We start from the raw sequence: 57,671 nt of genomic DNA, 5'->3' as shown, positions 1-57,671 counted from the left end.
CGGCAAACAACAATTCCCCGGCTACAGGATCAACGCCGTAATCAGTCGCTGAAATGGTCACCTGTTGCCCCGCCAAAAAACCATTCGGGTCATTGAACAGTTCATCCGGGAGCACTGCCGGTGTGGCGCTCCGAGCCACTTCAAGGGCCTCTTCGGAACTCATCGCACTCGACGCACCATGGCCGAAAGCCAACACCTGCGCCAGCCAGGCCGAGACGGCCGGATACGCATCCACCAATGGCGAAGTCACCGGCGTGCCTTTGAGGAACCACAGCGGATGAGCCATGGCGAAGTCGGCAATCGACGGATCGCCCAGCAGGAAATCGCCCTCTTCGCGCTGCAACTGCTGCTCGAGCCGCGCCATGATCGCCGGCCACTGATGCTTGGCCTGCTCGGCAGACAGGCGCGAGGCCGAGCCACCGCTGAATAGTCCAGCGCGGTCAGCGATGAACGCCTTGATCGCCTCAGGCGACAACTTGGCGAAACGCACGGCCATGGACTCAGGCTGGAACACCAGGCTTACCGCATGCTGGAACACCACCGAATCCGCCCAGGCCGCAAAAGATACCGCGATCATTTCCCGACCTTCGGGAAACAGCGACGGCGTGGCCTTTTCCTGCTCCAGTCGTCGAGCGATCAGGGCCGTGTCGCAATAAATATCCGCGCCGATCTGCAAAACCGGCGTCTTGCGGTAGCCGCCGGTCAACGCCGTCAGATCGGGTTTTGGCATCATTGGCGGGATATTGACCGAACGCCAGGACAGGCCTTTGAAACCCAGCAACAAGCGGGCTTTTTCGGCGAAAGGGGACGTCGGGTAATGGTGGAGAATCAGTTCTGACATGGGATTGGCCGCTGCAAGAATGAGGTCCTGCAGCTTAGCGCGCCCCCCATGGATAAGCCTACCCGCCTGATGAAGATGTATCAGCGCGGCTGATGAAGCAACGGCGCACTCGCCACCAGACATTCCTTGGCGCTTTTCTTGAGCTTCTTGATCAAGCGCTCCTGACGCAACGCTTCGCCCTTGTCGCGACAGGCTTCGGTGTACACCAGCGCCACCGCCGGGCTGGAAAGAAAGAAACGTGCGCCTTTGCCACTCTGATGTTTGGCGAAACGCCGCACAGGATCATCGCTGATACCGCAATACAGCGAGCCATTGGCGGCCCGTACCAGATAGACGAACCAGGGCTTGCCCGGCTCGGCCATGGCTTGCACAGGCTGCGCGGAGGATGAGTCGTCAGTCGTCACGAATACATCTACAGGCACGAAGGAAACAAGCCGCGATCTTATCAGCGACTGGCCTGGAACGCCCGTAGCCCCTTGAGTGCCTGTGCCCGGACGGCTTTGCGCACCAGCGGCGTCCAGCCCAGCAACAGGCCTTTGGTGCCCAATGCCTGGCGGGACCAGCGCCACAAATCAAAGCTGTCGTGGTGCTCGCAGATCTTGCCGTCGCGAAAAACGAAGCGAGCCTGGATATCATTGATCACGATGTTACCGGTCTGGCTGAAGAGATAGGTCGCCACCCAATGAGCGCCACCGGAACGCTCGTCGCTGCGCACGTTATCGAAGGTCAGCGAGAAGTCCTTGGCGCGGGTGGTGAGCATGCGCCACATATCGCCCGCATCGCGCCCGCGCAGTTCGCCGAACGCCGGATCGCTGAATACCACGTCGTCGGTATAGCAGGCACTCATGGCTTCGGCGTCCAGGCGCTGGAAGGCCTGGTAGAACCGGGTGATCAAGGCGTTATGGGCGTCACTCATGGACAGACTCCGAAAATGTTCCTGTAGACCCGGCACAATAATCTGCCGCCACGAGGAACACTACTGTCATTAGCCATGAAAATAACATCAGCGAAGGTCGGTGACTTTCTCACTGCTGACCCCGACATACAACGCCCGGCCCGCACCGATGCCAGCGATGATTGCGCCCAGGCCGATGAGACCGAAAATCCAGCCCAGGGCTTGCCATCCACCGGTCCAGTCGTGCACCACGCCGACGGCGAACGGTCCCAGGGACGCCAACGTATAACCAAAGCCCTGGGCCATGCTGGAGAGGTTCGCAGCCACATGGGCGTCCCGTGAGCGCAGCACGATCAGCGTTAGCGCCAGGCTGAACGTCGCGCCCTGTCCCAGGCCAAGCAGGACCGCCCAGCCCCACAAACCTTCGAGGGGCGCGTAGAGGCAGCCAAACAGTCCACCCAGCACCATGACCATGACCGTGACAATGGCCAGCCGCTGGTCCTGGCCACGGGTCGCCAGCCAGGGTGCGGCCAGTGAACTTACCAACTGAACGATGACCGAGCCCGACAGCACCAGTCCGGCCTGGGTCGGGGTCAGGCCACGGCCGATGAGAATCGACGGCAGCCAGCCGAACACGATATAGGCCAGGGACGATTGCAGCCCCATGTACAACGTCACCTGCCAAGCCAGCGGATCACGCAACAGGCCGCGTACCCGATAGGCCGCCTGATGGGCGCCCTGCTTCTGGCCCACCTGGGGCAACCAGCACACTACCGCCAACAACGCCGGCACCATCCAGAAACCCAGGCCCAGGTTCCAACTATGGTTCAACTGCTCGCTCAACGGCACCGTCGCCCCGGCAGCCATCGCGGCGCCCAGGCACAACGCCATGGTGTAGACGCCGGTCATGGTGCCAGCCTGCCGGGCGAAGTCGCGCTTGACGATGCCTGGCAACAGTACGCCGATCACGCCAATACTGGCGCCGGCCAGGATGCTGCCGGCGAACAGTCCCACCTGGCCGAACGAACTGCGCAGGACGATCCCGCCAGCAAGCGTCAATAAAATCCCCAGCACCACACGTTCGGCACCGAAGCGCCGCGCCAGCACTAGGGCCAGCGGCGCGAACAGGCCGAGGCAAAGCACCGGCAGCGTCGTCAGCAAACCGGCCTGGGCGGCCGACAGGCCAAGGCTTTTCGAGACCTCGCTGAGCAACGGCGCCATGCTCGATAGCGCTGGACGCAGGTTCAGCGCCACCAGAATCAACCCGAGCAGCAGCAACCAGGGCCGCTGCACCTGCGGATGCGCCTGGACCTGCTCGTCATCGGCTTCGGCATCGATCAACAGTTCTTCGAGTTCGGCAGCGCGCTTGGGCGCCGTCGAGGCAGTGTGGTCAAGCAAATCGCGGGACATGGAAAACTCTGGGGCTTGAAGGCAACCGCATGGCGAAAACCAGCGGTGATGCACCGTTGCAGGCGTTGAACCGCTCCAGCGGCTGGCCGGCCAGCGCTGAGGAAGCGGAGAAATATCAGACATGAGGCTCGTTCTTTCACCCGTTTAAGGGATGAAATTTCTGACATGTTAGTCAGGTTCTTCTGAGCGAACAAGGGCCTAGGTTTGGAAGGCAGTAAAAGGAGCGTCATTTTTAGATTGGCAAAACTACCCCATATGGGTAATTTATAAAACAAGGCATCGATTTCTTATGGAAAAGAACACACCCCATTACGACCTGGCGGTGGTCAAGGCAGAAGTCAGCAGGCTGGGATACAAGGCCTTCACGATGAGCGCATGGGAAGGCGCTCGGAGAATGGGTTTGAACCTGACTCGGATGCTACGAATCATCGAAGGGCTGGCCCCTCGAATGCTTCAAAAATCGATGACGACCTATGCCGATCACCGAATCTGGCAGGACGTTTACCACACGACATTTCAGGACCTGGAGATTTACATCAAGGTGACGTACCGCCCCGGCGGTGGACACCCTGTAGTCTCCTTCAAGGAGAGAAACCCATGAAAAAACAACAATGCGTCAGCTGCGGCGCCCATGATGCGATGCACCATTTCGAAGGCCGTAGCTTTACCGTCGACTACAAGCAGGTGGCGCGGCAGGTGCACGACATCTCCGGGTGGGAATGCCAGGCCTGCGGCGAGATCGAATTCGATCATGACACTGACAGCGCACAACGCTACGCCAAGGCCAGCGATCAATTGCTCGAAGACTGTGTCCAAGCAGTGGCCGCCGAGATCAAGCGTATCCGCCGCAAACTGCACCTCACGCAGAAAGAGGCCGTCAAACTGCTGTCCGGCGCTGGACACAATGCCTTTTCCCGCTACGAGCGAGGGGAAGTGTCCCCACCCCAGCCGTTGCTCACGCTGATGCGCCTGCTGGATCGTCACCCCCATCTGCTGGCCGATATCCAGGTGTTGAACGAAGGGGCCGACTTGCGGCAATTGTTGCTTGAACGTTACCCGGAACGGGAAACCGTGTTGGCGCCTTGAAGCGAAACGTACAAAAAATAAACCCGGACAAGTCCGGGTTTATTTTTCATGACCTGCCGATCAATGCAGGATCTGGCTCAGGAACAGCTTGGTCCGATCACTCTGCGGGTTGTCGAAAAAGTCGTTCGGCGCGGCCTGCTCGACGATTTCGCCCTTGTCCATAAAGATCACGCGGTTGGCCACGGTGCGGGCGAAGCCCATTTCGTGGGTCACGCACAGCATGGTCATGCCGTCTTCGGCCAGGCCGATCATGGTGTCGAGTACTTCTTTCACCATCTCCGGGTCAAGCGCCGAGGTCGGCTCATCGAACAGCATGATTTTCGGCTTCATGCACAGGGCACGAGCGATCGCCACGCGCTGCTGCTGACCACCGGAAAGCTGCCCTGGGTACTTGTGTGCCTGCTCTGGAATGCGCACGCGTTCCAGGTAATGCATGGCGATTTCCTCGGCCTTGCGCTTGGGCATCTTGCGTACCCACATCGGCGCCAGGGTGCAGTTCTGCAGAATGGTCAGATGCGGGAACAGGTTGAAGTGCTGGAACACCATGCCGACTTCGCGGCGGATCGCTTCGATCTGCTTGAGGTCGTTGGTCAGTTCCACACCATCGACCACGATGCGGCCCTGCTGGTGCTCTTCCAGACGGTTGAGGCAGCGGATGGTGGTGGACTTGCCCGAACCCGACGGACCGCACAGCACGATACGCTCGCCCTGGGTGACGTTCAGGTTGATGTCTTTCAACACGTGGAACTGGCCGTACCACTTGTTTACGCCCTGCATCTGAATAATGCCTTCAGGGCCCACAGGCTTTTTGATTGCTTCACTCATGAGTCAACTCCTAACGCTTGTGGCCTGTGTCGAGCTTGCGTTCCAGATGCATGGAATAGCGCGACATACCAAAACAGAAAATCCAGAACACCAGGGCGGCGAATACATAGCCTTCAGTGGCCATGCCCAGCCATTTGGGGTCGGCGGCAGCTTGTTTCACGCTGTTGAGCAGGTCGAACAGGCCGATGATGATCACCAGACTCGTGTCCTTGAACAACGCAATGAAGGTGTTGACGATCCCCGGGATCACCAGCTTCAGGGCTTGCGGCAGAATCACCAGGCCCATACTGCGCCAGTAACCCAGGCCCATCGCCGCGGCCGCTTCGTACTGCCCTTTGGGAATGGCTTGCAGACCACCACGCACCACTTCGGCGATGTAGGCGGACTGGAACAGGATCACCCCGATCAGCGCCCGCAGCAGCTTGTCAAAGTTCATGCCCTCGGGCAGGAACAACGGCAGCATCACCGACGACATGAACAGCACCGTGATCAACGGCACGCCACGCCAGAACTCGATGAACGTCACGCAGACCACGCGGATAGCCGGCAGATTCGAGCGACGGCCCAAGGCCAGGACGATACCCAGCGGCAGGGCGCCGACGATACCGACCGTGGCAATTACCAGGGTCAGCATCAGGCCGCCCCATTGGCTGGTCGCCACGGTGTCCAGGCCAAACACGCCGCCGTGCAGCAGGCACCAGGCAGTGATCGGGTACAACACCAGGAAGCTCAGGCCGTAGATCGCCTTGCGCGGGAAGCGCGAGATGAACAGCGGGGCCACGCCGATCACGGCCAGCCATACGGTGAGGTCCACGCGCCAGCGCAGGTCCGCCGGGTAGTAGCCGTACATGAACTGGCCGAAACGTTGCTGGATGAACACCCAGCAGGCGCCTTCCTTGGTGCAATCGGCCCGGGTGGTGCCCACCCAGTTGGCATCCAGGATCGCCCATTGCACCAACGGCGGAACGATCAAGTAGATCAGGTAGAACGCGAACAGCGTCAACAGCGTGTTGATCCAGCTGGAGAACATGTTCGCGCGCATCCACGCCACCACACCGATGCTACTGCTCGGTGGAGGCATGTCAGGTTTGAAAGTATGGGATGTCATGCGCGTTTCCTCACCGCTCGATCAGCGCAATGCGCTTGTTGTACCAGTTCATCAGCAAGGAAATGCTGATACTGATCGCCAGGTACACGCTCATGGTGATCGCGATCACCTCGATGGCCTGGCCGGTCTGGTTCAACACCGTGCCGGCGAACAACGACACCATTTCCGGGTAACCGATACCGGCTGCCAGGGAAGAGTTTTTCGCCAGGTTCAGGTATTGGCTGGTCAGCGGCGGGATGATCACCCTCAGGGCCTGCGGAATGATCACCTTGCGCAGCGTCGGACCATTGCGCAGCCCCAGGGAGCGCGCCGCTTCGGTCTGGCCATGGCTGACCGACTTGATGCCCGACCGCACGATCTCGGCGATGAACGCCGCGGTGTACACCGTCAGTGCCAGGGTCAAGGCCAGCAGTTCGGGAATCAACACCCAGCCGCCGACAAAGTTGAAGCCCTTGAGCTGCGGAACTTCCCAGTGCACCGGGGCACCGAACATCAGCGCGCACAGCGCCGGGATGACCAGGAACAAGGCCAGGCCGACCCAGAATTTGTGAAACGGTTCGCCGGTTTCCTCGAAGCGCTTGGTGGCCCAGCGGCTCATCAGCACGATGGCGACAATCGCCAGCACGATGCTGATCACGAACGGCCAGAACCCGTCGGTCACCATCGCCGCCGGCATGTTCAGGCCCCGGCTGCTGACAAAGAAGGTGTCGCCGATATTGTGAGCGGCACGCGGTCCCGGCATGCTCAGGAAGACTGCGAAATACCAGAACAGGATTTGCAGCAGCGGCGGAATGTTACGGAAAACCTCTACATAAACGGTTGCCAGCTTGGAGATGATCCAGTTCTGCGACAAGCGGGCAACGCCGATGATGAACCCCAGGATGGTTGCCAGTATTACGCCGATGAACGTCACCAGCAGTGTATTGAGCAACCCGATGACAAAGACGCGGGCATAACTGTCCGCCTCGGTGTAATCGATCAGGTGTTGAGCGATGCCGAACCCGGCACTGCGCTCCAGGAAGCCGAAACCGGAGGTAATGCCCCGGTGCTGAAGGTTGGTCTGTGTGTTATCGAACAGATACCAGCCCAGCGAAATAACCGCCACGACCGTGACGATCTGAAATACCCACGCACGCACTCGTGGATCGCTGAGGCTGAGCCTCTGCTTAGGTGCGCCGACTGAATTTTGCATGAAGTGCCCCGCAAGAAATGGAACAGAACATCACCCGGTGGTTGGCCCACCGGGTGATAGAACCATCAGCGCACTGGTGGTGCGTATTGGATGCCGCCAGCGTTCCACAGCGCGTTCAGGCCGCGATCGATTTCCAGCGGAGTGCTCTTGCCGAGGTTGCGCTCGAACATTTCACCGTAGTTGCCGACTTGCTTGACGATCTGAACGACCCAGTCTTTCGGCAGTTTCAGGTCCTTGCCGTATTCACCGTCGGCGCCCAGCATACGAGCGACGTCAGGGTTCTTGGTGGACTTGGCTTCAGCTTCGACGTTCTTCGAAGTCACGCCAGCTTCTTCAGCGTTGAGCAGGGCGTAGCCGGTCCAGCGCACGATGGCCAGCCACTCGTCGTCGCCATTACGCACGACCGGGCCCAGAGGCTCCTTGGAAATGGTTTCCGGCAGCACCACGTAGTCCTTCGGCGAGGCCAGCTTGCTGCGCTGGGCGAACAGTTGGGACTTGTCGGAGGTCAGCACGTCGCAACGACCGGATTCCAGCGACTTGGCGCTTTCATCGGAAGTGTCGAAGGTGATCGGGGTGTACTTCAGGCCATTGGCGCGGAAGTAGTCGGAAACGTTCAGCTCGGTGGTGGTACCGGCCTGGATGCAGATGGTCGCACCGTCCAGTTCCTTGGCGCTTTTGACGCCCAGCTTGCTGTTGGCCAGGAAACCGATGCCATCGTAATAAGTAATGAAGCCCGGGAATTTCAGGCCCATGCCCGCGTCACGGGAGCTGGTCATGGTGGAGTTGCGCGAAAGCACGTCGATTTCGCCGGACTGCAGCGCGGTGAAGCGCTCCTTGGCGTTCAACTGGCTGAACTTGACCTTGGTCGCATCGCCGAATACCGCGGCGGCCACGGCACGGCAGAAGTCAGCATCGATACCGACAATCTTGCCGTTGGAATCAGGCACCGAGAAACCCGGCAGGCCATCACTCACGCCGCAGCGCACTTCGCCTCTTTTCTTCACGGCGTCCAGGGTCGCACCCGCCTGTGCGAACCCGCTGACACCGAGCACTGCTGCTGCGGTCACGACAGCCAGGGTGGATTTCAGTAACTTCATTCAAACCTCCAGTTTTGCTCTTGTTGTGTCGGAGCTCGAGTCCTGTCGCACCCTTTTGGGGCATTGCCGACCCTTGTTGGCTTTTTCTAGGGTCAACCGACGTCTGGACCTTCGCTATGAGTCTATTGATGAGATGCCCGCAATCAAACGGCCATGCTCATTTCTCACCAATCGGCCGAACGGGCTGTAGCCCTTCACGTTCGCGAAGCCCGTAGCGGCTATTGGCGAACATCCATCACCGGATTTCTGATATCCCATGCGTCGCGTCGAACTGATAGTGTTACCGCGTAGCCTAAGAATCATCACTCAGCTACCCCATAGCAAAGCCCGTACCAGAGCGCTGCGCTTGGCCCTTGTAAAAGTCGTCAAGACAAAAACTTTCAACTTTGCGACATCTAATTAACTGAGGCACCGGACTTGCACCGCAATCACGCACTGATTGGGCGCACCCGCACAGATTTGGAGCACAACCATGACCGACCCCTTGATTCTCGAGCCCAGCGGCACTGCCGATGCGTGTGTTATCTGGCTCCACGGCCTGGGTGCCGATCGTTTTGACTTTCTGCCGGTAGCCGAAATGCTGCAGCAAAGTCTGCTCACCACACGTTTCGTTCTACCTCAGGCACCGACCCAGCCGGTAACGATCAATGGCGGTTATGCCATGCCCAGCTGGTACGACATCCGGGCGCTGAGCCCGGCGCGCGCTATTGACGAACAACAGTTGGAAGTGTCGGCCCAGCGGGTCATCGACCTGGTCGAAACCCAGCGAGCCAGCGGAATAGACGCCTCGCGGATTTTCCTGGCGGGCTTCTCCCAAGGCGGCGCAGTGGTCTATCACACGGCATTCCTGAAATGGGAGGGACCATTGGGAGGTGTGATCGCCCTGTCTACTTATGCACCGACGTTCAGTGAGCAGTTACAGTTGTCAGCCAGCCAGCAGCGCATTCCGGTGCTGGCACTGCATGGACAATACGACGAAGTGGTGCTCAACCCCATGGGACGGACCGCGAAGGAGTATCTGAAGCAGCATGGTGTCACCGTGACATGGCAGGAATACCCAATGGGGCACGAAGTGTTACCCGAAGAGATTCGCGACATCGGCACCTGGCTGACCGAGCGGTTGCGCTGAGGGGCAGTTCACTATGTCCAGCTGTTGATGAACACACTACGCCGCGCCCGTTTCTTGCATTACACTGGCCGGCGTACATTCCTTAACCAATCGATGAGATGACCGTGCTCAAAGCACTCAAGAAGATGTTCGGTAAAAGCGAGGCCGAGCAGCTCGCACCCAGCGCTCCCGTCCCCGGCCCGAGCCGCACCGAAGCGCCACAGCAATCGCGTCGGCCCGCACCTGTTGCAGAGACGAAAGAGCCCGCAGCCCAGCCTGTCACCGCCAAGGCGTCGCAAAAGCCACGCAGTGAACCCTCCAAGCCACGCCGCGAACGCGCGCCCAAGCCGCCGGCCGTCGCGTGGAAGCTCGAGGACTTCGTCGTAGAACCTCAGGAAGGCAAGACGCGCTTCCATGATTTCAAGCTCGCCCCGGAACTGATGCACGCCATCCAGGACCTCGGCTTCCCCTACTGCACGCCGATCCAGGCGCAGGTGCTGGGTTACACCCTGGCGGGCAAGGACGCGATCGGCCGTGCCCAGACCGGGACCGGCAAGACCGCCGCGTTCCTGATTTCCACCATCACCCAATTGCTGCAGACGCCTCCGCCCAAGGAGCGCTACATGGGCGAGCCGAGAGCCTTGATCATCGCCCCGACCCGCGAGCTGGTGGTGCAGATCGCCAAGGACGCCGTCGACCTGACCAAGTACACCGGCCTCAATGTCATGACCTTCGTCGGCGGCATGGACTTCGACAAACAGCTCAAGCAGCTTGAAGCCCGTCACTGCGACATCCTGGTCGCGACGCCGGGCCGCCTGCTGGATTTCAATCAGCGCGGCGATGTGCACCTGGACATGGTCGAAGTGATGGTGCTGGACGAAGCCGACCGCATGCTCGACATGGGCTTCATCCCGCAGGTTCGCCAGATCATTCGCCAGACGCCACCCAAAAGCGAACGCCAGACGTTGCTGTTCTCCGCCACCTTCACCGACGACGTGATGAACCTCGCCAAGCAATGGACCACCGACCCGGCCATCGTCGAAATCGAAGCCGAGAACGTCGCCAGTGAAAACGTCGAGCAACACATCTATGCAGTGGCCGGTGCCGACAAATACAAGCTGCTCTACAACCTGATCAACGACAACGGTTGGGAGCGGGTAATGGTGTTTGCCAACCGCAAGGACGAGGTGCGACGCATCGAGGAGCGCCTGGTACGCGATGGCGTCAACGCGGCGCAACTGTCGGGCGACGTGCCACAGCACAAGCGCATCAAGACGCTGGAAGGCTTTCGTGAAGGCAAGATCCGCGTGCTGGTGGCTACCGATGTCGCCGGTCGCGGCATTCACATCGATGGTATCAGCCATGTGATCAACTTCACCCTGCCGGAAGTCCCCGACGACTACGTGCACCGCATCGGTCGAACCGGTCGCGCAGGCGCCGAGGGCGTGTCCATCAGCTTCGCCGGTGAGGACGACTCCTATCAGCTCCCGTCCATCGAGGCGTTGCTGGGTCGCAAAATCAGCTGCGAAATGCCGCCTACCCACCTTTTGCGGCCGGTCGAACGCAAGCGTTCCTGACGCTCGCCGCACGTCTCAAAAGCGCAGCCACTCTGGCTGCGTTTTTTTTGCCCGGGATATTGCCCGATTAAACAAAAAGTCCATAATGGACAAATAAGTTTAAAATGCATCCCGGAGTCCACGATGCCCAGCACACCCGTTGTGATGATCCACGCCCAAGCCCGAGAACTGCTCGTACACGTCGATGTACCGCAGATCCTGCGCAAGCTGTTCCGTGACCTCGCCGCCGGGCTGGCGGTTCAACCGCCCCAACAGCTGGTTGTGTTTCCCAAGGGCGCCGGGGATTTCATCAATTATCTGGGCGTGTTGTCAGAAGATCAGGTGTACGGGGTCAAGACCTCGCCCTATATCGTCGGCGAACAAGGTCCGCTGGTCACTGCGTGGACCTTGCTGATGTCAATGCAGACCGGGCAGCCGCTGCTGCTGTGCGATGCCGCCGAGCTGACAACTGCCCGCACCGCCGCCACCACGGCCGTCGCGGTCGATGCCCTCGCCCCGAGGCAGGCCCGGCGCCTGGCTGTTATCGGCAGCGGCGCGGTGGCGCGGGCTCATGTGCGTTACGTCCAGGGACTGCGGGACTGGGAAGGCATACGCCTCTACTCGCCGGGCCTGAAGACGAAAACAGCGCAGGAGATGAGTTTGATCACTGATTTGGACCCACGCCTGGAAATTGCCGACTCTCTCGAAGCGGCGGTGCGTGACGCCGATGTAGTGATGCTCTGCACCTCCTCGGCCAATGCAGTGCTTGATCCGAGGACACTGGGCAAACCGGCACTGATCACGTCCATCAGCACCAACGCCCCGCGGGCCCATGAGGTGCCGCCACAAAGCCTCAATGACATGGATGTGTTCTGCGACTATCGTCAGACCACGCCGGCTTCGGCCGGAGAAATGCTGATCGCCGGCGAGCAGCATGGCTGGGATGCATCGCACATCGTCGGCGACTTGCCGGAGCTGCTCAGCGAACGGGTTGCGCATCCGGACTATGAACGCCATGTGTTCTTCCGCTCCATCGGCCTGGGACTGGAGGATGTTGCGCTGGCGAATGCGCTTTACCGGTTACGCGTCCAAGACTGACACCACTCGATCCCTGTGGGAGCGGGCTTGCCCGCGAAGCGGTGTGTCAGCCACATCCATGTTGAATGCGTTGACGCCTTCGCGAGCAAGCCCGCTCCCACAGGTCCTCCGAACGCCCTGTACCGTCTCCACAGGAGAACTTCATGACCCCAGCAGATTTCATCATCATCGGTGGCGGTATCGCCGGTGCCTCCACCGGCTACTGGCTCGCGCCCCACGGCCGGGTCATCGTGCTCGAACGCGAATCCCACCCGGCCTATCACTCCACCGGACGCTCGGCGGCTCTGTATACCGCGGCCTACGGCACCCCTCAGGTACGGGCACTGACCCAGGCCAGCCGCGACTTCTTCGATGCGCCGCCGCCCGGGTTCTGCGAACACCCCCTGCTCACTCCGCGGGGCGAAATGACCGTGGACTTCACCGGCGATCCGGCCGAACTGAACAATCAGTACCTCAGCGCCAAGGCCACGGTGCCGCAGATGCAGCTGCTCAGCGCCCAAGAAGCCTGCGTGCGATTGCCGATCCTACGGCGGGAAAAAGTCTATGGCGCCATTTACGACCCGACTGCCGCCGACATCGACACCGATGCACTGCACCAAGGCTATCTGCGCGGTATACGCCGCAGCGGTGGTGAAGTGCACACCGACAGCGAGGTGCTGGACCTGTGTCGCGACGCCCAGGGGATGTGGCAGGTTCGAACCGCGAACCGGACCTTTACAACGCCCGTGCTGATCAACGCGGCCGGGGCCTGGGCCGACGAGATCGGGCAGATGGCCGGCGCCCCAAAACTGGGCCTGCAACCCAAGCGCCGCGCGGCGTTCATCTTCGCCGGCCCCGAAGGCATGGACATCCATGATTGGCCGATGCTGGTGAGCCTGGACGAATCTTTCTATATGAAGCCCGATGCCGGCATGTTCCTCGGCTCGCCGGCGAACGCCGACCCGGTGGAGCCCCACGACGTACAGCCCGAAGAGCTGGACATCGCCATGGGTATCTACCAGATCGAAGAAGCCACCACATTGACCATTCGCCGTCCGACTCGCACCTGGGCCGGGTTGCGCAGTTTTGTGCACGATGGAGACCTGATCAGTGGTTTCGACCCGAAGGTCCCTGGCCTGTTCTGGGTCGCGGCCCAGGGCGGCTACGGCATCCAGACCTCCCCCGCCATGGGCCAGGCCAGCGCGGCCCTGGTGCGCGGCGAACCGCTGCCGGAGGCCCTGGCCCGCTTCGGCCTCGACAGCGCGATGCTGTCACCCTCGCGCCTGGGTTGATCCTCCTTGAGGTGACGCATCGCCACGATTGCGGCAAACTCCCAGCGCCCCTGTCTCACGGGGCGCTGACGCTGCCTGGAGCCCTGTCATGAACGCCCCGCAAACCGATCCGGCGCTGGATAACTTCCGCGTCATCGCCGATGCCATCGCCACGCTGTTCTACCCCCATGCCGAAGTAGTGCTGCATGACCTGCGCACGCAGAAGGTCGATTACATCGCCAATAACCTGTCCAAACGCGAGATTGGCGATGAGTCGGCCCTGGAGGACATGCTCAGCGAAGACATCAGCGAACGTAACATCGGGCCGTACGAGAAGCTCAATTGGGACGGACAGAAGATCCGCAGCCTCAGCAGCGTCCTGCGCGACGCCGACGGGCAGCCGCTGGCGGTGCTATGCATCAACCTGAATATTTCGCTGTTCGAGAATGCCAAGGCCGCGTTGGACCTGTTTCTGTCGCCGGGCAAATTGATTCCCCAGCCGGACTCACTGTTTCGCGACGACTGGCAGGAACGGATCAACACCTTCCTGCACGCCTGGATGCGCGAGCGTCAATTGAGCCTGAACCTGCTGACCCGCGACCATAAGCGCGAGCTGGTCCTGGCGCTTCACGCCGAGGGAGCCTTCAAGGGCAAAAGCGCTTCCAACTATGTGGCCAATGTGCTGAACATGGGGCGGGCGACGGTTTACAAGCATTTGAAGGACTTGAGGGGCTAGGTTTTGTGTTGCCTGGCTTGACGCCATCGCGAGCAGGCTCGCTCCCACAAGGGATCTGCGTTGTACACAGGACTTGTTCGACGCGTTTCCCTGTGGGAGCGAGCCTGCTCGCGATAGCGGTTAGTCAATCGCCATAAATATCCGACTTGAAGTACCTGGCCTGAATCTTCTGATACTCCCCACTGGCCCGAATCCCATCGATGGCCTTGTTCAAATCCGCCACCAGTTGGCTGTTACCCTTGCGCACTGCAATGCCGGCGCCTTCACCGACGTATTTCGGGTCCTTGAGTTCCGGGCCGACAAACCCATAGCCCTTGCCGCGGGGCATCGACAGGAAGTCCTCCAGCGGGATGGTGTCGGCGAATATCGCATCCAGGCGGCCGGACGCCAGGTCCATGTAGATTTCCTCGTTGTTGCTGTAGCGCTTGATGATCACGCCCTTGGGTTCAAGAACCTCAGTGGCATAGCGATCCGTAGTGGTGGCCCGCTGTACACCTACGGTCTTGCCCTTGAGGCTGACGTACTGGTCATCCACCACCGCGCCCTCCTTCATGACCAGCCGCGACGAGGTGAAATAGTACTTGTGGGTGAAATCCACCGACTTCTTGCGCTCTTGCGTGATGGTCATGGAGGACAGCGCCATGTCGATCTTTTTCACCTTCAGCGACGGGATCAGACCGTCGAATTCTCCCTCGATCCATTCGCATTCAACCTTCATCTGCGCGCACAGTGCGTTGCCGATGTCATAGTCGAAACCCACGATTTTCCCTTCCGAGTTCTTCGAAGCAAACGGTGGATAAGCCGCTTCGATGCCGATGCGCAAGGTTTTCTCGGCGGCAAACAGGCTACTGGAGGCCAGCAGGCTCAGGGCTACGCCGGTGATGAGGGGGAGCTTCTTCATGATCGTTCTCTCGCGGATTGTTGTTGGTTTGGCAGAGAAAAATGAGCGCGACAGCTTTATGTACTTATAAATCCATACTGGACTTAAATGTACATATCGTCAATGAGTCAGTCAGGGGAATCGGATGTGAGGCTGAGGGCTCCTTCGCGAGCAAGCCCGCTCCCACAGGAACCCGTGTCGATCACAAGTCCTGTGTCAACACAGACCGCGTGTGGGAGCGAGCCTGCTCGCGATAGCGGCGGAGGAACAACAGGCGGGTTACTGCTTCCAGCGATCCGCCGCCGCATGATCGCTGTCCCGTCCTTCGACCCAACGCGGGCCATTGACGGTGTTTTCTTTCTTCCAGAAAGGAGCACGGGTCTTGAGGTAGTCCATGACGAAGGCGCAGGCGTCGAACGCCGCCTGACGATGGGCACTGGCAGCTCCTACGAAGACAATCGGCTCGCCCGGCTCCAGGGCGCCGATGCGGTGCAACACTTCCAGCTTCAACAACGGCCAGCGCTGCTCGGCCTCGGTCGCAATCTTGCCCAAGGCCTTTTCAGTCATGCCCGGATAATGCTCGAGGAACATCCCGGACACATCCAGGCCGTCGTTGAAGTCACGTACGTAGCCGACAAAACTCACCACCGCCCCCACGCCGACATTGGCCGCGTGCATTGCGTTGACTTCGGCGCCCGGGTCGAATGGATCGGCCTGCACACGAATCGCCATGGCTCAGCCTCCGGTCACGGTGGGAAAGAACGCGACCTCGTCACCGTCGGCCAGCGGTTCGTCGAGCTGGCATAACTCTTCATTGCGAGCACACATCAGGTTCTGCTCGCTCAATACGTCGAACCCTTCGCGAGCAGCCAGAAACGCACGAACGTCTTCCACGGTGTGAAAGTTGCCGTCGATCCTCTCGGAGTCCAGACCCAGTGCCTCGCGATAACGCGCAAAAAACTTCACGGTAATGCTCATGTTGCATCCGCCTGAAAATGGCCACTCTTGCCGCCGAGCTTTTCCAGCACCCGCACGCCTTCAATCGTCATGCCGCGGTCCACGGCCTTGCACATGTCATAGAGGGTCAGTGCGGCAACACTGGCGGCGGTCAGGGCTTCCATCTCCACACCGGTCTGCCCCGACAGTTTGCAGCGAGCAACGATGCGCACCAGATCGTCCCCGGCCGCATCGAGCTCGACCTTGACACTGGTGAGCATCAGCGGATGGCAGAGCGGAATCAGATCGCTGGTCTTTTTGGCCGCCTGGATGCCGGCAATGCGCGCCACGGCGAACACATCCCCTTTGGGGTGGCCCCCGCTGACGATCATTTGCAATGTATCGGGCAGCATGCGCACAAAGGCTTCGGCCGTGGCCTCACGGAACGTCACAGCCTTGTCGGTCACGTCGACCATATTGGCGCGACCTTGGGAATCGAGATGGGTCAGCACAGGGATACTCCTGATCAGGAGCGTCGATTGTAAACCCGTGGGTCAGATTCCGGCAGGCCTGATTGTCGCACCTGGATAGAACAACAATTTCCCATGCACCCCACATCCCCTTGTGAGTTATTTGCGAGGCAAAAAGACCGGGCGGCCTTAAGGCCGCCCGGTTTGGTGGGGTTACAGGTGCGATTCGGCGTATTCGGCCAGGATCGAGCGCGGTACGCCTTGCAGGGTAATGTGGACTCCGTTGGGGAAGTCCTTGAAGCGTTCGGTCAGGTAGGTCAGTCCGGAGCTGGTCGCGGACAGGTAAGGCGTGTCGATCTGTGCCAGGTTACCCAGGCACACCACTTTCGAACCGGCGCCGGCACGGGTGATGATGGTCTTCATCTGGTGCGGGGTGAGGTTCTGGCATTCGTCGATCAGGATCAAGCTCTGCTGGAAGCTGCGGCCTCGAATGTAGTTGAGGGATTTGAACTGCAACGGCACTTTGCTGAGGATGTAGTCGACGCTGCCATGGGTGCTTTCGTCATCCATGTGCAAGGCCTCGAGGTTGTCGGTGATCGCTCCCAGCCAGGGCTCCATTTTTTCCGCTTCGGTACCGGGCAGGAAACCGATCTCCTGGTCCAGGCCCTGCACGCTGCGGGTGGCGATGATGCGCCGGTAGCGTTTACTGACCATGGTCTGCTCGATGGCCGCAGCCAGGGCCAGGATGGTCTTGCCGGAACCGGCGGCGCCGGACAGGTTGACCAGATGGATATCCGGGTCGAGCAAGGCGAACAGGGCCAGGCTCTGGTAGATATCGCGCGGTTTGAGCCCCCAGGCCTCCTGATGCAGCAAGGGCTCCTGGTGCAAGTCGAGAATCAGCAGCTTGTCGTCTTCGATCTCCTTGATCCAGCCAACGAACCCCTGCTCGTCGATGATGAACTCGTTGATGTGCACCGCCGGCAGGTTGTCGATCAGTTGCACCTGGTGCCAGGTGCGCCCATGGTCCTGACGGGTATCGACCTTGCTCACACGGTCCCAGAAGGAACCGGTCATGGTGTGGTAGCCGTTGGGCAGCAGCGAAACGTCGTCCACCAGTTGGTCGGTGCTGTAGTCCTCCGCCGCAATCCCGCAGGCGCGGGCCTTGAGGCGCATATTGATGTCTTTGGTCACCAGCACCACGGCCTGATCCTTGTTGCGCGCGTGCAGGTCGATCAATTGGTTGATGATGATGTTGTCGTTCAAGTGTTCGGGCAGCACCAGATTGGGTTCGGTGCGCTTGCTCATCAGGATCGAGAGCAGCCCCTTGGGACCGCTTTTGCCGCGCTGGATCGGTACACCCAGTTCGACATCCTCGGGAGAAGCATCCCCCAGGGTCTTGTCGATCAGGCGAATCGCCTGCCGACACTCGGCCGCCACGCTGTGATGCCCGCTCTTGAGCTTGTCCAGCTCTTCGAGCACGGTCATGGGGATAGCAACGTGGTGTTCTTCGAAGTTCAGAAGTGCGTTTGGATCGTGGATCAATACGTTGGTATCGAGTACATAGAGGATTGGCTGGTTGGAGGAAGGGCTACGTCCGTGGTCATCCATACTCGGTCACCTTTGTGGGGGCCATTCGACGCAATACCATGACAGTGCTGCGCCTCGAGGTAGCCACCGAATTCACCCGCGGGGATTGAGGTGAACTGCACACAAACTGGGTCTTGGAAGACGCCACCTGTGTTGCAGGTTTCGGCGGTCTGACTTCTTGATACTCCAAAAACCATGACAGGAAAAAGCACTTTGACGCTTTTTTGAAGTTTATTTTTCAGAGTGACGAAAAGCCCTTGGCGTACCACCGCCGCCCCGTTAAAGTCGGAAGTCCGGTCGCCATGAATGCACACCGGAATTTGCCTCTTCCCCAATGTTTCCGGGCCCTTGCGGTTTTCAGTGAAACGCGTCCTGACAATCTTCCCAGCCGATCCCGCTTTGCGCCGTTTGCGCGATGAGCCAGGGCATTGCCGTTTTCACTGCATCCTGCTTGGCGTTGAAGTTGATCACCCCGTGGCGCCAGAGCAGCATCAGGGTCAACGCCCGATGGGCGCTTTGCTCGGGCTTGAGTCGGTTGCTGCCGTCCTGGGGATCGATGTCCCACAGCGCCACCTGCAGGCCCTGTTTGCGGAAAAAGGCTTCGGCATCGCCACGGCGCTGCCCCTGGGGCGGGCGGAACAACGGAACGTAGTTTTCCGGCAGCTTGCTCTTGACCAGTTCGACGCTGCGTCGCACTGAATCCTGCCAGTCCTGCCAATAGCTGTGGGAGCGGAACTCCCACCCCTGCACGCCCACGCATTGGCCGGAATACAATGCCTGGAGACCGTTGACCGAGCGATCCGCCAGCCGCGCCTGGATATCCTTGCCGAGGACGAAAAAAGTACCGCTCATGTTCGACTTGCGCAGGTACTCGGTCAGCCAGGGCGTGTTATCCGGCGCAACGTTGGCACCGCTGTCGAAGGTCAGCAGAAACAGCCGGTCATGCATGTCTTCGCCGTTGCGCTCGTAATCGCCGAAACGCTCGATCTCGCTACTGGTCTGCGGAAACAGCGCAGCCTTGCGCAACAGCTCGTCCCGGTATTGGGTATGGAAGATCCGGCTCGGTCCGGCCCACTTGATGTAGAAGGAATTGTCATCGAGATGGAAGCGGCCCGCCTCCTGGCGCAGCGAAGCCATGTCCTCCACCAGATAACAGAAGGAAGCATCCTGGTCACAGCTGCGCTGGGCGAAGTTGTAGCTGCTCAACAAGCGCTGCCACAGCCGTGCCCGGAGGTTATCGATCGCCACCATGTTGATCGAGCGCAGGCCCAGGTACTGCTTGAGGGCGATTTCGTCCATGGCATCGGTGTCGAGCAGGACCCGGGAGAACATCAGGATCTCGGCCCGGGACGCCACATCGAACAACGTCGCACTGGTGAGTTGCTCCGGCCAGGTGCTGCGATCCAGGGTGGCGATGTCGTTGGGCGCGGCCCAGGCACCGAGGCTCAACAGCCAGGCCGACAAAAGAAGAGCAATGCGCAAAAGGGATGTCTCCATAACGAAACCCGCGCCGCATCATAGCCGATCCTGGGACTCCGCCCCCTGGATCTCATGCTGGTATTAATTCCTGTGGCGAGGGCAGCCCGGATGCCATCCATCTCCTATCACCCCAATAGCTGGAGTCAACCCGGACAACCTCCTAGAATCGCCGCACTTTTAAAGGAGACGATTGCATGCTGATGGTGATTTCCCCCGCCAAGACCCTTGATTATGAAACACCGCCGGCCACCTCGCGCTTCACCCAGCCGCAATACCTGGACCACTCGCAGGAACTGATCGAACAATTGCGCGGACTCTCGCCGGCACAGATCAGTGAACTGATGCACGTCTCCGACAAGATCGGCGGCCTCAATGCCGCGCGGTTCGGCAGCTGGACCCCGGCCTTCACAATCGCCAACGCCAAGCAAGCGCTGCTGGCCTTCAAAGGCGACGTGTATACCGGCCTTGATGCGCAAAGTTTCAGCGACGCCGATTTCGATCATGCCCAGCAACATCTGCGCATGCTCTCCGGATTGTATGGCCTGTTGCGACCGTTGGACCTGATGCAACCCTATCGCCTGGAGATGGGTACGAAGCTGGCCAATGCCCGAGGCAAGGATCTGTACGCCTTCTGGGGCACCCTCATCAGCGAGTGGTTGAACGAAGCCTTGGCCGACCAGGGCGATGACGTGCTGTTGAACCTGGCCTCCAACGAATATTTTTCGGCGGTCAAGCGCAACGCCTTGAAAGCGCGCGTCATCGACACCGAATTCAAGGACCTGAAGAACGGCCAGTACAAAATCATCAGTTTCTACGCCAAAAAGGCCCGCGGCCTGATGAGCCGGTTTGTCATTCAGGAGCGCATCAACGATCCGGAAATGCTCAAGCAGTTCGATGTGCAGGGCTATCGCTTCAGCACTGAACAGTCGTCCCCGCAAAAGCTGGTTTTCCTGCGCGATCACGCACCGCAATAACGCAACGACTTTCCGGGCCCCTGATCAGGGGCCTCGATCAACTTCGGATATGTCATCTCGGTTCCTCGCTCAATTCGTCACTTTCCTGACGTCAACTTTCAATACACCCCCGGCGCTAACTTTTCTTTCACTCGACAAATGTCAGTTTTTTCCGTAGTGGCACGGAAAAATTTCAACGATAGTGGCACAAAACTATCCAGGCCTTTTAACTCCCCGTAACTAAAGGCCGAAATCGCGAGTGCTATCAATTTGAAAGCAGTGCCATCTCAGCAGATATTTCGAAAAATTTCGAAAATCGCGATGAGCGGATCGGAACTATGTCCAAATGCACGGCTCATACCACCCGTAACGATTCTCGCCGAGCGTGTACGAGATAACTTACGCAGGAGGTCGACTGAAGTAACCAAGTTGTCACGACAACTAAGCGAAACGGTCGCCTAATGGGATCCAAGATGAAAGGACAGGAGATAACGCACCATCACTATCCCCTACTAAGGCCAAGGCTGCGCCCCTATTAACGTGTTCACCCGAACACACAACCTTCTGATTTTGTGGGCTTTTTGCCAGAAATCAGAAGTGTAAGACCTTTGCACGAACGTCCCCGACAACGAGGACCGGCTGCATAACAGGGCAGGTCATAACAACTAGGCCGCTTTGCGCACAACTTGAGTGCAATTATTTAGACACTCGGAACTTAGTATGCCTGCACACGGCATTGTGGCGCCTGCATTCCACACTTCCGAGTGCGCGATGACCGCTGAACACTATTAACTCCGGCCATTTGATGGCGTGAAAACAGAGGTAAATGCGATGCGCATTAGCATATTTGGTTTGGGTTACGTCGGTGCAGTATGTGCCGGTTGCCTGTCTGCACGGGGCCATGATGTGGTTGGCGTGGATGTCGCCAAGGACAAGATCGATATGATCAACGCCGGTAAATCGCCGATCGTTGAACCGGGTCTTGGAGAGTTGCTGGCACAGGGTATTCAAACGGGCCGTTTGCGCGGTACTACCAACTTCGCGGAAGCTATTCGCGACACCGATCTGTCGATGATTTGCGTCGGTACACCGAGCAAGAAAAACGGCGATCTGGAACTGAACTACATCGAAGCCGTTTGCCGCGAAATCGGTTTTGTGCTGCGTGACAAGACCACCCGTCACACCATCGTGGTTCGCAGTACCGTTCTGCCAGGCACCGTGGCCAACGTGGTGATCCCGATCCTCGAAGACTGCTCCGGCAAAAAGGCCGGTGTCGATTTCGGCGTCGCGGTCAACCCTGAGTTCCTGCGTGAAAGCACCGCGATCAAGGACTACGACCAGCCGCCGATGACCGTGATCGGCGAGTTCGACAAAGCCTCCGGCGACGTCCTGCAGTCGCTGTACGAAGAGCTCGATGCGCCGATCATCCGCAAGGACATCGCCGTCGCCGAGATGATCAAGTACACCTGCAACGTCTGGCACGCCACCAAGGTGACCTTCGCCAACGAAATCGGCAACATCGCCAAGGCCGTCGGCGTCGATGGCCGTGAAGTGATGGACGTGGTCTGCCAGGACAAGGCCCTGAACCTGTCCCAGTACTACATGCGCCCTGGCTTCGCCTTCGGCGGCTCCTGCCTTCCAAAAGACGTTCGCGCCCTGACCTACCGCGCCAGCTCCCTGGACGTGGAAGCTCCGCTGCTCAACTCGCTGATGCGCAGTAACGAGTCCCAGGTGCAGAACGCCTTCGACATCGTTTCCGCCCATGACAAACGCAAAGTCGCCCTGTTGGGCTTGAGCTTCAAGGCCGGCACTGACGACCTGCGCGAGAGCCCGCTGGTTGAACTGGCGGAAATGCTGATCGGCAAGGGCTATGACCTGCGCATCTACGACAGCAACGTCGAGTACGCCCGCGTCCACGGTGCGAACAAGGACTACATCGAGTCGAAGATCCCTCACGTCTCGTCCTTGCTCAACTCCGACTTCGACTCGGTGATCGACAGCTCCGACATCATCATCCTGGGCAACCGCGATGAGCGATTCCGTGCACTGACCGAGAACGTACCCGAGGGCAAGCAGGTCATCGACCTGGTCGGTTTCATGTCCAAGACCACTCACGAAAGTGGCCGGGCCGAAGGCATCTGCTGGTAAGTCTGTTTGCCGGCCGGGGCTCGCCCCGGCCGGCCTTTCGCCTGCCTTAACCCATCGGGCCGCCCACAAGGCCCGCCCGAGATAGAGACGGATGCAGATTATGCACAGGCTAAAGCACGGCCTGCTTCAGGCCGCCGGTTGGCTGTTTTACTTGAGTTTATTGCTGGGCATCGCCGCGGTGCTGCCCACGTCCACGTTCGACTCCGAATCCAAGGATTTCATTTTCCTGATCGGCGCCGTGGGCATCTGGCGTTACTCCATGGGCGCGACGCATTTCGTGCGCGGCATGATCTTTCTGTACATCGTCTACCCTCACCTGCGCCGCAAGGTACGCAAGCTGGGCAAGGCCGCGGACCCGTCGCACGTGTTCCTGATGGTCACCAGCTTCCGAATCGATGCGTTGACCACCGCCCAGGTGTATGGCTCGGTGATCCGCGAAGCCATCGACTGTGGCCTGCCCACTACCGTGGTCTGCTCCATCGTGGAAATGTCCGACGAACTGTTGGTCAAGAGCCTCTGGGCCCGCCTTAACCCGCCAGAGCGGGTCAAGCTGGACTTCGTGCGCATTCCCGGCACCGGCAAGCGCGACGGCCTGGCCTACGGTTTCCGCGCCATCTCCCGCCACCTGCCGGACGACCGCGCCGTGGTCGCCGTGATCGATGGCGACACCGTGCTGGCCGAGGGCGTGGTGCGCAAGACCGTGCCGTGGTTCCAGCTGTTCGGCAACGTCGGCGGCCTGACCACCAACGAGTTCTGCGAAGTGCGCGGCGGCTACATCATGAGCGAATGGCACAAGCTGCGTTTCGCCCAGCGTCACATCAACATGTGCTCCATGGCCCTGTCCAAGCGCGTACTGACCATGACCGGGCGCATGTCGGTATTCCGCGCCACCGTGGTCACCAACCCGGAATTCATCGCCGATGTGGAAAGCGACTCGCTGCAACACTGGCGCCTGGGCCGCTTCAAGTTCCTGACCGGCGACGACAAGTCCAGCTGGTTCAGCCTGATGCGCCTGGGTTACGACACCTTCTACGTGCCCGACGCGGCGATCAATACCGTCGAGCATCCGCCGGAAAAGAGCTTTATCAAGGCCAGTCGCAAGTTGATGTTCCGTTGGTACGGCAACAACCTGCGGCAGAACTCCCGGGCACTGGGCCTGGGCATGCGGCGTCTGGGCCTGTTCACTTCCGTGGTGCTGTTCGACCAGCGCGTATCGATGTGGACCTCCCTGCTGGGCCTGACCGTGGCACTGATCGCCAGCTTCAAGTACGGCACCGCGTTCATCCTGGTGTACCTGCTGTGGATCGGCATCACCCGGTTGATCCTGACCCTGCTGCTGTCGTGCTCCGGACACCGGATCGGCCCGGCCTACCCGTTGATCCTCTATTACAACCAGATCGTCGGCGCGCTGGTGAAGATCTACGTGTTCTTCCGCCTCGACCAACAGTCCTGGACCCGCCAGCCCACTTCACTGACTCGTGATCTCGCCAGCTTTCAACGTTGGTTCAACACTTGGTCGTCTCGGACCATGACCTTCTCTGCCGGCAGCATTTTCGTTGCCGTGCTGCTGACGATGGTCTGACCGGACTTGAATGAATTAACCAGGAAATCGCCCTTATGAATACCGCCGTGAATGTCAACGTAGTGCATGAATCCGAAGCCCAGCGCCAACACGCCCGGGTGAAAATCCCGGCCAAGCTGCGCTTCTTCGGTCCTGACCGTACGCCCATGGAAGTCAAGGTACTGGATCTGTCCGCCGGTGGCCTGTGCTTCAACGCCGGCCAGATGCCGCTCAAGGTTGGCGAGGCCTACAAGGCTCGCCTGCAGTTCGTGATCGACAACCTTGGCCTTGCCATGGATGTGGAGTTGCAAATCCGCTCCCATGACCGCCAGACCGGCCGCACCGGCTGCCAGTTCCAGAACCTTGAGCCACGTGACATCTCGACACTGCGTCACATCATCACCTCGCACCTGGCGGGCGACATCGTCGGCGTCGGCGATGTGCTGGCGACCCTGCAACGCGACAACTTCACCAAGGCGCGCAAGCAGAAGGATGACAGCAGCGGCATGAGCGCCTTCGGTCGCCTGCGGGCCGTGACCTTCAGCCTGGGCGTCTTCGTGGTCGGCCTGGCGGCGTTCGGCTTCATCTTCAAGTCGGTGTATGGCATGTACTTCGTCAGCCATGCCCAGGCTGGTCTGGTGAACGTTCCGGGCATGGCCATTACCATGCCGCGCGACGGCACGGTACAGAGCCTGGTCAAGGCTGACGGCGTGGCCGCCAAGGGCGCCCCGCTGGCGACTTTCAGCACCAGCATGCTCGACGTACTCAAGGGCCACCTGGACGACAATCAGCTGCAACCGGCCAAGGTCGAAGAACTGTTCGGCAAGCAAATGACCGGCACCCTGACCTCCCCTTGCGACTGCATCGTGGCCCAGCAACTGGTGTCCGACGGTCAGTACGCCAGCAAGGGCGACGTGATCTTCAAACTGGTTCCTCGCGGCAGCGAAGCCAACGTCGAGGCGCGTTTCTCCTATCGCCAGTTCGGCGAAGTACGTCCAGGCACCACCGTCAACTTCCAGGTGGCCGGCGAAGACGTCACCCGCACCGGCAAAATCATCAGCAGCACCAGCCTGAAAAGCGAGGACCTGTCCTCCGATATCCGCGTGATGATCAAGCCCGACGAACCGCTGGACAGCGCCCTGGCCGGTCGTCCCGTGGAGGTCAACAGCGACCGTGGTCCGAACCTGAACTGGCTGATCGACAAAGCCATGGCTGTCGGTAAGTAAGCGGAGGACATGCCCGTGACCATTCCACACATTCGCTCGGCATACTGTGCACTGGCTTTGGCTGTAAGCCTGGCCGGCTGCGCGGGCCTGCCCGACCAGCGCCTGGCCAATGAAGCGCTCAAGCGCGGCGACACGGCGCTGGCGCAGCAGAACTATCAGCAACTGGCAGACCTGGGCTACAGCGAGGCCCAGGTGGGCCTGGCCGATATCCAGGTAGACAGCCGCGACCCCGAGCAGATGAAAAAGGCCGAGGCCACCTACCGTGCCGCCGCCGACATCTCGCCACGGGCCCAGGCGCGCCTGGGTCGCCTGCTGGTGGCCAAGCCCGGTTCCACCGAAGCGGAAAAACACGAAGCCGAAGGCCTGTTGAAAAAAGCCTTCGCCAACGGTGAAGGCAATACCCTGATTCCGCTGGCGATGCTGTACCTGCAATACCCTCACAGCTTTCCGAACGTCAACGCCCAGCAGCAAATCAGCCAATGGCGCAGCGCCGGCTACCCCGAAGCGGGCCTGGCGCAGATTCTGCTCTACCGCACACAAGGCACCTACGACCAGCACCTGGACGAAGTGGAGAAGGTCTGCAAGGCCGCCCTCGCCACCACCGACATCTGCTACGTCGAGCTGGCCACGGTCTACCAGAAACGCGGCCAGGCAGAACAGCAAGCGGCATTGCTCAAGCAAATGCAGGACGGTCATGCCCGTGGCGTCGTGTCGGCCCAGCGCGTCGACAGCGTCGCTCGCGTCCTGGCCGATTCCAGCCTGGGCAAGACCGACGAGAAGACTGCCCAGTCGCTGCTCGAAGGCATCGCTCCCGGCTACCCCGCCGCCTGGGTCAGCCTGGCGCAATTGCTCTACGACTTCCCCGAGTTGGGTGACGTCGACAAAATGATGCAGTACCTGGAAAACGGTCGCGCTGCCGATCAGCCTCGTGCCGAATTGCTGTTGGGCAAGCTCTACTACGAAGGCAAATGGGTCCCCGCCGACGCCAAACTTGCCGAAGCGCATTTCCAGAAAGCCGTGGGCCGCGAAGTGGCCGCCGATTACTACCTCGGCCAGATCTACCGCCGTGGATACCTGGGTCAGGTCTACTCGCAAAAAGCCCTGGATCACCTGCTCAAGGCCGCCCGCAACGGCCAGAACAGCGCCGACTATGCCATTGCCCAACTGTTCTCCCAGGGCAAGGGCACCAAGCCCAATCCGGTCAACGCCTATGTGTTCAGCCAGTTGGCCAAGGCCCAGAACACCCCGCAAGCCAACGAGCTTGCCCAGACCCTCGAAGCACAATTACCGCCGCAGCAGCTTGCAGAAGCCAAACGCCTGCTACAACAAGAGCAGGCCATTCGGGGCGTCATGACCCCCGATACGCTGGAACTGCAAGCCCTAAAAGAAGATGACGGCGAGGAAAAACTATGAAGCCTTTGAAGCTCAATCCTTTTGTGCAGGCCGGAATTGGCCTGACCTGTGCCCTACTGTGGTCCTGCCCGACCCTGGCGGCCCTGACCGAAACCAAGAACTTCGGCCTGGAGGTGAAGATCACCGGCCAATCCGAAGACGACCGTGACCTGGGCACCCAGAGCGGCGGCGACGTCAACGGCGTGGGCCTGGACCTGCGCCCATGGGTCTATGGCGAAAGCGGCGACTGGAGCGCCTACGCCATGGCACAGGCCGTGACCTCCACCGACATCATCGAGACCGACACCCTGCAACAGTCCGATGGCGCTACCCAACAGACCGACAGTGGCGATCGCGAAGCCGAGAAAAGCTACCTGGCCATGCGCGAGTTCTGGATTGGCTACAGCGGGTTTACCCAGTATCCGGGAGAGCTCTTGAAGTTCGGTCGCCAGCGCCTGCGCAACGACGACGGCCAATGGCGCGATACCAACATCGAAGCCCTGAACTGGACTTTCGACACCACGTTGCTGCGAGCCAACGTCGGCGTCGCCGAACGCTTCAGCGAATACCGCACCGACCTCAAGGAATTGTCCCCCAAGGACAAGGACCGCCTGCACGTCTACGGCGACGTGGGCTACCAGTGGATGCCAGGCCAGTGGGCCGGTATCCGCGCCCACCACTCCCATGACAACGGCAGCCTCGACTACCCGACCCCGGGCGAGCCCACCGACACCCTGGACAAGACGCAGAACGGCGACTTGACCTGGCTCGGCCTGGAAGCCAACAGCGACGCCTACAACTGGCGCAACACCAACACCGTCAACTACTGGGCCAGCATCACCGGCATGACCGGCGACCGCGACACCGTCAACCCGCTCAATGCCGACGGCACGCGCCCGACAGAAGCCAAGCGCAGCGACGATGTGGACGGCTGGGCGACCGACTTGGGTATCCGCCTGCGCCTCGACCCGCAATGGCAAGTCGGTGCGGCCTATGCCCGCGCCAGCGAGGACTACGAACAAAACGGCCTGCAAAGCAACCGCTCGAACTTCACCGGTACCCGTTCGCGAGTGCACCGTTTCGGCGAAGCGTTCCGTGGCGAAATGGCCAACACCCAGAGCGCCAGTCTGTTCGGTTCCTGGCAACTGCGTGACGAATACGACGCCAGCCTGGTGTACCACAAGTTCTGGCGCGTGGACGGCAACAAGCCGGTGGGCAGCAACGGCATCAACGCCGTGCAGAACAACACCGACGACGTGACCGGCGCCATCCTGTCCACCTCCACCCTGCCGCTGCGCGATGGCGACAAGGACCTGGGCCAGGAAGTCGACCTGGTGGTCACCAAGTACTTCAAGCAAGGACTGTTGCCAGCCGCGCTGAGCCAGTCCATCGATGAGCCGTCGGCGCTGGTGCGCCTGCGTGGCGGTGTGTTCAAGCCAGGCGACGCCTACGGCAAAGAGGTCGATTCGTACATGCATCGCGCCTTTGTCGACGTGATCTGGCGCTTCTGATGCGAATGACCATGGGAGTGCCCGATATGAACCGCTACCTCAGGAACAGCCAGGCGATGAAAGGTTCGATCAGCCTGTTGGTCGCAGCGATGCTGCTGGCCGGCTCGCCGGCGTTCGCCAACGTTGAACCGGCGGTCAAGCCGGGCAACGTGGTCAAGGAACTGCAACGGGCCAAGACCTACACCGTCAGCAGTGCGCCGACCGCCCCGCTGGAGCTGGCCGCGCCGACCTTGCCAGATCTCAAGGGCTACACCGCCGAGGCGGTCGCGGCCAAGATCGTGCGGACCAAGACCGGCAAGGTCAGCGTGCGCCGGATGATGCAGGAAAATGCCTTGAAGGACTTCATCGGCGGGGACAACAAGATGGCCGAATGGGTCGTGCGCCAGCACGGTATCCCACAGGCCATTTTCCTCGACGATGGTTACATGAACCTCAAGGACCTGGTCAAGAAGGTGCCCAAGTACGTCATCGAGACTTCGCCGGGTGTCTACCTGGCGAAGATCCCGATCGTGGTGGGCCAGAAAGGCATCCTGGAGATCGACAAACAGACCCAGGAATTGCGCCTGTCCCAGGAGGGCGGCTCGTTCCTGGTCAACGATGGCCAGATGTTCATCCGCGACACCAAGGTCACCGGTTGGCGTGAAAAGGAAAATGGCCCCGCCACGTTCCGCTCGCCCAAGGAATTCCGCCCGTTCCTGCTGTCGTGGGGCGGCACCGAGACTTACATCGTCAATACCAAGATGGCCAGCTTCGGCTACGCCAACAGTAAGTCGTACGGGGTGAGTATTTCCCAGTACACGCCCAACATGGCCAAGGTCCTCAAGCGCCCGGAACCGACCGGCTGGATCATCGGTTCCGAGTTCTCGGACATGTGGTACGGCTTCTACTGCTATGAGACGCGGGACTTCGTCATCAAGGGCAACACCTACAAGGACAACATCGTCTACGGCATTGACCCGCACGACCGTTCCCATCGGCTGATCATTGCCGACAATACCGTCTACGGAACCAAGAAGAAGCACGGGATCATTATTTCCCGCGAAGTCAACGACAGCTTCATCATCAACAACCGCAGCTACGACAACAAGCTCTCGGGCGTGGTGATCGACCGTAACAGCGTGAACAACCTGATCGCCTACAACGAGATCTACAAGAACCACACCGACGGCATCACGCTTTATGAAAGTGGTGACAACCTGTTGTGGGGCAACAAAGTTATCAGCAACCAGCGCCACGGCATCCGGATCCGTAACAGCGTGAACATCCGCCTGTATGAAAACCTGTCCATGGCCAACGGCCTGACCGGTCTCTACGGCCACATCAAGGACCTGTCCAACACCGACCGGGACATCAAGCTCGACCCGTTCGACGCCGAGGTGTCGCTGATCGTGGTCGGTGGCGAACTGGCCGGCAACGGCAGTGGCCCACTGTCCATCGACTCCCCCCTGAGCGTCGAGCTGTATCGCGTGTCGATGCTCGCGCCAACCAAATCCAGCGGTATCAGCTTCACGGGGATTCTGGGTGAGCGCCAGGATGAAATTCTTGACCTGCTGGTGCGCCAGCAGAAAGCCGTACTGATCGACCCTGTCGAACGCCAGACCGAAATGCGGGACTGAGGATGACCTTTATGAACCCACAGATGATCAAACTTCTGGGCCTGTCTGCCCTCACGGCCGGCATCCTTGCCGCCACCAGCGGTGCGCGCGCCGACGAAATCAAGGCGCCGACTTTCACCGCCGAACCTTGCTGCAATCTGTGCCCGGCCGCTCACGACGCGAAAAACTACACCACGCGCTATCAGCAGAACTTCACCACGCTGATCCAGGCCCAGGGCGATTGGCTGTTCCGTACCCAGGAAGACCTGCGCACCGAATTCACCACCACGCCAGTGGGCTACCAGCGCATGCAACAACTGCACGACGCCTTCAAGAAGAAAGGCGTCGAACTGGTGATCGTCTACCAGCCGACCCGTGGTCTGGTGAACCGCAACAAGCTCAACCCGCAGGACAAGGCCAACTTCAACTACGAAAAAGCCCTGACCAACTACAAGACCATGCTCGGCCGTTTCGCACAGATGGGGTATGTGGTACCGGACCTGTCGCCGTTAACCAACGAAAACCTGCCTGAAACCCTGCCGGCCCACGACTTCTACTTCCGTGGCGACCAGCACTGGACGCCATATGGCGCCCAGCGCACGGCGAAAATCGTTGCCGAGAAGGTCAAGCAGATTCCGGCCTTCGCCGACATTCCCAAGCGTGAATTCGAGACCAAGAAGTCCGGCCGCATGGGCAAGACCGGCACCCTGCACAACATGGCCGGGCAACTGTGTGGCACCAGCTACGCCATCCAGTACATGGACCAGTTCACCACCGAGCCCAAGGGCGAGGCCGGCGACGGCGACCTGTTCGGTGATTCCGGCAACCCGCAGATCACGCTCGTGGGCACCAGCCACAGCGGCAAGAACTACAACTTCGCCGGTTTCCTGGAAGAGGCCATCGGCGCCGACATCCTCAACGTGGCCTTCCCCGGCGGCGGTTTCGAGGGCGCGATGATCCAGTACCTGGGTAGCGAAGAGTTCCAGAAGAACCCGCCGAAGATCCTGATCTGGGAATTCTCGCCGCTGTATCGCCTGGACCAGGAAACCATCTACCGCCAGATGTTTGCGTTGCTGGACAACAACGGTTGCGAAGGCAAGCCGGCCGTCATGAGCAGCAAGACAGCCCTCAAGCCCGGCAAGAACGAATTGATGGTCAATAGCAAGAACATGGATCTGCGTAACGGCAGCCACCAGGTCGATATCCGTTTCGCCGATACGTCGGTGAAAACGTTGCAAGCCACCCTCTGGTACATGAATGGGCGCCACGAGGACATCAAGATCGAGAAACCGAACACCTCGGAAACCGACGGGCGTTTCGCCTTCCAGTTGCGCACCGATGAGGACTGGGCTTCGCAGAACCTGCTGGCCGTTGAAGTCCAGGGCCCCGAAGCCGGTGCGGCAGCACAGCAAATCGAAGCGAAAGTCTGCAAACGCAATGTCTCTCCGCAAGCCGAACAAACGGCTCAAATCGGACAATGAGGTCTCGCTTTATGACCAGAAACATGCGACCCAGAACCTTGAAAGCGCTGCTGGCGCCGTCCCTGCTGACCCTGGCGATGTTCGCCGGGGCCACGCAGGCCGCGGCTCCGTTGCGACCACCACAGGGCTATTTCGCGCCCATTGAAAAGGTCAAGGTGGGCGATGCCGCACAAGGCTGCGATGCCACACCGACGCCCTACACCGGCGCGCTGCAATTTCGCAGCAAGTACGAGGGTTCCGACAAGGCCCGTGCGACCCTGAACGTGCAATCGGAAAAAGCCTTCCGCGACAGTACCGCCGACATCACCAAGATCGAGCGCGGCGTCAGCAAGCAAGTCATGCAGTTCATGCGCGACGGCCGCCCCGAGCAACTGGAGTGCACACTGAACTGGCTGACCGCCTGGGCACAGGCCGACGCGCTGATGTCCAAGGACTTCAACCACACCGGCAAGTCCATGCGCAAATGGGCCCTGGGCAGTATGGCGTCGGCCTATGTGCGCCTGAAGTTCTCCGAGTCCCGCCCACTGGCCAACCACCAGGAACAGGCGCAACTGATCGAAAACTGGTTCAGCAAGATGGCCGACCAGGTGGTCAGCGATTGGGACAACCTGCCGCTGGAGCAGACCAACAACCACTCCTACTGGGCCGCCTGGTCAGTCATGGCCACTGCCGTGGCGACCAACCGCCGCGACCTGTTCGACTGGGCCGTCAAGGAATACAAGGTCGGCGTCAACCAGATCGACGCCGAAGGCTTCCTGCCTAACGAACTCAAGCGCAAGCAACGGGCGCTGTCGTACCACAACTATGCCCTGCCGCCCCTGGCGATGATCGCCAGTTTCGCCCAGGTCAACGGCGTGGACCTTCGCCAGGAAAACAATGGCGCCCTCAAGCGTCTGGGCGAGCGGGTACTGGCCGGGGTGGAAGACCCGGACATCTTCGAAGAGAAGAACGGCGAAAAACAGGACATGAAGGATCTCAAGATCGATTCGAAATTCGCCTGGCTCGAGCCGTTCTGCAGCCTCTACAGCTGTTCCGAGGATGTGCTGGAGCGCAAGCATGAAATGCAACCGTTCAAGACCTTCCGCCTCGGCGGGGACTTGACCCGGGTGTACGACCCGGCGAACGAGAAAGGCAGAGGATCCTAGCCACACTCGGAATCCCTGTGGGAGCGAGCCCTGCTCGCGATAGCGGTCTGACATTCAACATTGATGTCGACTGACACTCCGTCATCGCGAGCAGGGCTCGCTCCCACAGGGAATGTGGCTTGGTTTGAAGGTAATGAAACCTCCCGGTTTGGATGGGGGGGTTTGGGGGGGCTCTGGCCCTTGAATGCTGATTCAACATGGAGAGATCGGGATGGTATTTTCATCCAATGTGTTCCTGTTCCTGTTCTTGCCGATCTTTCTCGGCTTGTACTACTTGAGCGGGCAACGCTATCGCAACCTGCTGCTGCTGATCGCCAGCTACGTGTTCTATGCCTGGTGGCGCGTGGACTTCCTGGCGCTGTTCGCCGCCGTGACCCTGTGGAACTACTGGATCGGCCTGAAAGTCGGCGCCGCCGGCGTGCGCACCAAACCGGCCCAGCGCTGGCTGTTGCTTGGCGTAGGCGTGGACCTGTGCATCCTGGGCTACTTCAAGTACGCCAATTTCGGGGTGGACAGCCTCAACGCGATCATGACCAGCTTCGGTCTCGAACCGTTCATCCTGACCCATGTGCTGTTGCCGATCGGAATCTCGTTCTACATTTTCGAGTCCATCAGCTACATCATCGACGTCTATCGCGGTGACACTCCGGCTACCCGCAACCTGATCGACTTCGCGGCGTTCGTGGCAATTTTCCCGCACCTGATCGCCGGGCCCGTGCTGCGTTTCCGCGATCTGGCCGACCAGTTCAACAACCGCACGCATACCCTGGACAAGTTCTCCGAAGGCTGCACCCGTTTCATGCAGGGCTTCATCAAGAAAGTGTTCATCGCCGACACCCTGGCGGTGGTCGCCGACCATTGCTTCGCCTTGCAGAACCCGACCACCGGCGATGCCTGGCTCGGCGCCCTGGCCTATACCGCGCAGCTGTACTTCGACTTCTCCGGCTATAGCGACATGGCCATCGGCCTGGGCCTGATGATGGGTTTCCGCTTCATGGAAAACTTCAAGCAGCCCTACATCAGCCAGTCGATCACCGAGTTCTGGCGCCGCTGGCACATCAGCTTGTCCACGTGGCTGCGTGACTACCTCTACATCACCCTGGGCGGTAACCGCAAAGGCACGTTGATGACCTATCGCAACCTGTTCCTGACCATGCTGCTCGGTGGTCTGTGGCACGGCGCGAACTTCACCTACGTGATCTGGGGTGCCTGGCACGGTATCTGGCTGGCCATCGAAAAGGCCGTGGGCATCAACACCACGCCACGCACCATCAATCCGATCCGCTGGGCACTGACCTTCCTGCTGGTGGTGATGGGCTGGGTAATCTTCCGTGCCGAGAACCTGCACGTGGCCGGTCGCATGTACAGCGCCATGTTCAGCTTCAGCGACTGGTCGCTGTCGGAGCTGACCCGCGCCAACCTCACCGGCCTGCAGATCGCCACACTGGTAGTGGCCTACGTCACCCTCGCCTTCTTCGGCCTACGGGACTTCTATACCAACCGTCCGCCGGTCAAGACCAAGCCTGAAGTGAACACCCAGGCCGACGGCCCCGCAACCGCACAACCCGGGATGATCAAGGCCGTTCCGGGCGAGGACCCAGCGAAGATCCACGAACCGGGCTACACCGTGGGCGTCGAAGCCCAAGTGCAACCGGCCTACTGGACCGTGGACTGGTCACGCTACGTGATGCGCGCCCTGGTGCTGCTGCTGTTCGTCGCCTCGATTCTCAAACTCTCGGCGCAAAGCTTCTCGCCGTTCCTTTACTTCCAGTTCTGAGGGATCCGAACATGACCCGTTCATTACGCATCCTTTACATCGCGCTGTTCCTGCTGATCCTGACGGTCCTGGGCCTGTGGTCGATGCGCAGTTTCTTCGGCTTCAGTACCAATCCCGACGCCACCGTGCTTAACGGACGCTGGGCCAAGGCCGTGGAAACTCACTACGATGACGAGTTCCCGATCAAGCGCCTGGGCACCAACATCTGGGCCGCGCTGGACTACAAGCTGTTCAATGAAGGCCGCAAAGGCGTGGTCCTGGGCCGCGACCAATGGCTGTACAGCGACGAAGAGTTCAACCCGATCGTCAATGAAGAGCTGAACCTGCAAGGCAACTACGCGCTGGTCGAAGGCGTGCGCCAGAAGCTCAAGGAGCAAGGCATCACCTTGGTCATGGCCATCGTGCCGGCCAAGGCGCGCCTGTATCCGGAGCATCTGGGTGAAGTGAAGCCATCGCGTATTCACGCCAACCTCTACCAGGATTTCCACGCCCGCGTGGCGGCGGACAAGATCCTCGCACCCGACCTGCTCGGCCCGCTGCAACAGGCCAAGCAAAGCGGCCAGCAAGTGTTCCTGCGCACCGACACCCACTGGACCCCGGAAGGTGCACAGGTCGCCGCCGAGCACCTGGCCAAGGCCATCGCCGAGCGCGCGCCGCTCAACGGTGAACCGCAACGCTTCGTCACCGAGCCGGCGGAAAAAATCATCCACAAGGGTGACCTGCGCCAGTTCCTGCCCCTGGATCCGCTGTTTGAAAACCTGATGCCGGCCCAGGAGCCACTGGTCAAGCGCAACACCCGCGAAGCCGACGACAAACCAGCCGGCGACGACGCCTTGTTTGCCGACGCCCAGGTGCCCGTGGCCCTGATCGGCACCAGCTACAGCGCCAACCCCAACTGGAACTTCGTCGGTGCACTCAAGCAAGCCCTGCACAGCGATGTCGTGAACTACGCCGAAGACGGCCATGGCCCGATTCTGCCGATGCTCAGCTACCTCAAGAGCGACGCTTTCAAGAACAGCCCGCCACAAGTGCTGATCTGGGAGTTTCCTGAACGTTATCTGCCCGTGAACAACGAAATCGGCGACGCCGACCCGCAGTGGGTGGCAGAGCTCAAACAGGCCGGTGCACGTCAACAGAACGTAGCCGCCAACACCCCATCCGAGACGCCCGACCGGGCGCAAAACTGAAAGAGAGGTCCACCATGACTTTCAACACTACTCCTCGTCGTCTCGCTGCTCGCTCCTTCAAGGCCGTTGCCCTGGTCGCCAGCATGAGCGCCCTTTCACTGTCCGCCTTCGCCGGGGACTCGGCCCTGTACGGCCCTGTCGCGCCAAAAGGTTCGAGCTTCGTGCGCATCTACAACGCCAGCAATGCCGAAGTCAGCGCCACCGTCGGCAGCACCAACCTCAACGACGTGGCACCGCTGGCCAGCACTGACTTCAGCTTCATGCCCGGCGGCGACTACAGCGCCAAGGTCGGCAGCCAGACCGTGCCGGTGAAGCTGGCTCCCGATCACTATTACACCCTGGTCAACAACGCCAGCGGCCAACCTCAACTGATCGAAGAACCGCCGTTCAAGAACAAGCAGAAGTCCCTGGTGCGCGTGCAGAACCTCACCGACAAGGCACTGACCCTCAAGACCGCCGACGGCAAGACCGAAGTGGTGCCGAACGTGGCGGCCAAAGGCCGTGGCGAACGTGAAATCAACCCGGTGAAAGTCAGCCTGGCGCTGTTCGAAGGCGACAAGAAAGTCGGCGATCTCAAGCCCGTGGCCCTGGAGCGCGGCGAAGCCGCCGTGCTGTACGTCACCGGCTCCGGAAGCAGCTTGTCGCCGGTCTGGGTAAAGCGTCCAGTTTCAACCCGCTGATGGATTCGCTCGATTGACGCAGTCCCCCTGTGGGAACGGGCTTGTTCGCGAAAGCGGTCTGACATTCAACATCAATGGCGACTGATCCACCGCATTCGCGAGCAAGCCCGCTCCCACCCAGTTCAAGGCGTCATTCGGGCACGGAATAAAAACAAGAGTGAAACGACAGAACGCAGTAGCTCTATAACCATTTCGCTTCAAAGGAGTAACACACATGATTCCGGTGATCTTGTCAGGTGGTAGCGGCTCACGTCTTTGGCCGCTTTCGCGCAAGCAATTCCCTAAACAGTTCCTGGCCCTGACCGGGGAACACACCCTGTTCCAGCAGACCATCGAACGCCTGGTGTTCGAAGGCATGGACACGCCCATCGTGGTTTGCAACAAAGACCACCGTTTCATCGTCAACGAGCAGTTGAGCAGCCGCAATCTGGAAGCCCAGCGCATCCTCATGGAACCGTTCGGGCGCAACACCGCGCCGGCCGTGGCGCTGACGGCGATGATGCTGGTCAATGAAGGTCGCGATGAGCTGATGCTGGTGCTGCCTGCCGACCACGTCATCGAAGACCAGAAAGCCCTGCAACGAGCCCTGGCCCTGGCCACCGTGGCCGCCGAGCGTGGCGAAATGGTGCTGTTCGGCGTACCGCCCACCAAGCCGGAAACCGGCTACGGCTACATCAAGTCGACCAACGATGCACTGCTGCCGGAAGGCGTGAGTCGCGTTTCGCACTTCGTTGAAAAACCCGACGCCAAACGCGCCGCGGAATACCTCGAAGCGGGCGGCTATTTCTGGAACAGCGGCATGTTCCTGTTCCGCGCCAGCCGCTTCCTCGAGGAGCTCAAGAAACACGATCCGGACATCTACGACACCTGCCTGCTGACCCTGGAGCGCAGTGAACAGACGCCGGACACCATCACCCTGGACGAAGCCACCTTCGCCTGCTGCCCGGACAACTCCATCGACTACGCGGTGATGGAAAAAACCCAGCGCGCCTGCGTCGTACCGCTGTCGGCCGGCTGGAGTGATGTCGGCTGCTGGGCGTCGCTGTGGGAAGTCAACGCAAAAGACCCCAACGGCAACGTCACCAAGGGCGATGTGGTGATCCAGGACAGCCGCAACTGCATGATCCACGGCAACGGCAAGTTGGTGTCGGTGATCGGCCTGGAAAACATCGTGGTGGTCGAAACCAAGGACGCCATGATGATCGCCCACAAGGACAAGGTCCAAGGCGTCAAGCAACTGGTCAACACCCTCAACGCACAGGGGCGCAACGAAACCCAGAACCATTGCGAAGTCTACCGTCCGTGGGGTTCCTACGACTCGGTGGATATGGGCGGGCGCTTCCAGGTCAAGCACATCTCGGTCAAGCCGGGCGCATGCCTGTCGTTGCAGATGCACCACCACCGCGCCGAACACTGGATCGTGGTCAGCGGCACCGCCGAAGTGACCTGTGACGAGAACGTGTTCCTGCTCACCGAAAACCAGTCGACCTACATCCCGATCGCGTCGGTTCACCGTCTGCGCAACCCAGGCAAGATCCCGTTGGAAATCATCGAAGTGCAGTCCGGCAGCTACCTGGGCGAAGACGACATCGAACGCTTCGAAGACATCTACGGTCGCTCCACCCCGATCGAACGCGGCGTGTCGGTGAAAACCATAGCGCAATAACGTTCGGCCCCAAACGAAGCCCCCATCCAGCCCACTGCGTCCCTATCCGCAGTGGGTTGGGTGGGGGCTTTTTTTACATGATCATGCCGCAAGCCTCCTGGCGGCGGTATTCATCGGCTTTTTGTACCAGCTTTTGACGTTCACCGAGCCTGGAATCTTGATTTCGAGGCTGCCGCCAAAGGCCCGGTCGATCTGCTCGAGCAACGCGGCTGAATCCATCGTCTTGACTTGTACGGGTGAGAGGCCTGAATTGCCCAACAGCAACGCCTTCAGGTCTTTCAAGCGACCTTTCACCGCCGGCACGGCGCCCAGGTTCGCAGCATGCTCGGGATGCAACACGTCAGGGGAGGCGAAAAACTCGACCTGTTCAAAGCCCACCCCCAACGCAGCCTCCAGCGCCTTGTCATCCTCCAGGTCGTATTCGGCAAAATGGGTCGTGGATTGGAGGAACCTGCGTTCGTTTACCTGACCATCCACGGCCAGAAGAAAAAAAGTAAACGCGATGTTTCCCGCTTTCGTCCAGTCTTTCTCGGCAGTATTGCCACCCTTGCCACCCAATTTTTTTATCTCTTGGTAGATCAGCGAAAAGAAGGGCGCGATCGTCTCGAAGGCCGGGGCCTTGCCTCCCTCGCCCGACGTGTAGTGCCTCAACGTGAAACGCTTTTCCTTGGCCTTTTCCAGCATCGAGGGTGGCGCCTTACTATTTTTAAAATTCAATGCATTACCGGTGATATCGGCCATCATCGTAAAGGGCAGCTGCCTGTCCGTGTCGCTGTAGCGATCCTTATAGGTGGCATAAATGCCAATCGCGCTCGTCAATGAAGTATCCGACAGAGCCCCTTCGCCCTGCTCGTCGAAAAACGTCAACGGGTTATTGAGCACCATTCGATAGACATTGAGCCCATCCACTTCACCCGCCGGATCCGGACTCATCCAGCGTTGCAGCCATGGCGCGTAATACCTGAAACCGTAGTAATAGAGCCCCGTCGCATCCCGCTCCTTGCCAGAGTAACGAACCGTTTTATAGCTGACTTCGATCACATCTTCCCCGGCCAGGTAAGCGGTCTCGCCGAAGGGGTAGAAATGCTCTCGACTGATGATTCGCCCATCATGATCCAACTCCAGGCCGACCGAGCCCAAATGATCGGAAAAGCTGTATCGATAATGATCGTTCACCCCCGAAGGGGGTGTTCTTTCCCAGCGCAATACCTGAACGCTGTTGAGCCCGCCCCGGGCCGTAATGACCTGCAGTGATTCGCCGGTGGCACTGTCGGCGCGCAGCTTCAACCCTGGCAGATAACGCACCTCGGCAGCCAACGTCCGGGTTGCGGCTTGCAGCGTGCGAAGCTTGCGCACGCGCAGACCACTGCCATCGTAGACATAAACTTCGCTGTCGTTGCGCCCCGAGGCGCGTTCGATCGAGGTAACCGAGCTCAGCTGATTACGCAGGTCCCAGACCACCAGCCGCCCACCTTCCAATTCCAGGCAGTTACCCTGCGCATCGAATGCTGCGTCGATTTCTTCCTCCGTCGGCGGCGCATCGTCACGGTACGACAGGCAACGATTGCTGTAGCGGGCCGCCTTCATTCGATGCCCATGATGCTGAACACCGACGTGGGTCAGCTCCAACAGATTGCCGCTCTCATCGTAGCGATAGGTCTGCCGATAGTTGCTGACCGCTGCCGGATCGTTACGGCCAACGGACTCGGGTCCCTGGTTCGCACTGCCCGCTTCCCAGCCGGTGGCCTCGATCAGTTGATAGAGCGTGTCGTAGGTAAAACGACTGACGGGCTCGATCCGCTGATTGGCGAAGTAGCGCACCGGCAGCACCCTGTCCTCGATGCCCAGTACATTGCCCATGGGGTCGTAGGCATAGACCAAGTGCTGCAACACTTGATCGCCCCGACGGGCATGACGCTGCGTCAATCGACCGTCCTCGGGGCTGTAGGTCAGCCTGGTCTGCACACCGTTGCCAGCCGTTTCCCGTTCGATCCGGCCCTCGGCGTTATAACCGATATCACTTACCAGCGGCTGCCACTGACTCTGGCCCTGCAACAACAATTGGCTGCTTGCCAGCCGGCCATCGAGCGTCAGCGTGTGGCGTTGCCGATTGTCCCTGGCATCGAGCTGCTCCAGCACATTGCCTTGCGGGCCCAGGCGCCAGCTCGAGCGGGCCCCCTCGCCCGGCTCGAGCAAGGGCTCGCGGTCGCCTTCAGGTGCCGGCCAGTCGGGTATGGCCGCGTCAAGGACGAAGCGACGTTGCTGATCGAGGTTGTGCCCGAGGAGGGAAAAGGACGTCAGCAACACGCTGCCCGCCGGATCATCGTGACGGATCAACTGCCCGAACTGGTTATGGTCGCGATTGCCCTGGCCCGGATAACCGTACTTCATGCGTTCCACACACCGGTACGGCTGCCCGGTACTCTGCTCGAACACCGCTACGGGACGGAGCAAGTCATCATAGGCCGCTTCCTTTCTCGTTCCACGGCCGTCCCAACTGCGCAAGCCTTCACTCGCGAGCCCTGGCAGATCGATCCGGCGGCCAGCGTCGACGCTGAGGGTAAAGAGCCTGACATCGGATAACGAATACACCATCGAAAGGTTGGCGGGGACGGACTCATCTTCCTGGTACAGACGCCACAAGCGCGGATCCCATTGCCTGGTGGTCCGTCCCGCCGCATCGAAAAGGCTGCGATTGATCCGCCGCTGGGTGGGGCCACTCCCGATGCGGCAATAATCGACCGAGCGGACCGGCAGGTAGCGTGGATCGACGACCGTCAGCCTCGGGGTAGCGTGCTCCATGCTCATCATCCGGCTCTCTTGATCATCGCGTCGCCTCCGTCTCAGCAACATCTAACAAGGGGCGGACACCGATGCCTACTGTCAGATATAACAGTGACGACCGACGGAGCAGGATCGACGAGAATATCCATGGACCGCGCCCTTCGGTAGGATGTGGCGACGGTATCGGAGGCTTCGAACATGCTTATCGGCGTCTTGCTGGTCATCACCTGGCTGATTCTGCTGCTGCGCTACCCGGCCAAGGCGCTGCCAGTGTCAATGGCGGCGTTCGTCGGGCTGGGGCTGGTGGCCGCGTGGGTGATCTGGCAGGAAAACCGCGAAACCCGGCAACTGGCGCGCCTGGAACTGCGCATGACCTATGCTCCCGACCACTGCCCCGCCGACCGACCGCTGCTGCTGAACCTGAGCAACACAAACGATGTGCCGCTGGTCGACCTGAGCTGGCGGGTCACGGCGTACGCGCCCGGTGACACCATCAACCTGGCCGACACCCCCTACAACGCACCGCGCTATCGTGGCCCCGGCCAGTTGCAGGCCGGCGCCCAATGGCAGGATTGCCTGCCCCTGCCACCCCTGCGTCCCGGCTACCGCCCGCAAACACTGGAGTTTCGCGCAGAGCGGTTGCACGGTAGTTTCTCCGACTGACGTCTCTGACTTTTTTACACAAGGAACGCGCCATGCCCGTTGCGTTGATTACCGGTTGTTCCAGCGGCATCGGCCGCGCCCTCGCCGACGCCTTGAAGTCCGCCGGTTACCAGGTCTGGGCCAGTGCCCGCAAGGCCGAGGACGTCGCGGTGCTCAGCGCCGCCGGGTTCACCGCCGTACAGTTGGACGTGAATGACGGCCCGGCCCTGGAACAATTGAGCGAACGGATCAACCAGCAACACGGCGGCCTCGATGTGCTGGTCAACAATGCCGGCTACGGCGCCATGGGCCCGCTGCTGGACGGCGGTGTACCGGCCATGCAGCGCCAGTTCGAAACGAACGTGTTCGCCCTTGTCGGAGTGACCCGTGCACTGTTCCCGGTGCTGCGCCGGGCCAGGGGGATGGTAGTGAATATCGGCAGTGTTTCCGGTGTGCTGGTCACACCGTTCGCCGGCGCCTATTGCGCCTCCAAGGCCGCGGTGCATGCCTTGAGCGATGCACTGCGCATGGAGCTGGCGCCGTTCGGCATCCGCGTGATGGAGGTTCAACCCGGCGCCATCGCCTCCAGCTTCGCGAAAAATGCCGGCCATGAAGCCGAACAGTTGATCGGCGAACAGTCGCCCTGGTGGCCCCTGCGCGACGGTATCCGCGCCCGGGCCAGGGCGTCCCAGGACAACCCCACCCCGGCCAGCGACTTTGCCACCGGCCTGCTCAAGGCCATCCAACAACCCAGGCCACCGCGCCTGCTGCGCCTGGGCAACGGCAGCCGGACCCTGCCGCTGATGGCCGGCTGGCTGCCCAAGGGGCTGTTGGAGAAGGGTTTGATGAAGCGGTTTGGCTTGAACAGGTCGTTTTAACGGTGCAAGCAAGGCTGGGTGAGCAAGGCTGTGGGAGCAAGGCTTGCCCGCGATGACGGCGGTACAGCCAATATCTTCGTCGACTGATCCACCGCTATCGCGGGCAAGCCCAGCTCCCACAAGTCATCGGCTGGCTTCAGCGTTCTTCCTCCACCACCACCGTACACGTCATCCCCGCCGCCAACAGCACCCCTTCCGGCACTTCATCGAGATGAATCCGCACCGGTACCCGCTGGGCCAGGCGCACCCAGTTGAAGGTCGGGTTGACGTCGGCCACCAGTTCGCGGCTTGCCGGGTTGTCGCGGTCGTAGATGCCGCGGGAGATGCTTTCCACATGCCCCTTGAGCACCTCCCCGCTCATCAACTGCAATTGGGCCGAATCGCCGACCCGAACCTTGGGCAGCTTGGTTTCTTCGAAAAAGCCATAGACCCAGAACGAATGCATATCCACCACGGCCATCTTCGCTTCGCCGATACGGGCATAGTCGCCCCGGTGCACGTTGAGGTTGGTGACATATCCGTCTACCGCCGCTCGGACTTCGGTGCGCGACAGGTTCAATTCGGCAGCCTCCAGTTGTGCCTGGGCCTGCTGGTAGTCGGCCAGGGCCGAATCAGCGATATTGCTGGCGTCGTCACGGTTTTCCCGGGAGATCACCAGGCTGTCCATATCCGCGCGGCGATGGGCGTTGAGCTTGCGCATTTCCCAGGTAGCCTTGCGCGATGCCACCAGGGAACGGGCCTGCTTGACGGCGATGCGGTAGTGCTCGGGGTCGATGCGCATCAGCAGATCGCCTTTCTTGACCGTCTGGTTGTCACGCACGGGGACCTCCACCACCTCGCCGCTGACGTCGGCGGCCACGTTGATGATGTCGGCCCGCACCCGGCCATCGCGGGTCCAGGGTGTATTCATGTAATGGACCCACAGGGTACGGCCGATCCACAACGCAAGCGCCAGCACCAACAACGTCGCCAACAAGCTGAAGAACTTTTTCATCACATCGATCTCAACGGTAGACCGTCAGCGCCAGCGCGCCAAACAAGCAGGTAAACAGACTCAGGCGCAGCAGCGCCGGGTGCCAGAAGAAGCGGTACAGATCCAACCCCGCGAGGAAGCGGTCCAAGGCCCAGGCCAACGCGGCGGCGATGAAAAACATCAGGGTCATGGTGGGCATGTACACGCCATGGAAGGCGATTTCACGGGGCATGTTCAGGGTCCTGGGGCAGCGAATGGCGATTGCGGGTCAAGCAACGAAGTGCGGATGAAATGCAGGTAGCTCTTCACTCGGCGCAGGGCCGACGTGTCGAAGTGCGGGGCGAAAGGTTCATCGGTCGCCTGGACGCGGCCGATGGCCTGGTCCACGGCCACCAGGGCACGCTCCAGATTGTGCTGTCCAGGCTGACGGAACAGCCGCACCAGCGACCGTCCCATCACGCGGATCGCCTGGCGCCACGGCTGGCTTTCGGCATAGGCCGGATGCACCGGCAGGATCGCTTGCTCCTTGCGTAATTCGATGATCGCGTGCCCGACCTCCAGCACCACCAGCATCCAGCGCAGCAAGTCCCGCTGCACCTGCGGCTGCCCCGCTGCCAGCCCATAGGCCTGGTGGAGCAGATCCCGGGTGCGGCTTTCGAAGCCCGATGCCAGCCCCTTGAGCCTTCCGCTGATGGCGAACACCACCTGCTCGCGCAGATCCTGTTCGAGCCGGCGCCACAGCCAGCGGCTGTTGGGCGGCAGGATGATCGCCCCGGCGGCGGCACACACCAGCATGCCGAGAATCATCGCGAGGTAATCGTTAATGAAGGTGTAGGGGTTGTACACCGTCAGGTTGTCCGGCACCGAGCCGGTGCAGAAAAAAATAAGCAACCCCAGCCCGACCCCGGCGTATTTCGGCCGCGAGCTGAGAAACGAGCCGAACATGATCACTGGCGCCAGCATCACGCAAAGCAAGGGAAAGCCGTCGATCAGCGGGAAGATAAAAAACATCTCGACGAAACCGACCAGCGCGCCGAACAAGGTGCCACATGCCATTTGGAACGCCATGCGCTTGGGGTTCGGCGTCGCTGCGGACAAGCCCACAGTGGCCGCGGCAATCATGGTCATGGTCGCGCCGCTCGGCCACGCCGTGGCGATCCAGTAACTGCCCAGCACCAACAGAATGAACGCGGCGCGAAATCCCGACGCCGCAGCCGCCAGCCAGTTGGTCTGGGGCACGAACGGCTCGTCCCAGCGCTCCCGTTCGTGGCGGTGCTCGGCCAACGAAGCATGAGTCAGCGCGTAGCCGTGCAGGTCGTCGACAAAGCGATAAAGCAACTCGTAGGCGGTGTGGAAGTCCAGCTGTTGCGCGTCGCTGGGTTGAGTGTCCTGGAACGACGCCCGCAGTCGCCGCACCTGGGCCGGCAGCGCGGCTTTGTACTCGGCCAGCGCCGCCCCCAGGCGCGCCGCATCGGCGTCGGTCAGCCCCCGGTTACTGAAACCGTCGAGCAACTCGGCCAAGGTGTACAAACCGGGTTTGATGGCGTTGACGACGTGGTCCGCCGCGCTACCGCGCAGACGTTCAAGCAACTGGTGCAAGGCGTTGAAGCGCGTGGTGATGCCCATGAACTCGCTGTTCAGGCGACTGAGCCGACCGTTGCGCCGACGCATGTGCGGGTCTTCGAATACGGTGACGCTGCGCAGGCTTTCAAGCCCCACCGCCTCGGCGATGAAGCGCACGTTGCCGGCCTCGAACGCCTCCCGCCGGCTCCGTCCGCGCAACCCGTCGGTGACGAACAGGGCGAACACCCCGAAGCGCTGGTACAGGGCGTTGCGCATCGCGGCACTGGCGGTTTGCGGCAGGATCGCGGCACTGACCAGGGTGGAACAGAGAATGCCCAGGGAAATTTCCAGCACTCGCCAGACCGCCGCCATGAAGGCACCTTCCGGATGGGCCAGCGCTGGCAGGCCGATCATCGCTGCGGTGTAACCGGCCAGTACGAAACCGTAGGCCTTGAAATTGCGCGAACGTGTCGCTCCCGCCGTACAGAAACCGACCCAGATCGTCAGGCAACCCAGAAACCATTCTGTGTTTTGAGCAAACAATGCGATCAACGCCACCATCACCGCCGAACCGGCCAGGGTCCCGAGGAAGCGGTAGAAGCTTTTGGCGAACACCTGGCCGCTCTGGGGCTGCATGACAATGAACACGGTGATCATAGCTGTGCGCGGCTGCGGCAGTTCCAGGCGCATCGCCAGCCACAGCGTCAGGAAGGCGGCTGACAGCACCTTGAACATGTAGACCCACGTCACGCCGTCGCTGCGGACCCAGTCGAAAAAACCGCGGCGCCATTCGAGCCGGTACAGCCAGCGCCAGGGAGCAAGCAAGAACGTCATCGGCACAGACTCAATGATCGAGGGCAGACAGGACGGCCGGGACGTTGGCCGGGCGCGTCGCAGCGGCCGCCGGCACGTCGCCGCCCGCCTCCAGCCCGCCACCCAGCGCCGTCACGAGGTCCGCATGGGCACTCAGGCGCGCCGCCTCGATCTGCTGCTGCACTTGTTGCTGTTTGAACAACAGACTCTGGGCGTTGAGTACGTTGAGGTAGTCCGTCAATCCGCGTTGGAAGGCCACCAATGAAATGTCGTACGTACGCTGGGCGGCGGCCACCGATTCGGCGGCGAAGGCCTGTTGCTTGTCCATGGATTGGCGACGGATCAATTGATCTGAAATGCTCTTGAGCGCATTCACCAGGGTCTGGTTGTAATGCGCGACCGCGGCGTCATAACCGGCCGCCGCCTCACCCAACTGCGAACGCAGGCGGCCACCGTCGAAAATCGGCAATGAGATCGCCGGTCCGGCACTGTAGGTCAGCTTCTTGCCAGTCAGAAACTCCAGCGCGCCACCGCCGGTCGCCATATAGCCGATGCTGCCCACCAGATCGACGTTGGGATAGAAACCGGCACGCGCCACATCGATACCCCGGGCCTGGGCTGCCACTTGCCAACGTCCGGCAACCACGTCCGGACGCTGGCCAAGCAGTTCGGCGGGCAATGCCGAGGGCAACTTCAACGGTGCGCCGAGGGCCAGGACTGGCCGTTGCAACCGCGCCCCCTCCCCCGGTCCTTTGCCCGCCAGCGCCGCCAGCTGATTGCGGCTCAAGGCAATGGCTTCGTCGAGGGCGTCGAGTTGACGATGGGTTTCAGGCAGTGGCGCCTGGGCCTGGCTGACCTCGAAGTGAGTGCCGATGCCACCGTCCAGGCGCTTTTGCGCCAGGTCGAGAATCTGCTCCTGCTGACGCAGCGTCGCCGCGACGATATCGCGCTGGGCATAGTGCAGCGAAAACTGGATGTAGGCCTGCACGATGTTGTTCTGCAACTCCAGCTGCGCCTGGCGCCCTTGCGCCACGCTCATGTGCGCCAGATCCACGGCCCGCTCACTGGCGTTGCGTTCGCGGCCCCAGAGATCCAGGGCATAGCTCAGGCCCAGGCCCGCGTTATTGTCCCACGTGGTGGTATTAGCCAGCTCGCCGGGTCCATAGAACTGATCGGTGGGCCAGTTGTGGCGCCTGAGCGTCGTGTCAGCGTTGACTTGCAACGACTCGGCCGCCTCGGCCATGCCGGCCAGGGCCTTGGCCTGACGCACCCGGGCTGCCGCCATGGCGAGGGTCGGGCTGTCTTGCACGGCCAGGTCGATCCAACGATCCAGTTGCGGATCGCCATAGGCTGTCCACCATTGACGGATGGGCCAGTGAGCGTCGTAGGCAGCCTCGCGGATCGCGGCGTCAGTGGCCAGTTGATTGGCCGGCAACGCCTTGTCTTGCGGCGCAATCCCTCCTGTCCCGATGCAACCGCTGATGGCTGACGTCAAAACCCAAACACTGAGAGTCTTCAGCTCTCTGCTGATGCAACGCGGCACTTGCGACAATTTCCTGAGGTGGGCACGGGGAGGTGATGAGCGTGCTTGCCTGTTAACACAATCCTGCGCGAGCAGGCTCGCTCCCACAAAAGTCAGCGCTAGACAGGTCACGACTGCAATGCCGGCAATTCTAGGTACGCCACTCACCGGCGATAAGCCGACCTTTCTGCGATTCTTTGTTACCGTTAACGCGATAATCCATAAGTCGGGGTCCCGTAGCGCTGTAACTTCGTGTCACAATTTGCCACCTCTCAAGAGAACCGTTCATGGACACTTTGCAAAACATGCGTGCGTTCTGCTGTGTTGCCGAAGCCGGCAGTTTCACCGCCGCCGCCGTGCAACTCGACACCACCACAGCCAACGTCTCGCGTGCGGTTTCCAATCTGGAAGCCCATCTGCAAACCCGCCTGCTCAACCGCACCACCCGTCGTATCGCCCTGACCGAAGCCGGCAAGCGCTATCTGCTGCGCTGCGAGCAGATCCTGGCCTACGTCGAAGAGGCCGAAGCCGAGGCCAGCGATGCCCACGCTCGCCCGGCCGGACAGTTGAAGGTCCACACCATGACCGGCATCGGCCAGCATTTCGTCATCGATGCCATCGCCCGTTATCGAAAGACCCATCCGGACGTGACCTTCGACCTGACCCTGGCCAACCGGGTGCCGGACATCCTCGACGAGGGTTACGACGTCTCCATCGTACTGGCCAGTGAACTGCCGGATTCAGGCTTCGTCTCCCAACGCCTGGGCATCACCTACAGCATCGTGTGTGCCTCGCCCGCCTACGTGAAAGCCAACGGCTGCCCGCAGAAGCCCGGCGAGTTGCTCAATCACGCCTGCCTGCGCCTGGTCAGCCCGGTCATCCCACTGGAGAAATGGGTGTTCGATGGTCCGGAAGGCCAGGAGATGGTTACGATCAATCAGTCGCCGTTCCTGGTGAACTCCGCCGACGCCATGAAAACCGCCATCACCAGCGGAATGGGGGTGGGGGTACTGCCGGTCTACGCGGCCATCGAAGGCCTGCGCAACGGCACCTTGGTGCGGGTGATGCCCAATTACCGTTCCCAGGAACTGAACCTCTACGCCATCTACCCTTCACGCCAGTACCTGGATGCGAAGATCAAGACTTGGGTGGAGTATCTGCGAGGCTCGCTGCCGGAAATCCTCACGGCGCATCAGGCCGAGCTGACAGCGTATGAGTTGAGCGGCAGTCTGACCGGGGCACGGGTCACGGGTTGAAGTCGTCAGCCCGCGCCCCTGGCGGGCGGCTGCTCAGCGCTTGCCCATGGAGCGACGTGTGCCGGGAGGCGCAGCGCCCGGGGTCTTGGCATGGCCATCTTTCACGCCGTTCCTGTACCACGGCAATTGGCCGGTCCCTTTGGCAGCAGCCAGTTCGCCGGGCTTGAAGGGAAATTTGAACGGCGCAATTGTCGCCTTGGCCTCCCCTGTGTCGGCCGGCCGTGCAGCCTGGTCACCGTTTGGAAGTTCATCCGTGGGCGCAGAAGTCGGGGAAGTCATGTCGAAAGCTCCGGGCAATGCATGCAAGCCGGGCCCGGTGAGCGGGCCACGAAAGGTGCCAGTATACCTGCCCGCTCCGGCGGTGCGTTGGGCAGATGACTTCCTGTGGCGACTCCTCTGACAATGTTAAGGGACAAAACTGACACGCCCGTCAGTTAGCCGTCACCTTCCTGACCGTCTCGCAACGCTATATAAGAAACATAAAAATTCCTTCGTCCGAACCGGCCTTCCCTATTCATGCACATCCAGAAAAAAACCGTCCTGCTTGTCGCACTGCTGGCCGCCCTGGCGACCCTCGTCCTCTGGTTTGCCATGAAACCCGTCACCACCCGGCCGGGCGCTCCCGCCGCCGTTCCGGTTCGTGTGGTCAGCGTGCAACAGAAGGACGTACCCCGCTTCGTCAGCGGCATCGGCACGGTGCTGTCCCTGCACAGCGTGGTGATCCGTCCACAAATCGACGGCATCCTGACCCGCTTGCTGGTCAAGGAGGGGCAACGGGTACAAAAGGGCGACCTGCTGGCGACCATCGACGACCGCTCCATCCGCGCCAGCCTCGACCAGGCCCGGGCCCAGCTCGGCGAAAGCCAGGCGCAGCTGGCGGTGGCCCAGGTCAATCTCAAGCGCTACAAGGCATTGAGCGTCGACGACGGCGTATCGAAACAGACCTACGACCAGCAACAGGCCCTGGTCAATCAGCTCAAGGCCACCGCCCAAGGCAACCAGGCGTCCATCGATGCCGCCGAGGTCCAGTTGTCCTACACCCGGATCCGCTCTCCGGTGACCGGGCGCGTCGGCATCCGCAACGTGGACGAAGGCAATTTCCTGCGCACCAGTGATGCCGAAGGCCTGTTCACCGTGACCCAGATCGATCCGATCGCGGTGGAATTCTCCTTGCCCCAGCAGATGCTACCGACGTTGCAACGGCTGATCGCCGCCTCCGAACCGGCCCTGGTCAAGGCTTATATCGGCGCCGATGGCAACCCGGGCGAACTGTTGGGCGAGGGTCGCCTGAGCCTCATCGACAATCAGATCAACGCCAATACCGGCACCCTGCGGGCCAAGGCCGAATTCAACAACGCCGGGCAACGCTTGTGGCCCGGGCAACTGGTCACGCTCAAGATCCAGACCGCCCTCGACAAGGATGCCCTGGTGGTACCGCCCACCGTGGTCCAGCGTGGGCTGGAGCAGCACTTCGTGTACCGGGTCGAGGGCAACAAAGTGCAGAGCGTACCGGTAGAGATGGTCTACCAGGACAGCGACATGCACATCATCAAGGGGGTCCACGCCGGTGACCTGTTGGTCAGTGATGGGCAGTCACGGCTCAAGCCGGGAGCCAGCATCCAGGTGCTCAGCGATCCGCCGGCGCTTGCCAGGACATCGGAGTCACAGCCATGAAGGGCCGTGGCTCGGTCTCGGCATGGTGCATCGATCATCCTGTCGCCACGGTACTGTTGACGTTTGCCCTGGTGCTACTGGGGTGCATCGCCTTTCCTCGCCTGCCCGTCGCGCCGTTGCCGGAGGCGGAATTCCCGACGATCCAGGTCAATGCCCAGTTGCCTGGCGCCAGCCCCGAAACCATGGCGTCCTCGGTGGCGACGCCGCTGGAAGTCCAATTCAGCGCCATCCCCGGCATCACCCAGATGACATCCAGCAGTGCCCTGGGCTCGACCAACCTGACTCTGCAATTCAGCCTCGACAAGAGCATCGACACCGCCGCCCAGGAAGTGCAGGCGGCCATCAACACCGCCGCCGGCAAACTGCCCAATGACATGCCGAACCTGCCCACCTGGCGCAAGGTCAACCCGGCCGACAGTCCCGTGCTCATCCTCAGCATCAGCTCCAGCCTGATGCCCGGCACGGAACTGAGCGACTATGTCGAAACGCTGCTCGCCCGGCAGATCAGCCAGATCGACGGCGTGGGCCAGATCTACATCACCGGCCAGCAGCGTCCCGCGATCCGGGTCCAGGCTTGGGCCGATCGTCTCGCCGCCATCGGCCTGACCCTGGCCGATATCCGCGTGACACTCCAGCAGGCCAGCCTCAACCTCGCCAAGGGCGCGCTTTACGGCGAGTCCAGCATTTCCACCCTGTCCACCAACGACCAGCTGTTCCAGCCAGAGGAATACGGTGATCTGATCGTCTCTTACAAGAACGGCGCACCGGTTCACCTCAGGGACATCGCCAATGTCGTCAACGGTTCGGAAAACGCCTACGTCCAGGCCTGGTCCGACCAGGAGCCCGGCGTCAACCTGGTGATCTTCCGGCAGCCGGGAGCGAACATCGTCGAGACCGTCGACCGTATCCAGGCAGCCCTGCCCACCCTGGAAGCCATGCTGCCCGCCGCCGTCCAGGTCAAGGTGATGATCGACCGGACCCAGACTATCCGCGCCTCGCTGCACGAAGTGGAAATCACCCTGCTGCTCGCAGTGTTGCTGGTGGTGGCGGTGATGGCGCTGTTCCTGCGCCAGCTTTCGGCGACTCTGATCGTCTCGGCAGTACTGGGGGTGTCGCTGACCGCCAGTTTCGCCCTGATGTACATCATGGGCTTCAGCCTGAACAACCTGACCCTGGTGGCGATCGTCATCTCGGTAGGGTTCGTGGTGGACGATGCGATCGTGGTGGTGGAGAACATCCACCGGCACCTGGAAGCCGGCGACGGCATGCGCGAGGCGGCAATCAAGGGCGCCGGGGAAATTGGCTTCACGGTGGTTTCCATCAGCTTCTCGCTGGTGGCCGCATTCATACCACTGTTGTTCATGGGTGGCGTGGTCGGGCGCCTGTTCAAGGAGTTCGCCCTCACCGCCACCTCGACCATCCTGATATCGGTGGTGGTGTCACTCACACTGGCGCCCACCCTGGCCGCTCTGTTCATGCGTGCCCCGGTGCACCAGGCACACCGCCAGCCGGGATTAGGCGAACGGCTGCTGGGCTGGTACGAACGGGGCCTGCGCCGGGCATTGGCCCACCAGTCCCTGATGATCGGTGTATTCGGCCTGACCCTGGCGCTGGCCGTGGTGGGTTACATCTTCATCCCCAAGGGCTTCTTCCCCGTGCAGGACACCGGCCTGGTGCTGGGCACCAGCGAAGCGGCGGCCGATGTGTCCTTTCCCGACATGGTGGACAAGCACAAGGCCCTGGCCGAAATCGTCGCCGCCGACCCTGCAGTGCAGACCTTTTCTCATTCCGTAGGCGTTTCAGGCAACAACCAGACCATCGCCAACGGCCGCTTCTGGATCGCCCTCAAGCCCCGGGGCGAGCGCGATGTGTCAGCCAGTGGTTTCATCGACCGGATTCGCCCTCAATTGCAGAAGATCCCTGGCGTGGTGCTCTACCTCAGGGCCGGGCAAGACATCAACCTCAGCTCAGGCCCCAGCCGGGCCCAGTACCAATACGTGCTCAAGAGCAACGATGGGCCGACGCTCACTGCCTGGACACAGAAGCTCACCGAAAAACTGCGCGCCAACCCGGCATTGCGCGACATCTCCAACGATCTGCAACTGGGCGGCAGCATCACTCATATCGACATCGACCGTAGCGCGGCGGCGCGCTTCGGCCTGACCGCCAGCGATGTCGACCAGGCCCTGTACGACGCGTTCGGCCAGAGGCAGATCAACGAGTTCCAGACAGAGACCAACCAATACAACGTCATCCTGGAACTGGAGACCCGGCAACGGGGCAAGGCCGAGAGCCTGGCGTACTTCTACCTGCGTTCGCCGCTGAGCGGAGAAATGGTGCCGCTCTCGGCGCTGGCGCGCTTCGATGCGCCCACCAACGGTCCGCTGTCCATTGCCCATGACGGCATGTTCCCGGCGGCCAACCTCTCGTTCAACCTGGCGCCCGGCGTGGCATTGGGGGACGCGGTGCGCATCCTCGAACAGACCAAGAACGAGATCGGCATGCCCGCCGCCATCACCGGCAGCTTCCAGGGCGCGGCACAGGCCTTCCAGAGCTCGCTGGCGAGCCAGCCGTGGCTGATCCTCGCTGCACTGGTGGCGGTGTATATCATTCTGGGCGTGCTCTACGAGAGCTTCGTGCATCCGCTGACCATCATCTCCACCCTGCCCTCGGCTGGCCTTGGTGCACTGATCATGCTCTGGCTGCTGGGCCAGGATTTTTCCATCATGGCCTTGATCGGACTGGTGCTGCTGATCGGGATCGTCAAGAAGAACGGTATCCTGATGATCGACTTCGCCCTCGATGCCCAGCGCAACGGCGGGCTTGCGCCCCAGGAGGCGATTTTCCAGGCGTGCCTGACCCGGTTCCGCCCGATCATCATGACCACCCTGGCCGCCCTGCTGGGTGCCCTGCCGTTGATGCTCGGCTATGGCGCCGGAGCCGAGTTACGCCAGCCCCTGGGCATCGCGGTGGTCGGCGGCCTGCTGGTGAGCCAGGCGCTGACGCTGTTCACGACACCGGTCATATACTTGTGGCTCGAGCGACTGTTCCATCGGCGCCCCCTTCCACCTGAGCCCGCGTCGACAGCGGCGCTGACGACCACAGACTGAGGCGGGGCCATGCGCGTTCTGATCATCGAAGACGAAGAGAAAACCGCCGATTACCTGCATCGCGGCCTGACGGAACAGGGTTACACCGTGGACGTGGCGCCTGACGGCGTCGAGGGCCTGCACCTGGCCCTGGAAAGCGAATACGCCGTGATCGTGCTCGACGTGATGCTGCCAGGCCTGGACGGGTTCGGCGTGCTGCGAGCCCTGCGAGCCCGCAAGCAGACGCCGGTGATCATGCTCACCGCGCGCGAACGGGTCGAGGATCGCATCAAGGGATTGCGCGACGGCGCCGACGATTACCTGGGCAAGCCGTTCTCCTTCCTCGAACTGGTGGCGCGCCTGCAAGCGCTGACCCGCCGCAGCGGCGGCCATGAACCGGTGCAGGTGAGCATCGCCGACCTGTGGATCGACCTGATCAGTCGCAAGGCCACCCGCGCAGGTCAGCGCCTGGACCTGACCGCCAAGGAGTTTTCCCTGCTCAGCGTATTGGCCCGCCGCCAGGGAGAAATCCTTTCGAAAACCGCCATTGCGGAGATGGTCTGGGACATTAATTTCGACAGCGACGCCAACGTGGTGGAAGTGGCGATCAAACGCTTGCGCGCCAAGCTCGACGGGCCGTTCGAACAGAAATTGCTGCACACCATTCGCGGGATGGGTTATGTCCTGGAAAATCGCGGTGAGTAACAGCATCGCGCTGCGGCTCAGTGGCCTGTTCACGCTGGTGGCGGCCCTGGTGTTCCTGCTGATCGGCGGCGCGTTGTATCAACAGGTCGAAACAGGCCTGGGCCTGTTGCCCGAAGCCGAGCTCGATGCCCGCTACAGCGTACTCGAATCCACCATCGGCCGTTACGGTACACCCGAGCACTGGGTGAAGATCAATAACAAGTTGCGATTGCTGGCGGAAGAAGACAAGCGCATTCACTTCTGGATCACCAGCGGCGATCCCCGCTTCGAATATGGCAATCCCGATCCACAGATACGGGCCGTTACTAACGGACCACCGGGCAAGCACGACCTGCAGTTGCCCGACCGGCACTCTCCGATGAAGGTGCTGGTGAGCCAGTTCCCGGCCAAGGACCAGCGACCGCCACTACGCTTCATGATCGGCATCGACACCGAGACGTTCTACCAGACCCAGCACCGTTTGCTGGTGGCACTGGTGAGCCTGGCGATTGTCGGCGTGTTGCTGGCCTCGGCGCTGGGCTATTGGGTGGCGCGGATCGGACTCAAGCCGCTGATCAAGCTGTCCGAGGAGGCCCGGCGCCTGGCCCCTCCACGCCTCTCCGGGCGCTTGCAGCTGTCGCCGCTGCCGCCGGAGCTCAACCAGTTCGTCAGTTCTTTCAACGCCACCCTCGACCGGGTCGAACAGGCTTATTCGCGACTGGAATCATTCAACGCCGACGTCGCCCATGAACTGCGCTCGCCCCTGACCAACCTGATCGGCCAGACCCAGGTGGCGCTGACCCGTGGGCGTTCGGCCGAGCATTACTTTGAAGTGTTGCAATCGAACCTCGAGGAGCTGGAGCGCCTGCGCTCGATCATCAATGACATGTTGTTCCTGGCCTCCGCCGACCAGGGCAGCAAGGCCACCAAGCTGACCAACGCGTCCCTGGCCGACGAAGTGGCCACTACCCTCGATTACCTGGACTTCATTCTCGAAGACGCCCAGGTCCAGGTCCGGGTCAGCGGCGATGCCCAGGCCAATATCGAAATTGCCCACCTGCGCCGGGCGCTGATCAACCTGTTGAGCAATGCCGTGCGGCACACTGCCCCGGGAGAGGTGATCGATGTGCGCATCGAAGCCCTCGGCGAGCAGATCACCCTCGCCGTCACCAACCCTGGCGAACCGATTGCCGGTGAACATCTGCCGCGCCTGTTCGAACGTTTCTATCGGGTCGACGCCTCCCGCAGCAACAGCGGCGCGAACCATGGGTTGGGGTTGGCCATCGTCAAGGCGATCGCGTTGATGCATGGCGGGGACGTGTTCGTGCGCAGCGACCGGGGCGCCAATACGTTCGGGATTCGCCTGCCAGCCTGACACTCTCCCAAAGGTCCCGGTTGCGTTCGAAGGTTGCCTTTTGCCCCATTGAATGCTGGGCGAAAGCCAACTCGATCAAAATCGCCGACCAGGCTCCGCCAATTCCCATGGGCTATTCCACGAACACCGATTGCCCGCTTACACCGATCCAAGCACAATCAGCAGAAGGCCAGTATCTGGTTCATTGCCCGTGCAATCCATTGGGAAGGATCCCTGCCACATGACCATGCAGACATTGGAACCATGAGCGCAAGCAGTGCGACACCCGGCAACACCCCGCCATCGAGACGTTCAGAAAGGGTACTCGTACTGGCCAGCTCATTGGTCGTCATCGCCATCCTCAGCATCGTCACATTCCTGCTGATCCGCGAACACGCCAGCGCCCAACAGGCGGCCACGCGTGCAGCGACCAATATCGTGCAACTGATCGATGCCGACGTGCTGCGTAACGTCGAGCTTTATGACCTGTCACTGCAAGGCTTGATCGCCACGGCAAAACGCGACGACCTGAAGGACGTTTCGCCAACGGTCCGCCACCTGGCTCTGTTCGACCGCGCCACCGCCGCGCCTTACAAGGGCGATATCCTGCTGCTCGACAAGCATGGCGATGTAATTGCCGATTCCGCCTCGGTCGAACCGCGTAAAGGCAACTACGCCGACCGGGAATATTTCCAATCCCATCTCCAGAACCCGAGCCTGGGCATGATGATCAGCCGCCCGTTCCGTTCCAGAAGTGCCGCCCACGATTGGCGCATCAGTTTCAGCTATCGGATGAATGACGAGCGAGGTGAGTTTATAGGCGTGGCCGAGGCCGCGATGCGCTTGAACTACTTCAGCCAACTATTCAAGAGCTTGAACATCGGCCATGGCGGTACGGTCAACCTGGTCAGTCGCGACGGCATCCTGCTGGCACAGGAGCCCGCCCTGGCCGAGGACATGATTGGCAAGGACTTCAGTAACAGGCCCAACTTCATGCGCATCCTGCGTGAAGGCAACGGAAGTTTCACCAGCGTGTCCAGCATCGATCAGACGCAACGCCTGTACACTTTCTCTCAGGTGGGCGACCTGCCATTGATCGTCGTGGTGGCGCTTTCCGCCCAGGAAGTATTCGCGTCATGGCAACGCACTGCACTGCTGGTCAGCGGCGCCACGGGCGCGCTGTGTATCGGCTTGCTCTGGCTGACCTGGCTGCTGCGCCGCGAATTGCGGCGCCGCCACCGTGCCGAGCGAGAATTGGCTCACTTGGCATCCGTTGACGCACTGACCGGCCTGGCAAACCGCCGTGCCCTGGATGAAACCCTGCGACAGGAATGGTTGCGGGCCCAGCGTTCGGGCCAACCGCTGTCGGTATTGATGGTCGATGCAGACCATTTCAAGGCATTCAACGACCGCTATGGCCACCCACGCGGTGACGCGGCCTTGCGAGCCTTGGCCGAGGTCATCAACCGACACGTCCGCCGCCCCGCCGACCTGGCGGCTCGCTACGGGGGTGAGGAGTTCTCGGTGGTTCTTCCTGAGACGACTACCGCCGGTGCATTCGCCATGGCCCAACATATTCGCGAAGCGGTGGAGCAACTGCCAGCCACCATAGCCGGTGACACGCCGATGACTGTCAGCATTGGCATCGCGACCTGGGCACAGGGGCCCTATGGCGAAGTCCAACAACTGCTGCACGCTGCGGACAAAGCGCTGTACCAGGCCAAGGCAAGTGGGCGTAATCGGGTGGTTTGTGCAATGTGATGTTCCCCAGATCCCTGTGGGAGCAAAGCTTGCTCGCGATTGCAGTGTGTCAGCCAGTATCAATGCTACTGACCTGACGCCATCGCGAGCAGGCTCGCTCCCACAGGGGATCGCAGGTGGGTACAAGATTTGTGTTTACTGAAAATCTCTATGGGAGCAAAGCTTGCTCGCGATTGCAGTGGGTCAGCCAATATCAATACTGCTGACCTGGCGCCATCGCGAGCAAGCTTTGCTCCTACAGGCGGTGTTCCCGAGTATTGCCGGGGAATAGGTCGGCTGTAAGGCCGCCTCGCTTTGGCTTTTGCTTTTGCTTTTGCTTTTGCTTTTGCTTTTGCTTTTGTTTTTGATCTTGGGCGCCCCGTTAACCACAAGGGCCAAACGCAGGCATTGTGTAGTGGGCATCCCGGCATGGATGCCGGGATAGCCGCGCTGGGCCATGGATGGCCCTTCGCGGCGGGCCCACGGAGCAATGCCGGAGTGAGGGAACTGATTTGTAACCTATGTGGGTGAGTCATACCAGTATACGGATCCCCCACATGGGTTACAAAAAAGTGCACTCACATCGGTAACACCCGAAGTGTCACGTAGCCATCAATGGCGTCTCTTACGTCAATCCGTCCAAGGATGATTGGACCGAAGATAACATCCCAGACCCCGTCCTCTATTTGCTCCAGTCCAATGGTCTGGTGCTTGAGTACATAGCCGACGTAGATTCTTAGACCACGACGATTGACGATGCCCGAGCAGTCCGCTTGGAGGCTATCGATATGGCTCGGGTAGGTCATCTCAGGTAGCTTCTCAG

The 57,671-nt window shown here is 60.9% G+C and carries 48 protein-coding genes and 1 pseudogene (1 of these 49 running past the window's edge); 28 read left to right on the top strand and 21 right to left on the bottom strand.

Annotated elements, in window-relative coordinates:
- From AD666_RS01185 to AD666_RS01170, 4 genes are all read right to left on the bottom strand, one after another.
- Positions 1-841, bottom strand: the 5' portion of a protein-coding gene (locus tag AD666_RS01185) for a glutathione S-transferase family protein (RefSeq protein WP_053146723.1). 98 nt of this gene lie to the left of the window's left edge; 841 of the gene's 939 nt are visible here — the first part of the coding sequence; the start codon lies at positions 839-841; the stop codon falls past the left edge of the window.
- Positions 842-921: 80 nt separating this feature from the next.
- Positions 922-1,203, bottom strand: a complete 282-nt coding sequence (locus AD666_RS01180) for a GIY-YIG nuclease family protein (protein ID WP_082339623.1) — start codon at positions 1,201-1,203, stop codon at positions 922-924.
- A gap of 83 nt (positions 1,204-1,286) precedes the next feature.
- Positions 1,287-1,757, bottom strand: a complete 471-nt coding sequence (locus tag AD666_RS01175; protein WP_053146719.1) for a nuclear transport factor 2 family protein — start codon at positions 1,755-1,757, stop codon at positions 1,287-1,289.
- An 87-nt stretch (positions 1,758-1,844) separates the two neighbouring features.
- Entirely contained in the window at positions 1,845-3,146 is a 1,302-nt protein-coding gene (locus AD666_RS01170; protein WP_053146717.1) for a CynX/NimT family MFS transporter, read from the bottom strand.
- A gap of 289 nt (positions 3,147-3,435) precedes the next feature.
- Here AD666_RS01170 and AD666_RS01165 point away from each other — a divergent pair, with 289 nt between their 5' ends.
- Both AD666_RS01165 and AD666_RS01160 read left to right on the top strand, forming a co-directional pair.
- Positions 3,436-3,747 carry a type II toxin-antitoxin system MqsR family toxin gene (locus AD666_RS01165; protein WP_053146715.1) on the top strand — a complete coding sequence of 104 codons (312 nt, stop codon included), beginning with the start codon at positions 3,436-3,438 and terminating at the stop codon, positions 3,745-3,747.
- Positions 3,744-4,232 (top strand): type II toxin-antitoxin system MqsA family antitoxin, encoded by a 489-nt coding sequence (locus tag AD666_RS01160; protein ID WP_053146709.1) that lies wholly within the window; start codon positions 3,744-3,746, stop codon positions 4,230-4,232. The genes AD666_RS01165 and AD666_RS01160 overlap by 4 nt, the downstream gene beginning before the upstream one ends.
- 60 nt (positions 4,233-4,292) lie before the next feature.
- Here AD666_RS01160 and AD666_RS01155 read toward each other — a convergent pair whose 3' ends face one another.
- From AD666_RS01155 to AD666_RS01140, 4 genes are all read right to left on the bottom strand, one after another.
- Positions 4,293-5,057 carry an amino acid ABC transporter ATP-binding protein gene (locus AD666_RS01155; protein ID WP_053146708.1) on the bottom strand — a complete coding sequence of 255 codons (765 nt, stop codon included), beginning with the start codon at positions 5,055-5,057 and terminating at the stop codon, positions 4,293-4,295.
- A 10-nt stretch (positions 5,058-5,067) separates the two neighbouring features.
- Positions 5,068-6,165, bottom strand: coding sequence for an amino acid ABC transporter permease (locus tag AD666_RS01150; protein WP_053146706.1), 1,098 nt, complete (start codon positions 6,163-6,165; stop codon positions 5,068-5,070).
- Positions 6,166-6,175: 10 nt separating this feature from the next.
- On the bottom strand, positions 6,176-7,357 hold the full coding sequence (locus tag AD666_RS01145) for an amino acid ABC transporter permease (protein WP_053146704.1): 1,182 nt from the start codon (positions 7,355-7,357) through the stop codon (positions 6,176-6,178).
- Positions 7,358-7,422: 65 nt separating this feature from the next.
- A complete protein-coding gene (locus AD666_RS01140) occupies positions 7,423-8,454 on the bottom strand; it encodes an amino acid ABC transporter substrate-binding protein (RefSeq protein WP_053146703.1) in 1,032 nt (343 codons plus the stop codon).
- Positions 8,455-8,926: 472 nt separating this feature from the next.
- On the opposite strand from AD666_RS01140, the gene AD666_RS01135 reads away from it, so the two are divergent.
- From AD666_RS01135 to AD666_RS01115, 5 genes are all read left to right on the top strand, one after another.
- On the top strand, positions 8,927-9,583 hold the full coding sequence (locus tag AD666_RS01135; protein WP_053146701.1) for an alpha/beta hydrolase: 657 nt from the start codon (positions 8,927-8,929) through the stop codon (positions 9,581-9,583).
- Positions 9,584-9,681: 98 nt separating this feature from the next.
- On the top strand, positions 9,682-11,139 hold the full coding sequence (gene rhlB / locus AD666_RS01130; RefSeq protein WP_053146699.1) for an ATP-dependent RNA helicase RhlB: 1,458 nt from the start codon (positions 9,682-9,684) through the stop codon (positions 11,137-11,139).
- 123 nt (positions 11,140-11,262) lie between these two features.
- Positions 11,263-12,216: an ornithine cyclodeaminase family protein gene (locus tag AD666_RS01125; RefSeq protein ID WP_053146697.1), complete on the top strand. Its 954-nt coding sequence runs from the start codon at positions 11,263-11,265 to the stop codon at positions 12,214-12,216.
- Positions 12,217-12,359: 143 nt separating this feature from the next.
- On the top strand, positions 12,360-13,487 hold the full coding sequence (locus AD666_RS01120; protein ID WP_053146695.1) for an FAD-binding oxidoreductase: 1,128 nt from the start codon (positions 12,360-12,362) through the stop codon (positions 13,485-13,487).
- 88 nt (positions 13,488-13,575) lie between these two features.
- On the top strand, positions 13,576-14,202 hold the full coding sequence (locus AD666_RS01115) for a transcriptional regulator (RefSeq protein ID WP_053146694.1): 627 nt from the start codon (positions 13,576-13,578) through the stop codon (positions 14,200-14,202).
- A 124-nt stretch (positions 14,203-14,326) separates the two neighbouring features.
- Here the strand turns inward: AD666_RS01115 and AD666_RS01110 are convergent, their stop codons facing one another.
- The 6 genes from AD666_RS01110 to AD666_RS01085 all read right to left on the bottom strand — a co-directional run bounded on the left by AD666_RS01110 (position 14,327) and on the right by AD666_RS01085 (position 19,557).
- Complete coding sequence (locus AD666_RS01110; RefSeq protein WP_053146692.1) at positions 14,327-15,103, bottom strand: ABC transporter substrate-binding protein; 777 nt, start codon at positions 15,101-15,103, stop codon at positions 14,327-14,329.
- Between the two features lie 258 nt (positions 15,104-15,361).
- A complete protein-coding gene (gene moaE, locus AD666_RS01105) occupies positions 15,362-15,814 on the bottom strand; it encodes a molybdopterin synthase catalytic subunit MoaE (RefSeq protein ID WP_053146690.1) in 453 nt (150 codons plus the stop codon).
- 3 nt (positions 15,815-15,817) lie between these two features.
- Entirely contained in the window at positions 15,818-16,060 is a 243-nt protein-coding gene (locus tag AD666_RS01100) for a MoaD/ThiS family protein (protein ID WP_053146688.1), read from the bottom strand.
- Positions 16,057-16,530 carry a cyclic pyranopterin monophosphate synthase MoaC gene (moaC, locus tag AD666_RS01095; RefSeq protein WP_053146686.1) on the bottom strand — a complete coding sequence of 158 codons (474 nt, stop codon included), beginning with the start codon at positions 16,528-16,530 and terminating at the stop codon, positions 16,057-16,059. The genes AD666_RS01100 and moaC overlap by 4 nt, the downstream gene beginning before the upstream one ends.
- A 171-nt stretch (positions 16,531-16,701) precedes the next feature.
- Positions 16,702-18,096 (bottom strand): PhoH family protein, encoded by a 1,395-nt coding sequence (locus AD666_RS01090; protein WP_053146685.1) that lies wholly within the window; start codon positions 18,094-18,096, stop codon positions 16,702-16,704.
- A gap of 336 nt (positions 18,097-18,432) precedes the next feature.
- Positions 18,433-19,557: a polysaccharide deacetylase family protein gene (locus AD666_RS01085; RefSeq protein ID WP_053146683.1), complete on the bottom strand. Its 1,125-nt coding sequence runs from the start codon at positions 19,555-19,557 to the stop codon at positions 18,433-18,435.
- A gap of 191 nt (positions 19,558-19,748) precedes the next feature.
- Between AD666_RS01085 and yaaA the strand changes: the two genes are divergently transcribed.
- The 13 genes from yaaA (at position 19,749) to AD666_RS01020 (ending at position 37,876) form a co-directional block, all read left to right on the top strand.
- The gene (gene yaaA / locus AD666_RS01080) at positions 19,749-20,528 is read left to right on the top strand and encodes a peroxide stress protein YaaA (RefSeq protein WP_053146681.1); all 780 of its coding nucleotides are present in this window, start codon (positions 19,749-19,751) and stop codon (positions 20,526-20,528) included.
- Between the two features lie 810 nt (positions 20,529-21,338).
- Positions 21,339-22,655, top strand: coding sequence for a nucleotide sugar dehydrogenase (locus AD666_RS01075; RefSeq protein ID WP_053146679.1), 1,317 nt, complete (start codon positions 21,339-21,341; stop codon positions 22,653-22,655).
- A gap of 100 nt (positions 22,656-22,755) precedes the next feature.
- Positions 22,756-24,237, top strand: coding sequence for a mannuronan synthase (gene alg8 / locus AD666_RS01070; protein ID WP_371259558.1), 1,482 nt, complete (start codon positions 22,756-22,758; stop codon positions 24,235-24,237).
- A gap of 35 nt (positions 24,238-24,272) precedes the next feature.
- Complete coding sequence (locus AD666_RS01065; protein ID WP_053146675.1) at positions 24,273-25,442, top strand: alginate biosynthesis protein Alg44; 1,170 nt, start codon at positions 24,273-24,275, stop codon at positions 25,440-25,442.
- A 9-nt stretch (positions 25,443-25,451) separates the two neighbouring features.
- Complete coding sequence (algK, locus tag AD666_RS01060; RefSeq protein WP_053146673.1) at positions 25,452-26,855, top strand: alginate biosynthesis TPR repeat lipoprotein AlgK; 1,404 nt, start codon at positions 25,452-25,454, stop codon at positions 26,853-26,855.
- 5 nt (positions 26,856-26,860) lie between these two features.
- A complete protein-coding gene (locus tag AD666_RS01055; RefSeq protein WP_053147427.1) occupies positions 26,861-28,345 on the top strand; it encodes an alginate export family protein in 1,485 nt (494 codons plus the stop codon).
- A 26-nt stretch (positions 28,346-28,371) separates the two neighbouring features.
- Entirely contained in the window at positions 28,372-29,961 is a 1,590-nt protein-coding gene (algG, locus tag AD666_RS01050) for a mannuronan 5-epimerase AlgG (RefSeq protein ID WP_053146670.1), read from the top strand.
- Between the two features lie 11 nt (positions 29,962-29,972).
- Positions 29,973-31,421 carry an alginate O-acetyltransferase gene (locus AD666_RS01045; protein ID WP_053146668.1) on the top strand — a complete coding sequence of 483 codons (1,449 nt, stop codon included), beginning with the start codon at positions 29,973-29,975 and terminating at the stop codon, positions 31,419-31,421.
- Between the two features lie 23 nt (positions 31,422-31,444).
- Positions 31,445-32,566, top strand: a complete 1,122-nt coding sequence (locus AD666_RS01040; protein ID WP_172679575.1) for a mannuronate-specific alginate lyase — start codon at positions 31,445-31,447, stop codon at positions 32,564-32,566.
- A gap of 211 nt (positions 32,567-32,777) precedes the next feature.
- The gene (locus tag AD666_RS01035; protein WP_053146663.1) at positions 32,778-34,343 is read left to right on the top strand and encodes an MBOAT family protein; all 1,566 of its coding nucleotides are present in this window, start codon (positions 32,778-32,780) and stop codon (positions 34,341-34,343) included.
- Positions 34,344-34,354: 11 nt separating this feature from the next.
- Complete coding sequence (locus AD666_RS01030; RefSeq protein ID WP_053146661.1) at positions 34,355-35,530, top strand: alginate O-acetyltransferase; 1,176 nt, start codon at positions 34,355-34,357, stop codon at positions 35,528-35,530.
- A 14-nt stretch (positions 35,531-35,544) separates the two neighbouring features.
- On the top strand, positions 35,545-36,210 hold the full coding sequence (locus AD666_RS01025; protein ID WP_053146660.1) for an alginate O-acetyltransferase AlgF: 666 nt from the start codon (positions 35,545-35,547) through the stop codon (positions 36,208-36,210).
- Positions 36,211-36,424: 214 nt separating this feature from the next.
- Positions 36,425-37,876: a mannose-1-phosphate guanylyltransferase/mannose-6-phosphate isomerase gene (locus tag AD666_RS01020; protein ID WP_053146658.1), complete on the top strand. Its 1,452-nt coding sequence runs from the start codon at positions 36,425-36,427 to the stop codon at positions 37,874-37,876.
- An 81-nt stretch (positions 37,877-37,957) separates the two neighbouring features.
- Here AD666_RS01020 and AD666_RS01015 read toward each other — a convergent pair whose 3' ends face one another.
- Positions 37,958-40,684: an RHS repeat domain-containing protein gene (locus AD666_RS01015; RefSeq protein ID WP_053147425.1), complete on the bottom strand. Its 2,727-nt coding sequence runs from the start codon at positions 40,682-40,684 to the stop codon at positions 37,958-37,960.
- 174 nt (positions 40,685-40,858) lie between these two features.
- Between AD666_RS01015 and AD666_RS01010 the strand changes: the two genes are divergently transcribed.
- Together AD666_RS01010 and AD666_RS01005 are read left to right on the top strand one after the other, a co-directional pair.
- A complete protein-coding gene (locus AD666_RS01010; RefSeq protein WP_053146656.1) occupies positions 40,859-41,323 on the top strand; it encodes a hypothetical protein in 465 nt (154 codons plus the stop codon).
- Between the two features lie 32 nt (positions 41,324-41,355).
- A complete protein-coding gene (locus AD666_RS01005; protein WP_053146655.1) occupies positions 41,356-42,180 on the top strand; it encodes an SDR family oxidoreductase in 825 nt (274 codons plus the stop codon).
- Between the two features lie 136 nt (positions 42,181-42,316).
- Here AD666_RS01005 and AD666_RS01000 read toward each other — a convergent pair whose 3' ends face one another.
- From AD666_RS01000 to AD666_RS00985, 4 genes are read right to left on the bottom strand one after another with little or no spacing between them, the layout of a single operon-like run.
- Positions 42,317-43,174 (bottom strand): HlyD family secretion protein, encoded by an 858-nt coding sequence (locus tag AD666_RS01000; protein ID WP_053146653.1) that lies wholly within the window; start codon positions 43,172-43,174, stop codon positions 42,317-42,319.
- 10 nt (positions 43,175-43,184) lie between these two features.
- A complete protein-coding gene (locus AD666_RS00995; protein WP_053146651.1) occupies positions 43,185-43,385 on the bottom strand; it encodes a DUF1656 domain-containing protein in 201 nt (66 codons plus the stop codon).
- Between the two features lie 2 nt (positions 43,386-43,387).
- On the bottom strand, positions 43,388-45,550 hold the full coding sequence (locus tag AD666_RS00990) for an FUSC family protein (RefSeq protein WP_053146649.1): 2,163 nt from the start codon (positions 45,548-45,550) through the stop codon (positions 43,388-43,390).
- 10 nt (positions 45,551-45,560) lie between these two features.
- Positions 45,561-47,072 carry an efflux transporter outer membrane subunit gene (locus tag AD666_RS00985; RefSeq protein WP_053146648.1) on the bottom strand — a complete coding sequence of 504 codons (1,512 nt, stop codon included), beginning with the start codon at positions 47,070-47,072 and terminating at the stop codon, positions 45,561-45,563.
- Between the two features lie 266 nt (positions 47,073-47,338).
- On the opposite strand from AD666_RS00985, the gene AD666_RS00980 reads away from it, so the two are divergent.
- On the top strand, positions 47,339-48,307 hold the full coding sequence (locus AD666_RS00980) for a LysR family transcriptional regulator (RefSeq protein WP_053146646.1): 969 nt from the start codon (positions 47,339-47,341) through the stop codon (positions 48,305-48,307).
- A 33-nt stretch (positions 48,308-48,340) separates the two neighbouring features.
- Here AD666_RS00980 and AD666_RS00975 read toward each other — a convergent pair whose 3' ends face one another.
- Positions 48,341-48,586: a hypothetical protein gene (locus AD666_RS00975; protein WP_053146644.1), complete on the bottom strand. Its 246-nt coding sequence runs from the start codon at positions 48,584-48,586 to the stop codon at positions 48,341-48,343.
- Between the two features lie 237 nt (positions 48,587-48,823).
- Here AD666_RS00975 and AD666_RS00970 point away from each other — a divergent pair, with 237 nt between their 5' ends.
- The 5 genes from AD666_RS00970 to AD666_RS00950 all read left to right on the top strand — a co-directional run bounded on the left by AD666_RS00970 (position 48,824) and on the right by AD666_RS00950 (position 56,869).
- Positions 48,824-49,981 (top strand): efflux RND transporter periplasmic adaptor subunit, encoded by a 1,158-nt coding sequence (locus AD666_RS00970; RefSeq protein ID WP_053146642.1) that lies wholly within the window; start codon positions 48,824-48,826, stop codon positions 49,979-49,981.
- Positions 49,978-53,091, top strand: a complete 3,114-nt coding sequence (locus AD666_RS00965) for a multidrug efflux RND transporter permease subunit (protein ID WP_053146637.1) — start codon at positions 49,978-49,980, stop codon at positions 53,089-53,091. Before AD666_RS00970 ends, AD666_RS00965 begins: the two co-directional genes overlap by 4 nt.
- A gap of 9 nt (positions 53,092-53,100) precedes the next feature.
- Positions 53,101-53,775 carry a heavy metal response regulator transcription factor gene (locus AD666_RS00960; RefSeq protein WP_053146635.1) on the top strand — a complete coding sequence of 225 codons (675 nt, stop codon included), beginning with the start codon at positions 53,101-53,103 and terminating at the stop codon, positions 53,773-53,775.
- Positions 53,750-55,129, top strand: a complete 1,380-nt coding sequence (locus tag AD666_RS00955; RefSeq protein WP_053146633.1) for a heavy metal sensor histidine kinase — start codon at positions 53,750-53,752, stop codon at positions 55,127-55,129. Before AD666_RS00960 ends, AD666_RS00955 begins: the two co-directional genes overlap by 26 nt.
- A 243-nt stretch (positions 55,130-55,372) precedes the next feature.
- Positions 55,373-56,869, top strand: coding sequence for a sensor domain-containing diguanylate cyclase (locus AD666_RS00950; protein ID WP_053146631.1), 1,497 nt, complete (start codon positions 55,373-55,375; stop codon positions 56,867-56,869).
- A 557-nt stretch (positions 56,870-57,426) separates the two neighbouring features.
- Here the strand turns inward: AD666_RS00950 and AD666_RS26695 are convergent.
- A pseudogene (locus tag AD666_RS26695) lies at positions 57,427-57,671 on the bottom strand (IS481 family transposase); the annotation flags it as partial.

The organism is Pseudomonas sp. Pf153, from assembly GCF_001269775.1.
GTDB lineage: Bacteria > Pseudomonadota > Gammaproteobacteria > Pseudomonadales > Pseudomonadaceae > Aquipseudomonas > Aquipseudomonas uvaldensis.
Note: the sequence above shows the minus strand (reverse complement) of the source record. Positions and strands in the feature narration are given on the sequence as shown.

Excerpts from the sequence above, each read along its gene's own strand:
- AD666_RS01180 (WP_082339623.1), bottom strand. The coding sequence starts at position 1,203 with ATGGCCGAGCCGGGCAAGCCCTGGTTCGTCTATCTGGTACGGGCCGCC.
- AD666_RS01175 (WP_053146719.1), bottom strand. The coding sequence starts at position 1,757 with ATGAGTGACGCCCATAACGCCTTGATCACCCGGTTCTACCAGGCCTTC.
- AD666_RS01170 (WP_053146717.1), bottom strand. The coding sequence starts at position 3,146 with ATGTCCCGCGATTTGCTTGACCACACTGCCTCGACGGCGCCCAAGCGC.
- AD666_RS01165 (WP_053146715.1), top strand. The coding sequence starts at position 3,436 with ATGGAAAAGAACACACCCCATTACGACCTGGCGGTGGTCAAGGCAGAA.
- AD666_RS01160 (WP_053146709.1), top strand. The coding sequence starts at position 3,744 with ATGAAAAAACAACAATGCGTCAGCTGCGGCGCCCATGATGCGATGCAC.
- AD666_RS01155 (WP_053146708.1), bottom strand. The coding sequence starts at position 5,057 with ATGAGTGAAGCAATCAAAAAGCCTGTGGGCCCTGAAGGCATTATTCAG.
- AD666_RS01150 (WP_053146706.1), bottom strand. The coding sequence starts at position 6,165 with ATGACATCCCATACTTTCAAACCTGACATGCCTCCACCGAGCAGTAGC.
- AD666_RS01145 (WP_053146704.1), bottom strand. The coding sequence starts at position 7,357 with ATGCAAAATTCAGTCGGCGCACCTAAGCAGAGGCTCAGCCTCAGCGAT.
- AD666_RS01140 (WP_053146703.1), bottom strand. The coding sequence starts at position 8,454 with ATGAAGTTACTGAAATCCACCCTGGCTGTCGTGACCGCAGCAGCAGTG.
- AD666_RS01135 (WP_053146701.1), top strand. The coding sequence starts at position 8,927 with ATGACCGACCCCTTGATTCTCGAGCCCAGCGGCACTGCCGATGCGTGT.
- rhlB (WP_053146699.1), top strand. The coding sequence starts at position 9,682 with ATGACCGTGCTCAAAGCACTCAAGAAGATGTTCGGTAAAAGCGAGGCC.
- AD666_RS01125 (WP_053146697.1), top strand. The coding sequence starts at position 11,263 with ATGCCCAGCACACCCGTTGTGATGATCCACGCCCAAGCCCGAGAACTG.
- AD666_RS01120 (WP_053146695.1), top strand. The coding sequence starts at position 12,360 with ATGACCCCAGCAGATTTCATCATCATCGGTGGCGGTATCGCCGGTGCC.
- AD666_RS01115 (WP_053146694.1), top strand. The coding sequence starts at position 13,576 with ATGAACGCCCCGCAAACCGATCCGGCGCTGGATAACTTCCGCGTCATC.
- AD666_RS01110 (WP_053146692.1), bottom strand. The coding sequence starts at position 15,103 with ATGAAGAAGCTCCCCCTCATCACCGGCGTAGCCCTGAGCCTGCTGGCC.
- moaE (WP_053146690.1), bottom strand. The coding sequence starts at position 15,814 with ATGGCGATTCGTGTGCAGGCCGATCCATTCGACCCGGGCGCCGAAGTC.
- AD666_RS01100 (WP_053146688.1), bottom strand. The coding sequence starts at position 16,060 with ATGAGCATTACCGTGAAGTTTTTTGCGCGTTATCGCGAGGCACTGGGT.
- AD666_RS01090 (WP_053146685.1), bottom strand. The coding sequence starts at position 18,096 with ATGGATGACCACGGACGTAGCCCTTCCTCCAACCAGCCAATCCTCTAT.
- yaaA (WP_053146681.1), top strand. The coding sequence starts at position 19,749 with ATGCTGATGGTGATTTCCCCCGCCAAGACCCTTGATTATGAAACACCG.
- AD666_RS01075 (WP_053146679.1), top strand. The coding sequence starts at position 21,339 with ATGCGCATTAGCATATTTGGTTTGGGTTACGTCGGTGCAGTATGTGCC.
- alg8 (WP_371259558.1), top strand. The coding sequence starts at position 22,756 with ATGCACAGGCTAAAGCACGGCCTGCTTCAGGCCGCCGGTTGGCTGTTT.
- AD666_RS01065 (WP_053146675.1), top strand. The coding sequence starts at position 24,273 with ATGAATACCGCCGTGAATGTCAACGTAGTGCATGAATCCGAAGCCCAG.
- algK (WP_053146673.1), top strand. The coding sequence starts at position 25,452 with ATGCCCGTGACCATTCCACACATTCGCTCGGCATACTGTGCACTGGCT.
- algG (WP_053146670.1), top strand. The coding sequence starts at position 28,372 with ATGAACCGCTACCTCAGGAACAGCCAGGCGATGAAAGGTTCGATCAGC.
- AD666_RS01045 (WP_053146668.1), top strand. The coding sequence starts at position 29,973 with ATGAACCCACAGATGATCAAACTTCTGGGCCTGTCTGCCCTCACGGCC.
- AD666_RS01040 (WP_172679575.1), top strand. The coding sequence starts at position 31,445 with ATGCGACCCAGAACCTTGAAAGCGCTGCTGGCGCCGTCCCTGCTGACC.
- AD666_RS01035 (WP_053146663.1), top strand. The coding sequence starts at position 32,778 with ATGGTATTTTCATCCAATGTGTTCCTGTTCCTGTTCTTGCCGATCTTT.
- AD666_RS01030 (WP_053146661.1), top strand. The coding sequence starts at position 34,355 with ATGACCCGTTCATTACGCATCCTTTACATCGCGCTGTTCCTGCTGATC.
- AD666_RS01025 (WP_053146660.1), top strand. The coding sequence starts at position 35,545 with ATGACTTTCAACACTACTCCTCGTCGTCTCGCTGCTCGCTCCTTCAAG.
- AD666_RS01020 (WP_053146658.1), top strand. The coding sequence starts at position 36,425 with ATGATTCCGGTGATCTTGTCAGGTGGTAGCGGCTCACGTCTTTGGCCG.
- AD666_RS01015 (WP_053147425.1), bottom strand. The coding sequence starts at position 40,684 with ATGAGCATGGAGCACGCTACCCCGAGGCTGACGGTCGTCGATCCACGC.
- AD666_RS01010 (WP_053146656.1), top strand. The coding sequence starts at position 40,859 with ATGCTTATCGGCGTCTTGCTGGTCATCACCTGGCTGATTCTGCTGCTG.
- AD666_RS01005 (WP_053146655.1), top strand. The coding sequence starts at position 41,356 with ATGCCCGTTGCGTTGATTACCGGTTGTTCCAGCGGCATCGGCCGCGCC.
- AD666_RS01000 (WP_053146653.1), bottom strand. The coding sequence starts at position 43,174 with ATGAAAAAGTTCTTCAGCTTGTTGGCGACGTTGTTGGTGCTGGCGCTT.
- AD666_RS00995 (WP_053146651.1), bottom strand. The coding sequence starts at position 43,385 with ATGCCCCGTGAAATCGCCTTCCATGGCGTGTACATGCCCACCATGACC.
- AD666_RS00990 (WP_053146649.1), bottom strand. The coding sequence starts at position 45,550 with ATGACGTTCTTGCTTGCTCCCTGGCGCTGGCTGTACCGGCTCGAATGG.
- AD666_RS00980 (WP_053146646.1), top strand. The coding sequence starts at position 47,339 with ATGGACACTTTGCAAAACATGCGTGCGTTCTGCTGTGTTGCCGAAGCC.
- AD666_RS00975 (WP_053146644.1), bottom strand. The coding sequence starts at position 48,586 with ATGACTTCCCCGACTTCTGCGCCCACGGATGAACTTCCAAACGGTGAC.
- AD666_RS00970 (WP_053146642.1), top strand. The coding sequence starts at position 48,824 with ATGCACATCCAGAAAAAAACCGTCCTGCTTGTCGCACTGCTGGCCGCC.
- AD666_RS00965 (WP_053146637.1), top strand. The coding sequence starts at position 49,978 with ATGAAGGGCCGTGGCTCGGTCTCGGCATGGTGCATCGATCATCCTGTC.
- AD666_RS00960 (WP_053146635.1), top strand. The coding sequence starts at position 53,101 with ATGCGCGTTCTGATCATCGAAGACGAAGAGAAAACCGCCGATTACCTG.
- AD666_RS00955 (WP_053146633.1), top strand. The coding sequence starts at position 53,750 with ATGTCCTGGAAAATCGCGGTGAGTAACAGCATCGCGCTGCGGCTCAGT.
- AD666_RS00950 (WP_053146631.1), top strand. The coding sequence starts at position 55,373 with ATGAGCGCAAGCAGTGCGACACCCGGCAACACCCCGCCATCGAGACGT.